Source organism: Actinoallomurus soli (assembly GCF_024055715.1).
Classification (GTDB): domain Bacteria; phylum Actinomycetota; class Actinomycetes; order Streptosporangiales; family Streptosporangiaceae; genus Actinoallomurus; species Actinoallomurus soli.
Genome location: NZ_JAMXMV010000009.1, coordinates 1 through 55,091 on the forward strand (window position 1 = coordinate 1; position 55,091 = coordinate 55,091).

At 73.5% G+C, this 55,091-nt stretch carries 56 protein-coding genes and 1 pseudogene (1 of these 57 running past the window's edge); 28 read left to right on the plus strand and 29 right to left on the minus strand.

The annotated features are described in order from the left end of the window. Window positions 1-12: 12 nt before the first annotated feature. A complete protein-coding gene (locus NDW01_RS22455) occupies window positions 13-207 on the minus strand; it encodes a CsbD family protein (RefSeq protein WP_252823241.1) in 195 nt (64 codons plus the stop codon). Window positions 208-354: 147 nt separating this feature from the next. On the opposite strand from NDW01_RS22455, the gene NDW01_RS22460 reads away from it, so the two are divergent. Further along, window positions 355-1,002: a spermine/spermidine synthase domain-containing protein gene (locus tag NDW01_RS22460; protein WP_252823242.1), complete on the plus strand. Its 648-nt coding sequence runs from the start codon at window positions 355-357 to the stop codon at window positions 1,000-1,002. Here the strand turns inward: NDW01_RS22460 and NDW01_RS22465 are convergent. Together NDW01_RS22465 and NDW01_RS22470 are read right to left on the minus strand one after the other, a co-directional pair. Further along, a complete protein-coding gene (locus NDW01_RS22465; RefSeq protein WP_252823243.1) occupies window positions 975-1,901 on the minus strand; it encodes an SRPBCC family protein in 927 nt (308 codons plus the stop codon). The genes NDW01_RS22460 and NDW01_RS22465 overlap by 28 nt on opposite strands. Next, on the minus strand, window positions 1,898-2,215 hold the full coding sequence (locus tag NDW01_RS22470; RefSeq protein ID WP_252823244.1) for an ArsR/SmtB family transcription factor: 318 nt from the start codon (window positions 2,213-2,215) through the stop codon (window positions 1,898-1,900). Before NDW01_RS22470 ends, NDW01_RS22465 begins: the two co-directional genes overlap by 4 nt. Before the next feature lie 90 nt (window positions 2,216-2,305). Here NDW01_RS22470 and NDW01_RS22475 point away from each other — a divergent pair, with 90 nt between their 5' ends. Next, complete coding sequence (locus NDW01_RS22475) at window positions 2,306-3,106, plus strand: class I SAM-dependent methyltransferase (RefSeq protein WP_252823245.1); 801 nt, start codon at window positions 2,306-2,308, stop codon at window positions 3,104-3,106. Window positions 3,107-3,118: 12 nt separating this feature from the next. Here NDW01_RS22475 and NDW01_RS22480 read toward each other — a convergent pair whose 3' ends face one another. Then, the gene (locus tag NDW01_RS22480; protein ID WP_252823246.1) at window positions 3,119-4,015 is read right to left on the minus strand and encodes a M23 family metallopeptidase; all 897 of its coding nucleotides are present in this window, start codon (window positions 4,013-4,015) and stop codon (window positions 3,119-3,121) included. Window positions 4,016-4,040: 25 nt separating this feature from the next. Continuing rightward, window positions 4,041-4,559 (minus strand): helix-turn-helix domain-containing protein, encoded by a 519-nt coding sequence (locus NDW01_RS22485; protein WP_252823247.1) that lies wholly within the window; start codon window positions 4,557-4,559, stop codon window positions 4,041-4,043. 112 nt (window positions 4,560-4,671) lie between these two features. Between NDW01_RS22485 and NDW01_RS22490 the strand changes: the two genes are divergently transcribed. Next, window positions 4,672-5,706 carry a zinc-dependent alcohol dehydrogenase family protein gene (locus NDW01_RS22490; protein WP_252823248.1) on the plus strand — a complete coding sequence of 345 codons (1,035 nt, stop codon included), beginning with the start codon at window positions 4,672-4,674 and terminating at the stop codon, window positions 5,704-5,706. Here NDW01_RS22490 and NDW01_RS22495 read toward each other — a convergent pair. Then, window positions 5,703-6,146 (minus strand): MarR family winged helix-turn-helix transcriptional regulator, encoded by a 444-nt coding sequence (locus NDW01_RS22495; protein ID WP_252823249.1) that lies wholly within the window; start codon window positions 6,144-6,146, stop codon window positions 5,703-5,705. The genes NDW01_RS22490 and NDW01_RS22495 overlap by 4 nt on opposite strands. Window positions 6,147-6,205: 59 nt before the next feature. Between NDW01_RS22495 and NDW01_RS22500 the strand changes: the two genes are divergently transcribed. Together NDW01_RS22500 and NDW01_RS22505 are read left to right on the plus strand one after the other, a co-directional pair. Next, a complete protein-coding gene (locus tag NDW01_RS22500) occupies window positions 6,206-6,610 on the plus strand; it encodes a VOC family protein (protein WP_252823250.1) in 405 nt (134 codons plus the stop codon). Between the two features lie 185 nt (window positions 6,611-6,795). Further along, window positions 6,796-8,025 carry an isochorismate synthase gene (locus NDW01_RS22505; RefSeq protein WP_252823251.1) on the plus strand — a complete coding sequence of 410 codons (1,230 nt, stop codon included), beginning with the start codon at window positions 6,796-6,798 and terminating at the stop codon, window positions 8,023-8,025. A 4-nt stretch (window positions 8,026-8,029) separates the two neighbouring features. Here the strand turns inward: NDW01_RS22505 and NDW01_RS22510 are convergent, their stop codons facing one another. Further along, entirely contained in the window at window positions 8,030-8,794 is a 765-nt protein-coding gene (locus tag NDW01_RS22510; protein WP_252823252.1) for a TetR/AcrR family transcriptional regulator, read from the minus strand. Between the two features lie 102 nt (window positions 8,795-8,896). Between NDW01_RS22510 and NDW01_RS22515 the strand changes: the two genes are divergently transcribed. From NDW01_RS22515 to NDW01_RS43900, 8 genes are all read left to right on the plus strand, one after another. After that, window positions 8,897-9,880, plus strand: coding sequence for an ATP-binding cassette domain-containing protein (locus NDW01_RS22515; protein ID WP_252823253.1), 984 nt, complete (start codon window positions 8,897-8,899; stop codon window positions 9,878-9,880). Then, entirely contained in the window at window positions 9,877-10,704 is an 828-nt protein-coding gene (locus NDW01_RS22520) for an ABC transporter permease (protein WP_252823254.1), read from the plus strand. The genes NDW01_RS22515 and NDW01_RS22520 overlap by 4 nt, the downstream gene beginning before the upstream one ends. A gap of 128 nt (window positions 10,705-10,832) precedes the next feature. Beyond that, window positions 10,833-11,624 carry a tyrosine-protein phosphatase gene (locus tag NDW01_RS22525; RefSeq protein WP_252823255.1) on the plus strand — a complete coding sequence of 264 codons (792 nt, stop codon included), beginning with the start codon at window positions 10,833-10,835 and terminating at the stop codon, window positions 11,622-11,624. Window positions 11,625-11,969: 345 nt separating this feature from the next. Further along, window positions 11,970-13,124: a winged helix DNA-binding domain-containing protein gene (locus NDW01_RS22530; RefSeq protein WP_252823256.1), complete on the plus strand. Its 1,155-nt coding sequence runs from the start codon at window positions 11,970-11,972 to the stop codon at window positions 13,122-13,124. 86 nt (window positions 13,125-13,210) lie between these two features. Further along, the gene (locus NDW01_RS22535; protein ID WP_252823257.1) at window positions 13,211-13,711 is read left to right on the plus strand and encodes a MarR family winged helix-turn-helix transcriptional regulator; all 501 of its coding nucleotides are present in this window, start codon (window positions 13,211-13,213) and stop codon (window positions 13,709-13,711) included. After that, window positions 13,708-13,932, plus strand: a complete 225-nt coding sequence (locus NDW01_RS22540) for a hypothetical protein (protein ID WP_252823258.1) — start codon at window positions 13,708-13,710, stop codon at window positions 13,930-13,932. Before NDW01_RS22535 ends, NDW01_RS22540 begins: the two co-directional genes overlap by 4 nt. Beyond that, a complete protein-coding gene (locus tag NDW01_RS22545; protein WP_252823259.1) occupies window positions 13,914-15,545 on the plus strand; it encodes an ABC transporter ATP-binding protein in 1,632 nt (543 codons plus the stop codon). Before NDW01_RS22540 ends, NDW01_RS22545 begins: the two co-directional genes overlap by 19 nt. Then, window positions 15,542-17,326, plus strand: coding sequence for an ABC transporter ATP-binding protein (locus NDW01_RS43900; RefSeq protein WP_252823260.1), 1,785 nt, complete (start codon window positions 15,542-15,544; stop codon window positions 17,324-17,326). The genes NDW01_RS22545 and NDW01_RS43900 overlap by 4 nt, the downstream gene beginning before the upstream one ends. Before the next feature lie 206 nt (window positions 17,327-17,532). Here the strand turns inward: NDW01_RS43900 and menD are convergent, their stop codons facing one another. Genes menD through NDW01_RS22565 form a run of 3 tightly spaced genes read right to left on the minus strand, consistent with a single transcriptional unit; the run spans window position 17,533 to window position 21,123 of the window. Further along, on the minus strand, window positions 17,533-19,194 hold the full coding sequence (menD, locus tag NDW01_RS22555) for a 2-succinyl-5-enolpyruvyl-6-hydroxy-3-cyclohexene-1-carboxylic-acid synthase (RefSeq protein WP_252781353.1): 1,662 nt from the start codon (window positions 19,192-19,194) through the stop codon (window positions 17,533-17,535). After that, entirely contained in the window at window positions 19,191-20,165 is a 975-nt protein-coding gene (locus NDW01_RS22560) for an o-succinylbenzoate synthase (protein ID WP_256512738.1), read from the minus strand. Before NDW01_RS22560 ends, menD begins: the two co-directional genes overlap by 4 nt. Before the next feature lie 58 nt (window positions 20,166-20,223). Continuing rightward, on the minus strand, window positions 20,224-21,123 hold the full coding sequence (locus NDW01_RS22565) for a 1,4-dihydroxy-2-naphthoyl-CoA synthase (RefSeq protein WP_252823261.1): 900 nt from the start codon (window positions 21,121-21,123) through the stop codon (window positions 20,224-20,226). 192 nt (window positions 21,124-21,315) lie between these two features. Here NDW01_RS22565 and NDW01_RS22570 point away from each other — a divergent pair, with 192 nt between their 5' ends. Then, entirely contained in the window at window positions 21,316-22,482 is a 1,167-nt protein-coding gene (locus NDW01_RS22570; protein WP_252823262.1) for an AMP-binding protein, read from the plus strand. Window positions 22,483-22,488: 6 nt separating this feature from the next. Here the strand turns inward: NDW01_RS22570 and NDW01_RS22575 are convergent, their stop codons facing one another. After that, window positions 22,489-22,902, minus strand: a complete 414-nt coding sequence (locus tag NDW01_RS22575; RefSeq protein ID WP_252823263.1) for a ribonuclease domain-containing protein — start codon at window positions 22,900-22,902, stop codon at window positions 22,489-22,491. A gap of 166 nt (window positions 22,903-23,068) precedes the next feature. Between NDW01_RS22575 and NDW01_RS22580 the strand changes: the two genes are divergently transcribed. Both NDW01_RS22580 and NDW01_RS22585 read left to right on the plus strand, forming a co-directional pair. Further along, entirely contained in the window at window positions 23,069-23,452 is a 384-nt protein-coding gene (locus NDW01_RS22580) for a hypothetical protein (protein WP_252823264.1), read from the plus strand. A 270-nt stretch (window positions 23,453-23,722) separates the two neighbouring features. Beyond that, window positions 23,723-25,057, plus strand: a complete 1,335-nt coding sequence (locus NDW01_RS22585; RefSeq protein WP_252823265.1) for an RNA polymerase sigma factor — start codon at window positions 23,723-23,725, stop codon at window positions 25,055-25,057. 70 nt (window positions 25,058-25,127) lie between these two features. Here NDW01_RS22585 and NDW01_RS22590 read toward each other — a convergent pair whose 3' ends face one another. Then, window positions 25,128-26,063, minus strand: a complete 936-nt coding sequence (locus NDW01_RS22590) for an NADP-dependent oxidoreductase (protein ID WP_252823266.1) — start codon at window positions 26,061-26,063, stop codon at window positions 25,128-25,130. Between the two features lie 110 nt (window positions 26,064-26,173). Between NDW01_RS22590 and NDW01_RS22595 the strand changes: the two genes are divergently transcribed. Further along, entirely contained in the window at window positions 26,174-26,584 is a 411-nt protein-coding gene (locus tag NDW01_RS22595) for a winged helix-turn-helix transcriptional regulator (protein ID WP_252823267.1), read from the plus strand. A 7-nt stretch (window positions 26,585-26,591) separates the two neighbouring features. Here NDW01_RS22595 and NDW01_RS22600 read toward each other — a convergent pair whose 3' ends face one another. After that, window positions 26,592-27,746, minus strand: a complete 1,155-nt coding sequence (locus NDW01_RS22600) for an FAD-dependent oxidoreductase (RefSeq protein WP_252823268.1) — start codon at window positions 27,744-27,746, stop codon at window positions 26,592-26,594. A 111-nt stretch (window positions 27,747-27,857) separates the two neighbouring features. Between NDW01_RS22600 and NDW01_RS22605 the strand changes: the two genes are divergently transcribed. Next, window positions 27,858-28,580, plus strand: a complete 723-nt coding sequence (locus NDW01_RS22605) for a TetR/AcrR family transcriptional regulator C-terminal domain-containing protein (RefSeq protein WP_252823269.1) — start codon at window positions 27,858-27,860, stop codon at window positions 28,578-28,580. A 60-nt stretch (window positions 28,581-28,640) separates the two neighbouring features. Here NDW01_RS22605 and NDW01_RS22610 read toward each other — a convergent pair whose 3' ends face one another. The 6 genes from NDW01_RS22610 to NDW01_RS22635 all read right to left on the minus strand — a co-directional run bounded on the left by NDW01_RS22610 (window position 28,641) and on the right by NDW01_RS22635 (window position 37,036). Next, complete coding sequence (locus tag NDW01_RS22610; protein WP_252823270.1) at window positions 28,641-29,351, minus strand: sirohydrochlorin chelatase; 711 nt, start codon at window positions 29,349-29,351, stop codon at window positions 28,641-28,643. Continuing rightward, on the minus strand, window positions 29,348-30,532 hold the full coding sequence (locus NDW01_RS22615; protein ID WP_252781364.1) for a uroporphyrinogen-III synthase: 1,185 nt from the start codon (window positions 30,530-30,532) through the stop codon (window positions 29,348-29,350). Before NDW01_RS22615 ends, NDW01_RS22610 begins: the two co-directional genes overlap by 4 nt. Continuing rightward, the gene (nirD, locus tag NDW01_RS22620) at window positions 30,529-30,903 is read right to left on the minus strand and encodes a nitrite reductase small subunit NirD (protein ID WP_252823271.1); all 375 of its coding nucleotides are present in this window, start codon (window positions 30,901-30,903) and stop codon (window positions 30,529-30,531) included. The genes NDW01_RS22615 and nirD overlap by 4 nt, the downstream gene beginning before the upstream one ends. Window positions 30,904-30,965: 62 nt before the next feature. Further along, window positions 30,966-33,431 (minus strand): nitrite reductase large subunit NirB, encoded by a 2,466-nt coding sequence (gene nirB / locus NDW01_RS22625; RefSeq protein ID WP_252823272.1) that lies wholly within the window; start codon window positions 33,429-33,431, stop codon window positions 30,966-30,968. A gap of 96 nt (window positions 33,432-33,527) precedes the next feature. Then, the gene (locus tag NDW01_RS22630; RefSeq protein WP_252823273.1) at window positions 33,528-34,970 is read right to left on the minus strand and encodes an FAD-dependent oxidoreductase; all 1,443 of its coding nucleotides are present in this window, start codon (window positions 34,968-34,970) and stop codon (window positions 33,528-33,530) included. Further along, window positions 34,967-37,036, minus strand: coding sequence for a molybdopterin oxidoreductase family protein (locus NDW01_RS22635; RefSeq protein ID WP_252823274.1), 2,070 nt, complete (start codon window positions 37,034-37,036; stop codon window positions 34,967-34,969). The genes NDW01_RS22630 and NDW01_RS22635 overlap by 4 nt, the downstream gene beginning before the upstream one ends. Window positions 37,037-37,249: 213 nt before the next feature. On the opposite strand from NDW01_RS22635, the gene NDW01_RS22640 reads away from it, so the two are divergent. Continuing rightward, a complete protein-coding gene (locus NDW01_RS22640) occupies window positions 37,250-38,584 on the plus strand; it encodes a nitrate/nitrite transporter (RefSeq protein WP_252823275.1) in 1,335 nt (444 codons plus the stop codon). Window positions 38,585-38,627: 43 nt separating this feature from the next. On the opposite strand, the gene NDW01_RS22645 is transcribed toward NDW01_RS22640, so the two are convergent. Further along, window positions 38,628-39,617 (minus strand): RNA polymerase subunit sigma-70, encoded by a 990-nt coding sequence (locus NDW01_RS22645; RefSeq protein WP_252823276.1) that lies wholly within the window; start codon window positions 39,615-39,617, stop codon window positions 38,628-38,630. Continuing rightward, complete coding sequence (locus NDW01_RS22650; RefSeq protein ID WP_252823550.1) at window positions 39,614-40,021, minus strand: VOC family protein; 408 nt, start codon at window positions 40,019-40,021, stop codon at window positions 39,614-39,616. The genes NDW01_RS22645 and NDW01_RS22650 overlap by 4 nt, the downstream gene beginning before the upstream one ends. Before the next feature lie 156 nt (window positions 40,022-40,177). On the opposite strand from NDW01_RS22650, the gene NDW01_RS22655 reads away from it, so the two are divergent. Then, the gene (locus NDW01_RS22655) at window positions 40,178-40,759 is read left to right on the plus strand and encodes a TetR/AcrR family transcriptional regulator (protein ID WP_252781371.1); all 582 of its coding nucleotides are present in this window, start codon (window positions 40,178-40,180) and stop codon (window positions 40,757-40,759) included. 129 nt (window positions 40,760-40,888) lie between these two features. Here NDW01_RS22655 and NDW01_RS22660 read toward each other — a convergent pair whose 3' ends face one another. Then, complete coding sequence (locus NDW01_RS22660; protein ID WP_252823277.1) at window positions 40,889-41,737, minus strand: NAD(P)-dependent oxidoreductase; 849 nt, start codon at window positions 41,735-41,737, stop codon at window positions 40,889-40,891. A gap of 71 nt (window positions 41,738-41,808) precedes the next feature. Next, entirely contained in the window at window positions 41,809-42,390 is a 582-nt protein-coding gene (locus tag NDW01_RS22665; RefSeq protein ID WP_252823278.1) for a TetR/AcrR family transcriptional regulator, read from the minus strand. 136 nt (window positions 42,391-42,526) lie between these two features. Between NDW01_RS22665 and NDW01_RS22670 the strand changes: the two genes are divergently transcribed. After that, complete coding sequence (locus NDW01_RS22670; protein ID WP_252823279.1) at window positions 42,527-43,150, plus strand: NlpC/P60 family protein; 624 nt, start codon at window positions 42,527-42,529, stop codon at window positions 43,148-43,150. 110 nt (window positions 43,151-43,260) lie between these two features. Here the strand turns inward: NDW01_RS22670 and NDW01_RS22675 are convergent, their stop codons facing one another. Further along, window positions 43,261-44,142, minus strand: a complete 882-nt coding sequence (locus tag NDW01_RS22675) for an SDR family oxidoreductase (RefSeq protein ID WP_252823280.1) — start codon at window positions 44,140-44,142, stop codon at window positions 43,261-43,263. 90 nt (window positions 44,143-44,232) lie between these two features. On the opposite strand from NDW01_RS22675, the gene NDW01_RS22680 reads away from it, so the two are divergent. The 4 genes from NDW01_RS22680 (at window position 44,233) to NDW01_RS22695 (ending at window position 47,618) form a co-directional block, all read left to right on the plus strand. Then, window positions 44,233-44,811 (plus strand): TetR/AcrR family transcriptional regulator, encoded by a 579-nt coding sequence (locus tag NDW01_RS22680; RefSeq protein ID WP_252823281.1) that lies wholly within the window; start codon window positions 44,233-44,235, stop codon window positions 44,809-44,811. A 128-nt stretch (window positions 44,812-44,939) separates the two neighbouring features. Continuing rightward, window positions 44,940-45,209, plus strand: coding sequence for a hypothetical protein (locus NDW01_RS22685; protein ID WP_252781377.1), 270 nt, complete (start codon window positions 44,940-44,942; stop codon window positions 45,207-45,209). Between the two features lie 10 nt (window positions 45,210-45,219). Next, window positions 45,220-47,022: a glutamine--fructose-6-phosphate transaminase (isomerizing) gene (gene glmS, locus NDW01_RS22690; protein WP_252823282.1), complete on the plus strand. Its 1,803-nt coding sequence runs from the start codon at window positions 45,220-45,222 to the stop codon at window positions 47,020-47,022. Continuing rightward, complete coding sequence (locus NDW01_RS22695) at window positions 47,022-47,618, plus strand: LysE family translocator (protein ID WP_252823283.1); 597 nt, start codon at window positions 47,022-47,024, stop codon at window positions 47,616-47,618. The genes glmS and NDW01_RS22695 overlap by 1 nt, the downstream gene beginning before the upstream one ends. 33 nt (window positions 47,619-47,651) lie before the next feature. On the opposite strand, the pseudogene rho reads toward NDW01_RS22695, so the two are convergent. After that, a pseudogene (rho, locus tag NDW01_RS22700) lies at window positions 47,652-48,779 on the minus strand (transcription termination factor Rho); the annotation flags it as partial. A gap of 388 nt (window positions 48,780-49,167) precedes the next feature. Between rho and NDW01_RS22705 the strand changes: the two are divergent. Together NDW01_RS22705 and NDW01_RS22710 are read left to right on the plus strand one after the other, a co-directional pair. After that, window positions 49,168-50,466, plus strand: coding sequence for a sensor histidine kinase (locus NDW01_RS22705; protein WP_252823284.1), 1,299 nt, complete (start codon window positions 49,168-49,170; stop codon window positions 50,464-50,466). Next, on the plus strand, window positions 50,463-51,110 hold the full coding sequence (locus NDW01_RS22710) for a response regulator (protein ID WP_252823285.1): 648 nt from the start codon (window positions 50,463-50,465) through the stop codon (window positions 51,108-51,110). Before NDW01_RS22705 ends, NDW01_RS22710 begins: the two co-directional genes overlap by 4 nt. An 83-nt stretch (window positions 51,111-51,193) precedes the next feature. Here NDW01_RS22710 and NDW01_RS22715 read toward each other — a convergent pair whose 3' ends face one another. Both NDW01_RS22715 and NDW01_RS22720 read right to left on the minus strand, forming a co-directional pair. Continuing rightward, the gene (locus NDW01_RS22715) at window positions 51,194-51,838 is read right to left on the minus strand and encodes a lysophospholipid acyltransferase family protein (protein WP_252823286.1); all 645 of its coding nucleotides are present in this window, start codon (window positions 51,836-51,838) and stop codon (window positions 51,194-51,196) included. Window positions 51,839-51,920: 82 nt separating this feature from the next. Then, window positions 51,921-53,345, minus strand: a complete 1,425-nt coding sequence (locus NDW01_RS22720) for an MFS transporter (protein ID WP_252823287.1) — start codon at window positions 53,343-53,345, stop codon at window positions 51,921-51,923. An 83-nt stretch (window positions 53,346-53,428) separates the two neighbouring features. Here NDW01_RS22720 and NDW01_RS22725 point away from each other — a divergent pair, with 83 nt between their 5' ends. Continuing rightward, a complete protein-coding gene (locus tag NDW01_RS22725) occupies window positions 53,429-53,956 on the plus strand; it encodes a winged helix-turn-helix transcriptional regulator (RefSeq protein ID WP_252823288.1) in 528 nt (175 codons plus the stop codon). Between the two features lie 21 nt (window positions 53,957-53,977). Here NDW01_RS22725 and NDW01_RS22730 read toward each other — a convergent pair whose 3' ends face one another. Together NDW01_RS22730 and NDW01_RS22735 are read right to left on the minus strand one after the other, a co-directional pair. Next, window positions 53,978-54,643 carry a maleylpyruvate isomerase N-terminal domain-containing protein gene (locus NDW01_RS22730; protein ID WP_256512740.1) on the minus strand — a complete coding sequence of 222 codons (666 nt, stop codon included), beginning with the start codon at window positions 54,641-54,643 and terminating at the stop codon, window positions 53,978-53,980. A gap of 355 nt (window positions 54,644-54,998) precedes the next feature. After that, a protein-coding gene (locus tag NDW01_RS22735) for a plectin (RefSeq protein ID WP_252781386.1) crosses the window boundary here: on the minus strand, window positions 54,999-55,091 show its final stretch. Its footprint extends 318 nt past the window's final position; only the last 93 of its 411 coding nucleotides appear in the window; its start codon lies beyond the right edge, outside the window; it ends in the stop codon at window positions 54,999-55,001.

Sequence of the window (55,091 nt, forward strand, 5' to 3'; positions counted from 1 at the left end):
CTTCCCGGTTCCTCACCGCTCGAAGGTGCGACGGACCTCCTTCGCGGCGTCCTTGGCCTGCTCGCCGACCTGCTTGGCGCCGCCCTTCATGCGATCCTTGCGCCCCTCGGACTCGAGGTACGGATCGCCGGCTTCCCGGCCCGCCGCCTCTTTGCCCCGGCCCTTCGCCTTCTCCGCCTTGTTCCTCAGCTTGTCCAGGAGACCCATCGGCTTCCCCTTCCGTACGAAGCTGTACGCGGCTGGTCATTCCCCATCGTTGAGGACCTATTCGGCTCCGCGACCTCGGATGACGACTCTGCGTCACACCGTGCTCACGTCGCGGACGGTGATCTTGAAGGGGTAGGCTGGCGGCTCATGGAGGTCCACGATCGGCGGACCGGCCCGCACGGCGAGCTGGTCCTTCGCGGTGACGGCGAGCACTTCGAGATCATCAGCAACGGCGTGTTCCTCATGGACACCCGGGCCGGCGCCTCCGAGCGCCTCCTGGTCCGCGCCGCCCTCGACCGTCTGGCCCGCCCGGCCGAGGTGCTCATCGGCGGGCTGGGAGTGGGCTTCTCCCTCGCCGAGGCCGTGCGCTCGCCGTACACCCGCGGGGTGACCGTCGTGGAGCGGGAGCCGGCGGTGATCGGCTGGCACGCCGGGCCGCTCCGGCCGTACTCCGAGGGCGCCCTCGACGACCCCCGTGTACGCGTCGAGTGCGCCGATCTCCTGACCTGGCTGCGCGCGCCGGGCGAGCCGTACGACGCCATCTGCCTGGACATCGACAACGGCCCGGAATGGACGGTCAGCGAGGGCAACGCCGCACTCTACGGCCCGGAGGGGCTGGACCTGCTGGCCGGCCGGCTGCGGCCCGGCGGTGTCCTCGCGGTCTGGAGCGCCGCCGCCGTCACCGTGTTCGAGGATCGCCTGCGGGAACGGTTCGCGGGCGTGTCCGCGCATCCGGTCGAGGCCGCGCGCGGCGAACCCGACGTCGTCTACCTGGCCTCGATCCGGGCGGCGTAGCGGCGCTCCAGTTCTTCGGCCTCGCCGGTGCCGGGGCGCTCGGCGTCCCGCAGCCGGTCGGCCAGGGACCGCAACCGCAGGTGCCAGGCGGCCAGGGCGGCGGCGCACCGGCCGCGCTCCGCCGCCGGGCCGGTACAGGTGAGCACCACACGGGTGCCCGCCGGATGGCCGCCGGTCAGCCGCCACCGCACGCGCCCGAGGGCGTCGCCGGCCGGCCAGGAGTACTCCAGGACCTCCGGCGCGGCGGTCTCGGTCACCTCGCCCGCCGGCACCGGGCCGACGGTGACCCCGGGCGGCGGGGTGTCGCCGGCGGCGGCCGGGGTGGGCCCGGCGAGCGCCGGCCAGACCTGCTCGATCGGGTGCGGGATGTTCCGCTCGAACCGGATCGTCCAGCCGCCGACGTCCTCGACCAGGCCGCCTTCGTCCAGGCCGAACGCCTCGGCGTACGCGTCGTGCCGCTCGGGGTAGTCCTCCGGTGCCGGCCGCGTGGGGGCGCCCGCGAGGGCCGAGCCGAGCGCGGACAGGCAGGCCTCCCAGCCGGTGGCGAAGCTGCCGGCCATGGGCCGGTCGGTGAAGGTGTGGGTGAAGACGAGGAGGCAGCCCTCGCCGTCGGAGCGCAGTTCCCAGCGGAGCGGGTCCTCATACCAGGTGAAGGCCAGCACGTGCGGCGGATCGAGCTCGGTGATCTCTCCCGAGCCGAGCGGGAGCTCTTCGTACTCCTGGGTGAAGCGGATCTCGCCGCCGAGGCGCAGGTCGATCTCCTCGACCGCCGAGGGGAACCAGTGGGCGAGGTGGACGGGATCGGTCAGGGCGCGCCAGACCTTCTCCACCGGGTGGGCGAGGCGGCGCTCGAACCGCAGGACGCTACGGCCGTCCGCGGTCTCCAGGGTCGGGTTCATGTTTCGTCGGTCTCCATCGTGTCCAGATGCCGTTCCAGTGCGTCGAGCGAGTCGGACCAGAGCCGCCGGTAGGGCGCCAGCCACGCGTCCACCTCGGCCAGCGGCTCGGGGCGCAGCTCGTACCACCTGCGCTGCGCCTCGGGCCGGGCCCTGACGAGGCCCGCCTCACGCAGGACGCGCAGGTGCTTGGAAGTCCCGGGCTGGGTGAGACCGAGCGCCTCGGTCAGCTCCCCGACCAGACGGGGACGCTCGAGCAGGAGGTCCAGGATGCGGCGGCGGGCGGGTTCGGCCAATACGTCGAAGGTCGTGCTCACCCAGGAAACATAACGAGACAGCTATATTCCTGTCAAGGAATACAGCCTCTCGGCCTCCTCGGCGGCGCCGGGGCCCGTACGCTGCGGCAGGTGACCGACTTCGACGCGTACGAACGTGAGCTGTGGGCCGGCCGGGCCGACGCGTACGAGCGCGGCTTCGCCCGGCTGACCGCGCACACGGTCGAGCCGCTGCTGGACGCCGCCGGGGCGCGCACGGGCCGCCGCGTGCTCGACCTGGGCACGGGCCCCGGGATCGTGGCGGCCGCCGCCCTCCGCAGGGGCGCCGTCGTCTCGGCCGTGGACGCCGATCCGCAGATGGCGCGGACGGCGGCGCGCAACGCGCCCGAGGCGGACGTGCGTGTCGCGGTCCTGCCCGTCCTCCCGCACGAGGACGAGGCGTTCGACGCGGTGGCGGGCAACTTCGTCATCAACCACGTGGGCGAGCCCGAGACCGCGCTGCGGGAGGTGCGCCGCGTTCTGCGGCCGGGCGGCCGGGCCGCGCTGACGTGCTGGAGAATGCCCGGCAGCGGCGTGCTCGCGCTCGTCCGCGACGCGATGGACCGGGTCGGCGTCCCGTGGCCGGACGATGTGCCGCCGAGCCCGTTCATGGAGCACGGCAGGCCGGACGCGTTCGGCGACCTGATGGGCCGGGTCTTCGGCGACGTCGCGGTGGAGGAGCTGACCTGGGACTTCGAGTTCGAGCCCGAGGAGTGGTGGCGGACCGGGGCACTGGCCAGGGTCGGCTCGAACGGCGTCGTCCTCGCCCGGCAGGACGCCGCGACGATCGCCCGGGTCAAGGACGCCTACGACGGGCTCCTGAAGCCGTACGCGGCCGGCGACGGACGGGTGCGCGTGCCCGCACACGCCCTGCTGGCCCACGGCACGCGCTGACGCCCGTCCCCCTCAGCCCTGATCCGGGCGGTCGGAGGCGGGCGAAGACTCGGAGACCTGCGAGGGCTCGGAGACCTGCGAGGGCTCGGAGACCTGCGAGGACACCGTGAAGGGCCGCCGCCCGCCGGGAACGCCCTCGGCGGTCCGCCCGTCGACCTCGAAACGGTCGAAGCGGAACGGCACCCCGGACGCGGTCAGGATGTTCGGACCGTCCATGAGCTGGAAGTGGACGTGAGGCTCGCTGGAGTTGCCCGAGTTGCCGCACTCGGCGATCCGCTCCCCCGCGGTGACACGCTGTCCGGCGGTCACCCGGACCGACCCGCGGCGCAGATGGGCCAGCGCCGCGTACACGCCACCCTCCAGCTCGATGACGACGTGGTTGCCCAGCAGCCGACCGGGGCCGAAGATCTCACGGACCATCCCTTCGACCAGCAGGTAGGCGACTCCCAGCGGCGAGTCGCGGCTCCAGTGGTCACGGCCGCGGTCGCGCACGCGCACCACCACACCGTCCGCCGGAGCGAGAACGGGACGGCCGAACCCGGGGAAGGACGCGGGCCGCCGAGCCGGCGGCCAGGCGTGCACGCCCGCCCAGTCCCGTCCGGCGTCCGGATGGTGGACCAGGTCGATCGCGTACGTCTGGCCGTACCCGTGCACGCCGTGGCTGGGCACGCGGTCGGCGGGGCTGTTGACCGGAACCCACCGCCCCCGCACGGGCGGGCTCACCCGCACCGCCTCGCTCTCCGGTGGGCGCAGCCGGACGATGAGCGCGGCGCAGCCGATGACCCAGATGACCGTACCGGCGAGCGACAGCAGGTGAACGTGCCCGAAGCGCGCGATCAGGATCAGAAGAGTGCCGGGCAGCACCAGCGTCCGGCCGATCGCCACGGTCGGCCTTAACGTCCTCGACATGCCGCGTTCCTTTCTCATGGCGGTCTCACCTGCGGGCCGCGAGGAGGAGGGCGAGCAGCGGAACGACCCGCCCGGCCGGGACTGCGTACTCCCCCCGGCCCTCGGCCCGCAGCCAGCCGGCGGCGACGAGCTGCCGCAGGTGGTGGTAGAGCTGTCCGCTCGTGCCGAGCTGCTCGTGCTCGCCCAGCTCGGCGGTGGTACGGGTGCCGAGGAGGATCTCGCGGAGGAGCAGGAGCCGGACCGGGTGGGCCAGCGCGGCCAGCACGGCGGCGCCCTGCGTCCAGTCGGCGGTCAGCAGGTCCTCGGCCGTCCGGCCCTCCTGCCACTCGTAGTGCTCCCCCGTGGGCAGGTCGACGGCGCCGGTGAACAGCACCGCCCCCGGCGCGGGCGCACGGTCCTTGAGCCCCTCCAGCGCCCAGAGGGCCCCGGACTCCGCGGGCGCGCCGGTCGTGTCGGCCGGGGGCGCCCCTTCCAGCCGGGCCACGCGCTCCTCCAGCCGGGCCAGCCGCTCGGCCAGGGACTCCTCGCTCGAATCGTCACGCACACCAACATGATTACGTAAGAACGTAAATACGTCCAACCGTCCGCCGACCCGCGGATTCCCTGCTCTGTCGGCGTCGGTACGGTGTGCCGGGAGCCGAGAGAGGAGCGGGCCGGTGCGGGCGGTGGCGTACGACGGGTTCGGGCGGATGCCGGAGGTTCGGGAGGTGCCCGATCCCGAGCCGCCCCGTGCCGGGGCGGTCATCCGGGTCGAGGCGACCGGGCTGTGCCGCAGCGACTGGCACGGGTGGATGGGTCACGACGCCGACATCACGCGGTTCCCGCACGTGCCCGGGCACGAGCTGGCCGGCGTCGTCGCCGCGGTCGGCCCGGAGGTCACCGGGTGGCGGGCCGGCGACCGGGTGACGGTGCCGTTCGTGTGCGCGTGCGGCCGGTGCGCGGCGTGCGCGGCCGGCGACCAGCAGGTGTGCGAGCGGCAGACGCAGCCCGGGTTCACCCACTGGGGCTCGTTCGCGGAGTACGTCGCGATCGGCGACGCCGACGTCAACCTCGTGGCCCTGCCCGGTGACCTGCCGTACGCGACGGCGGCCGCGCTGGGCTGCCGGTTCGCGACGGCCTTCCGGGCCGTCACCGCGCAGGGGCGCGTCCGGCCGGGCGAGTGGGTGGCGGTGCACGGCTGCGGCGGGGTCGGGCTGTCCGCCGTGATGATCGCGGCGGCCTGCGGCGCGCGGGTCGTCGCGGTCGACGTCTCCCCCACCGCTCTGGAGCTGGCCCGCCGCTTCGGCGCCGCCGCATGCGTCGAGGGTCCCGAAGGGGTGGCCGAGGCCGTCCGCGAGGTCACCGGCGGCGGCGCGCACCTGTCACTGGACGCGCTCGGGAGCCCGGCGACGTGCGCGGCGTCGGTCGAGAGCCTGCGACGCCGCGGACGTCACGTCCAGGTGGGGCTGCTGCCCCCGGCCGCCGGCCCCGCCGTCGTGCCGATGCACCGGGTCATCGCGCTCGAACTGGAGGTCCTCGGCAGCCACGGGATGGCCGCGCACGCGTACGGCCCGATGATGGCCATGGTCGCGGACGGTACACTGCGCCCGGACCTGCTCATCACCCGGACGATCGGCCTGGCCGACACTCCGGCCGCCCTGGCGGCGATGGGCACCGCCCCCGCCGCCGGCGCCACCGTCATCGTTCCCTAGTCCGCTTCGTGCAGGTGGGCGAAGAGCCGGCGCAGCAGCGCGTGCAGCACGACGCGTTCGCCGTCGTCGAGGGGCGCCAGGAGTTCCTCCCGCACCGCCGTCGTCTCGGCGATCAGGTCCGCGAGCGCCGTACGGCCGGCGGCGGTGAGCGTCACCGTGACCCGGCGCCGGTCGGCCGGATCGCGTGCCCGCTCGACGTGGCCCGCCGCGGCCAGTTCGTCGAGGACCTTCACCACGTCACTCGGATCGATCCGCAGCCGGGCGGCGAGGTCGCGTTGTGCCTGCGGGCCGAAGTCCGCCAGTGCCGCCAGGACGGCCATGTGCCAGAGGCGCAGTTCGCGCGCCGAGAGGCGCTCGATGATCCGGCCCCGGGCCGTCTTCCCCACCCGTGACAGCAGGTAGGGGGTCAGCGCCAGCAGGCTGGGCGGTGTCTCCTCCATGTCCGCCCAGTGTAGGGTCTCCACCAATAATGGGTGACCACCTATTAATTGGAGGCGTCATGGACGCGCTGTACCCCCGCCTGCTGGTCGGGCGATTCACCGAGTGCTTCGGGTTCTACGACGCGGTGCTGCCCGAGCTGACCGGCGCGACCCTCGCGCGCGGCGGCGCGGCCGGGCCGTACGCGAGCTGGGACGTCGAAGGCGAGGGGGCGCTCGCGCTGTTCGACCGCGCGGCGATGGCCGCGGCCGCGGGCACCGCGGACCTCCCGGCCGAGGCCCTCGCCCAGGACAGGGCCATGCTCGCCGGCAGGGTCGCCGACGTCGACGCCGGATACGAGTTCTGCCTGCGCCACGGCGCCCGCGCGGTCGCGGCCCCGGCCGACCGGCCGGAGTGGGGACCGAACCTCCGCAACGCCCTGGTCCGCGACCCCGATGGCAACCTGCTGGAACTGCAGTCGTACTGAGCCACCGCGGCCGCCCGGCGGCGCGACTCCGGCCATCCGCCCCGCCAACCGATATGTCGCGATGTTTATGGCGAGATTGGGCGGCTACCCTCCATCCCGGCGACGGATCGATCGGGCCGAAGCTCGCGAATCTCACAGGACCCTGCTGTTTGAACGGGTTCAAATCTCCCGTACAGTGGGGTCTCGTGACCCTCGCTGTTGGACTGCCGGAGCAACTCGCCGTCCGCACCGTCCCCGTGCGCGCGCCGGAGGATCTGCTCGCCCGACTCCCCCACTCGGCCGCCCTGGCCTGGGTACGCCACGGCGACGGGCTGGTCGGCTGGGGCGAGGCCGCACGCGTCGCCGTCCCGCCGGGCGAGGACCGCTTCACCTGGGCGCGGCAGTGGCTCTCGGCACTCTTCGACGCCGCCACGATCGACGACCCGCTCCAGGTGCCGGGCTCCGGGCCGGTCGCCTTCGGCAGCTTCTCCTTCGATCCCCGCTCCGAGGACTCGGTGCTGATCGTGCCGCGGACCGTCCTCGGCCGCCGTGACGGCCAGGCCTGGTACACCACGATCGGCGACCACGCCGACCCGCTGACCCTCCTGCGCCCTCCGGCGCCGCCCGCCGCCGTCCGGTGGGCCGACGGTGACGTCACCGCGCCGCGGCACATGCGGGCCGTGGCCGCCGCCGTCGAGCGCATCCGCGCGGGAGAGCTGTCCAAGGTCGTCCTCGCCCGCGACCTGCTGGCCGTGACCGACGAGCCGATCGACAGCCGGATCCTGCTCCGGCGCCTCGCCGACCGTTTCCCGTCCTGCTACACCTTCGCGTGCGCCGGGCTGGTCGGAGCGACGCCCGAACTGCTGGTCCGGCGCATGGGCGGCCAGGTCGAGTCGCTGGTGCTGGCCGGGACGATCGCCCGCGGCTCGGACGGCGACTCCAGCGCCGCCACCACCCTGTTCGCCTCGGCCAAGGACCGCGAGGAGCACTCCTACGCCGCCGACATGGTCCGCGCCGCGCTGGCCCCGCTATGCCGGGACCTGACGGTGCCCGCCGAGCCGGAGATCCTGCGCCTGTCGAACCTCATCCACCTGGCCACGCCCGTACGCGGCCGGCTCGAGGAGGACCGCTCGGTCCTGGACGTCGTCGGCGCGCTGCACCCGACGCCGGCGGTCGGCGGCACGCCCACCGACACCGCCCTCGACGTGATCCGCGAACTCGAGGCGATGGACCGCGGCCGCTACGCCGGGCCCGTCGGCTGGATCGACGCCCGGGGCGACGGCGAGTGGGGCATCGCCCTGCGATGCGCGCGGATCGAGGGGCGGCGGGCCCGCCTGTACGCCGGCGGCGGCATCGTCGCCGGCTCCGACCCCGCCGCCGAACTCGCCGAGACCCAGACGAAGCTACGCGCCATGCAGTACGCCATCGAGGGCTGACCCCTCAGCCCGCGCGGGACTCCACGAGCGCGCCGATCCCGTCGAGGATCCGGGCGAGACCGAACTCGAAGGCGTACTCGGGACTGAGGGCGGCCTGGTGAGCCTCGCCCGCGGCGGCGCCCACACGCGCGGCCACGGGATACCGGTCGGCCTCGAAGACGTTCGCGAGCAGCGGGGCGTGCGCCGCCCACCATTCCTCGTCCGTCATGCCCGTACGGCTCTGCGCCTCGGCCGCCTCGACCAGCAGGCGGGCCGAGCTCACCGCGTGCTGCAGGACCAGCGTGAGCGCCGAGTCCATCTCCACGTCGGTCAGCCCGATCCCCTCGACGGCGCGCAACTCCTCGTCGTACTTGGCCAGCGCGTTCGGCCCGAGGGCCGGGCGGACCGCCGCGACCTGCAGCATCCAGGGGTGCCGCCGATACAGGGCCCAGTTGACGCGGGCGACCTGTCCCAGCCGCTCCCGCCAGCCGCCGGACGTCTCCGCCCGGCCCGGCCGGTCGCCGTGAACGGCGTCGACCATGAGGTCGATCAGCTCCGCCTTGCCGGGGACGTACGTGTAGAGCGACATGGCGCCAACGCCCAGCCGCTCGGCGACCCGCCGCATCGACAGCGCGGGCAGGCCCTCGGCGTCGGCGACCTCGATGGCGGCCCGCGTGATCTGCTCGATGGTCAGGCGCGGCTTCGGTCCCCTGCGGGGGCGTGCCTGCACGCCCCAGAGCAGCTCCATGGTCCTCGTGGGGTCGCCGCTGCCGCTGTACTCCGTCGTCACCTCGCAATTGTCTCCGACCCGTCTCGACGAGCCGAACTCCGTATGCCGTACGGTATTGTTTCCGCGGTTACTCCGTACGACGTACCGAGTTAAGGGGATGGGATGACCACGACCGACCTGGCCGTCGCCGCCGAAGGACTGCGCAAGCGGTACGGCGACACCGCCGCCCTGGACGGCCTCGATCTCGCGGTGCCCGCCGGCACCGTCCGCGGGCTCCTGGGGCCGAACGGCGCGGGCAAGACGACGACCGTACGGATCCTGGCCACCCTGCTCCGGCCGGACGAAGGGCACGCGACCGTCGCCGGGTTCGACGTGCTCGACCGGCCCGGCGAGGTCCGGCCCCGGATCGGCCTGCTCGGTCAGCGCACGGCGGTGGACGAGATCCTCAGCGGCCGGCAGAACCTGGAGCTGTTCGGGCGGCTGCACCACCTGGGCGCGCGCGCCGCGCGCGCCCGCGCCACCGAACTCCTCGACCGCTTCGGCCTGGGCGACACGGGAGGAAAGCCCGTCGGGCGCTACTCCGGCGGCATGCGCCGGCGCCTCGACCTCGCCGCGGCGCTCATCCTCGCGCCCGCCGTCCTGTTCCTCGACGAACCGACGACCGGGCTGGACCCGCGCGCCCGCCTGGAGATGTGGGACGCCGTCCGCGCACTCGCCCGTGAGGGCACCACCGTGCTGCTCACCACCCACTACCTGGACGAGGCCGACCACCTCGCCGACACCATCTCCGTGGTCGACCACGGCCGGGTCGTCGCGGAGGGCACGCCCGACGAGCTGAAGTCCCGCACCGGAGACGACCGGATCGACGTCGTGGTCCGCGACCCGGCCACGCTGCCGGCCGCCGCCGAGCTCCTGGCCCGCGTCAGCGGGACCACCGCCCACGTCGACCCGGACCTGCGCCGCGCCGGGGCGCCGGTGCGCGACCGCGCCACGGCGCTCACCGGGATCGTCCAGGCGCTGGCCGACGCGGGGATCGACGCCGAGGACATCGCGCTGCGGCGCCCGACCCTCGACGAGGTCTTCCTGCACCTGACGGGACACCGCGCCGGCGAGCCGAACCGGAACGGACAGGAGGTGCCGGCATGACCGTGCACGTCCCCCCGATCCCCCGGACGCCGGCGGCCCGGCTGCGCTGGGCCCTCACCGACGGATGGACGCTGACCCGCCGCGCCCTGACGCACTGGGCGCGCCGACCCGCCCAGGTCGTCGTCGGCCTGCTCTTCCCCGTCATGACGGTGCTGATGTTCCGCTACCTGTTCGGCGGGCAGATGCGGGTGCCCGGAGGCGGCGGCTACGCGGAGTTCCTGCTGCCGGGGATGTACGCGATGACGATGGCGTTCGGGCTGGAGACCACCTTCGCCGCCGTCAGCGGGGACGCGGCCAAGGGCGTCACCGACCGGTTCCGCTCCCTGCCGATGACCTCATCGGCGGTGGTCACCGGCCGTGCGGTCGCCGACCTGCTGAACTCCGCGCTCGCCCTCGCCCTGATGGTCGCCTGCGGGCTCGCGGTCGGCTGGCGCTGGCACGACGGCGCGGGGCGGGCTCTCCTGGCGGTGGGGCTGCTGCTGCTCCTGCGCTTCGCCCTGCTGTGGGCCGGGATCTACCTCGGCCTCGTCGCGGGGAGCCCGGAGCTGCTCGCCGCCGTGCAGATCCTGGTCTGGCCCGTCGGTTTCCTGTCCAACGTCTTCGCCGCGCCGTCCACCATGCCCGGCTGGCTCGGGGCGATCGCCGAGTGGAACCCGCTGTCGGCCACGGTGTCGGCCGCCCGTGAGCTGTTCGGGAACCCCGGCTGGGGCGGCGGATCCTGGGCCGCCCGCCACTCCCTCCTGCTCGCCGTCCTGTGGCCGATGCTCATCACGTTCGTCTTCCTCCCCCTGTCCGTACGGCGGTTCCGGCGGCTGAGCCGCTGACCCGGCGCACCGGCCGGCTTCGGGCCGGCCGGTGGCGCGGGATGCGCACCCCGCCCGTAACCGTGCCGCCGATCAGCGCGCCCCCTCGCGACGTGGAGCGGCCATGCACCCCGGATAGGGTCCAGATCATGAGTGAATGGATCGAACTGGAGGGCGCGGTCAACGTCCGGGACCTGGGCGGCCTGCCCACCGTCGACGGCGGCGCCATCCGCACCGGCGCGCTGCTGCGTTCGGACAACCTGCAGGATCTCACCCCGGCCGACGTCCGCCGCCTGGTGACGGACCACGGTCTGCGCAACGTCGTCGACCTGCGCAGCGACACCGAGGTGAGCCTCACCGGCCCCGGACCATTGACCCGCGAGCCCACCGTCACGATCCACCACCTGTCGCTGTTCAGCGAGGGCGGCCGGTTCACCGACGTCGAGGCCGACACGATCGACACCGACAAGGTGCTGCCCTGGCAGGGCCGTCAGGAGGACGGCCCGGAGACCGACCGCTCCGTCGGCCACTACCTGGGTTACCTCGCCGACCGTCCCGACTCCGTCGTGCGCGCGCTGCGCGTCGTCCCCAGCGGCACGTCGATCGTGCACTGCGCCGCCGGCAAGGACCGCACCGGCGTCGTCACCGCCTTCGCCCTGTCCGTCGCGGGCGTGCCACGCGAGGAGATCGTCGCCGACTACGCGGCGACCGGCGAGCGCCTGGAGGCCATCCTCGCCCGTCTGCGCTCCAGCCCCGTCTACGCCCAGGACCTCGACTCCCGGCCCGCCGACACCCACATGCCGCACCCGCAGACGATGGAGAAGTTCCTCTCCGTCATCGACGAGCACTTCGGCGGCCCGCTCGGCTGGCTCGAACGCCACGGCTGGACGACCACGGACACCATCGCCCTCCGCGCCGCCCTCCGCGACGGGAGTCGATGACTTTCGGACGATCTGGACGCCCGACCCCCCGGAGCATGTCGAGCTGATGGACGGGGCCCTCGTCCCGAGGTCACCGCAGACCAAGTTCCACATGCTGATGGTCGACCTGCTCACGGCCGCGCGGCTCGGCATCCGTCCGCCCGGGGTCAGCGGCCCGTCGTCTACACCTACGAGCTGGATCCGTCCATCCGGGCGTACGTGCCGACGGGCGTCCACCATGGCCGGGTGCGCACGAACATCGGGTTCGAGATCGACCTGGATCTCGACCTCGGCCGGTACCGTCAGCGCCGACCGGACGATCAATGCGGTCGGAAACCGGCCGCATTGCCCCGTACGGTGCCGATCATGGAGATGCTTCGTTCCCCCGGATCGGCGCCTGCCGCCTCCACGCCGGCTGCCCACCGGGTCCTCGGCAGCCGCGCGCTGAACCGGGCGCTGCTCGCCCGCCAGATGCTGCTCGCCCGCGAGACCCTGCCGGCCGTCCGGGCGGTCGAGCGCCTGGTCGCGATGCAGGCCCAGGCTCCGCTCGCGCCGTACGTGGGACTGTGGACCCGGCTGGCGGGGTTTCGGACCGACGACCTCGCCCACCGGATCAACGGCCGCGACGCCGTCCGCATCGCGCTGATCCGCGGAACGATCCACCTGCTCAGCGCGGACGACTGCCGTGAGCTGCGCCCGCTCGTCCAGCCCGTGCTCGACCGCGCCCTCCGGGCCGGTTACGGCCGGCACCTGGCGGGGCTCGACCTCGATGCCGTCGCGGCCGCCGGCCGGGCGCTCGTCGAAGAACGGCCGCGCACGTTCGCCGAGCTCGGCGCGGCGCTCGGCGAACGCCTGCCGGACCGGGACCCCGGCGCGCTCACCGCCGTCGTACGCACCCGGGTGCCGCTCGTGCAGCTGCCGCCCCGCGGCGTCTGGGGCAGGGGCGGGCAGGCCGTGCACACGTCGGCCGAGGCATGGCTGGGCCGGCCCCTGGCGGCGGACCCGTCGCCGGAGGATCTGGTGCTCCGCTACCTCGCCGCGTACGGCCCGGCCTCCGTCAAGGACCTGCAGGCATGGTCGGGCCTGACCCGGCAACGCGAGGTGGTCGACCGGCTCCGGCCCCGCCTGCTGTCCTTCCGCGACGAGCGGGGCACCGAACTGTTCGACCTGCCCGACGCGCCCAGGCCCGCCCCGGAGACGCCGGCTCCCCCGCGTTTCCTCCCCGAGTACGACAACCTGCTCCGGTCGCACGCGGACCGTACCCGCGTCCTCCCGGACGAGCATCGCGGCCGGCTCGCCACCCCGAACGACTCCCCACGGCCGGTGTTCCTCATCGACGGCTTCGTCCACGGCACCTGGCGGATCGTCCGCGAGCGGGACCGCGCGATTCTCGACGTCGAGCCGTACACGCCCCTGGCCGCACGGGACCGTACGGCGCTCCTGGAAGAGGGCGCCCGGCTCCTGGCCTTCGCCGCCGACGGTGCCGACCACGCCATCCGGATCACCGACTCACCGACCTGATGGTTCGCAGTGGCGAACCGATTGCGGACAGGAACCACGAAAAACCGATTGCCTCCGTACGTAACTGCGAACTAGGTTCGCCTGCCATGGGCGAGAGGATCGAGGTGGTGGTCCGCGCGGCGAGCCACCTCGCGCAGTCGGCCGCCACGGATGAGGTGGCGGAGGTGGTGGCCCGGGCGGCGAACAGCCTCGCGCAGCGGATGCGGGCCGAGCGGCCGCGGGACGGGCTGAGCCTGTCGATGGTCAGCGTGCTGTCCCACCTGGACCGGGCCGGGCCTCTGACGCCGGGGACTCTCGCCGAGCTGCAGAGGGTCGAGCCGCAGACGATGACGCGGACGCTGTCGCGGCTGGAGGAGGAGGGCCTGATCGACCGGGTCCCCGATCAGGCCGACCGCAGGCGGCTGCGCATCAGGCTCACCGAGGCGGGGCGGCGGCGCCTGGAGGACCATCTGCGGCCGAGGATCGACTGGCTGGCCCACCGGATGGACAAGCGCCTGACCCCCACGGAGCGGGAGCTGCTGCGGCTGGCCGGCGGGCTGATGGAGTCTCTGGCCTCGTGGGACGACGACCAGGTGGCCGCCCCGTGAGCCCGCCGGCCGCGCTGCGGGACTCACCGCGATACCGCGTCCTGAAGGCCCTGGCCGCCGGCTCGCCCGGCCTGCTGACCGGCGCGGTCGTCTTCATGCTCGCCGAGGGTCTCATCCCCAACCTCGTGCTGATCGCCAGGGGCAGACCGTCGGAGCGATCCCCGCCGCCGTACGGTCCGGGCTGGGCGGGCCCGACGGGGAGGTGCTGCTGTCCCGGCTGACGGTGGCGGGCCTGGTGTACGCCGTGTCGCTGCTACGCGGGCCGGCGGAGGACGTCCTGACCGCGATGGTGCAGGCGAAGATGAGCGCGGTCCAGCAGGAACGCCTGATCGAGGCCGTCTGCGCGCCCGCCGGGATCACGCATCTGGAGGACCCGGACGTGCTCGACCGGCTGGCGTCCGCGCGCGGCGAACTGTCCGCCTACCAGCCCGCCGGAGCCGCGATGACGCTGATCGGGCAGCTCGGCGACCGGCTGTCGGGCGTGGTGGCCTGCGCCGTCCTCGCGGGCTTCCGGTGGTGGCTGGGGCTGGGCCTGTTCGTGATGTGGCTGCTGGTCCGGCGGCCGCTGCAGGCGCTGGTACGGGCGCGCGTCGCGACGTTCCGCAAGGCCACCGAGCCGCTGCGCAGAAGCTGGTACTACCTTCACCTGGCGTTCCGCCCGGCCGCCGCGAAGGAGGTCCGGGTGTTCGGCCTGGGCCCGTGGCTCGTCGGCAACTACCGCGAGCGGAACGCCGAGGCGATGCGGCCCGCCTCCGACGAGATACGGGCGCTGAACGGCCGGATCGCCGCGTCCACCGTGCTGATCCTGGCCGGGTACGGAACCGCCGCCGTCGCCCTGGGCACGGCGGCGTACGACCGTTCGCTGCCGCTCGGCACGCTCGTCACGATGCTGACCATGCTGCCCGCCACGATGCAGGTCGGCGGCCTGACGGCGGCCGACGTCGCCGTCGAGACCATGCTGTCCTCCGTCCCCGACCTGGACGCGCTGACCACCGACCTGCGGCCCGCTCCCCTCCCCGCGGGCGGGGGGAGGTCCGTGGCCGGACGGCCGCACCGCGAGATCCGGTTGGAGGGCGTCTCGTTCCGGTATCCCGGTACCGACCGGAACGTACTCGACGGCCTCGACCTGGTGCTGGAGGCCGGCCGGTCCACGGCCGTCGTCGGCGTCAACGGGGCCGGGAAGAGCACGCTCATCTCGCTGCTGGCGGCCCTGCGCACCCCGACCGAGGGCCGCGTCCTCGTCGACGGCGTCCCCCTGGAGGAGTTCCCGGTACGGGAGTGGCAGCGGCACGTCGCGGCGGTCTTCCAGGACTTCACCCGCCTGCCGCTCACCGCCCGCGAGAACGTCACGATGAGCCTGGGCGGCGAGCCCGCCGACCCGGAGGTCCTGGCGGCGGTGGCGCGCCGCGCCGGCGCCTCCGAGCCGGTCGCGGAGCTGCCGGACGGATGGGACACCATCCTGTCCGCGCAGTACGACGGCGGCCGGGACCTGTCCGGCGGGCAGTGGCAGCGCATCGCCCTCGCGCGGGCGCTGTACGCCGTCGAGCGCGGCGCGGGGGTCCTCATCCTCGACGAGCCGACCGCCCAGCTCGACGTCCGCGCCGAGGCCCGCTTCTACGACCGTTTCCTGACCATCACCGAGGGCGTCACCAGCCTGATCATCTCGCACCGCTTCTCGACGGTCCGCAAGGCGGACCGGATCGCCGTCCTCGACGGCGGCCGCATCACCGAGTACGGCGGCCACGACGAGCTGCTGCGGGCCGGTGGCACCTACGCCGAGATGTTCCGGATCCAGGCCGCTCGTTTCGCACCGAACCGGGAGGCACGCCGGTGAAAGGCACTTCCGCCGTCACGACGCTGATCGGCACGGCCTGGCGGGCGGCGCCCATGACGCTGCTGTGGGCGTTCACGGCGGCCACCGTCGGGGCCGTCGCGTCGGCCGCCTTCCCCCTCGGCTTCCACTACATGGTCGACGGGGCACTCGCCCACCGCTCCGGCGAGGTCACGTTCGGGGTGGCCCTCGTGGCGATCCTCTTCAGCGTGGCGACGACGCTCACCACCTTGTCGGTCACCGGGAACTGGACGCTCACCGACCGCCTCAACCTGTTCGTCTCCGGGCGCATCGCGCTGCTGCTGAGCACCGCGCCCCGGCTGGAGCACTTCGAACACCGGGAGCTGCTGTCGGAGATCGACCAGCTCCGCGACGACCGCCGGAGCCTGGCCGCCGCGCCCCGGCAGCTGCTCCGGGCGTGGCAGGTGGTGATCCGGGGCGGCGCGATCATGCTGCTGCTGGCGACCGTGTACCCGCCCGTCATGCTCATGCCGCTGTTCGGGCTGATCCCCGCGCTCGCCGACCGGCGGGCCGGGCGCGTCCAGGCCCGCACCGGCGACGAACTCGCCCCGACCCGGCGGCTGATCGGCGACCTGTTCACGCTCGCCACCACCGCCGAGACCGCCAAGGAACTCCGGACGTACGGCGTCACCGACGCGCTGGCCGCCCGCCACGCCACGCTCACCGAGGAGGCCCGCCGCCGCGACGTGCGGGGAGCGATCCGCGCCGCGGCGTGGGAGGCCCTGGGCTGGGTCGGGTACGCCGCCGCCTTCGTCGGCGTCATCATCGTGCTCGTGCTGCGCGCCGCGCACGGGCACACCTCCCCCGGCCAGGTCGTCATGGCCGTGAGCCTGATGCGACGGGCCCAGCGCCAGGTCGCCGGCGCCTCCGACACCGCCGGATCCCTCGCCACGGCCGTCCGGACCGCCCGGCGGCTGGCCTGGCTCGAGGACTACGTCGCGGAGGAGACCCGGACGCCCGGCCGGACGCCGGTACCCGACCGCCTCCGTACGGGCATCCGCCTGGAGGGCGTGCGCTTCCGCTACCCGGGAGCGGACGAGGACGTCCTGTCCGACCTCACCGTGGACCTGCCGGCGGGGGCGACCGTCGCGATCGTCGGGGAGAACGGCGCGGGCAAGACCACACTGGTCAAGCTGCTCACCGGCATGTACCGGCCGACCGACGGGCGGATCCTGGCCGACGGCGCCGACCTGGCCGGCCTGTCCCCCGACGAGTGGCGCGCCCGCACCACGGCGGTGTTCCAGGACTTCGTCCGTCCCAACCTCGTCGCCCGGGAGGCGGTCGGCATCGGCGACCTGCCCCGGATCGAGGACGAGCCGGCGGTGCGCTCCGCGCTGGCCGCCGCGGGCGCCGACGGCCTGCCGTCCCGGCTGGCCGACGGCCTCGCCACTCCCCTCGGCCGCTGGTTCACCGGCGGCCAGGAGCTGTCCGGCGGGCAGTGGCAGCGGATCGCGCTCGCCCGCGGCCTGATGCGGGCCGATCCCCTGCTGACCGTCCTGGACGAGCCGACCGCGGCCATGGACCCGGCCGCCGAGGCCGAGCTGTTCACCCGGTTCGCCGCGCTGGCCCGGGCCGGGCGCCGGGCCGGCGGCATCACCCTGCTCGTCTCACACCGGTTCTCCACCGCGCGCACCGCCGACCTGATCATCGTGCTCCAGGACGGCCGGATCACCGAGGCCGGTGACCACGAGACGCTGCTCGCCCGCGGTGGCGGCTACGCCGAGTTGTTCACCCTGCAGGCCAAGGCGTACGAGCCCGGCTGAGCCGCCACGCGCGACCGCGGGCCGGGCCTGGCCGGGGCACGCGCCGAGCCGAACGCGCACCGAAGAGCGGACCGGTCGAGCGGCCACACGCCCCGCGAAGACACGGACCGTCCGAGCAGCCGCAAGCCCCTGCGATGGCGCGGACCGGCCGGACGGCCTTGAAGGAGCCGGCCGGCCGGGCGGCGTCAGGCACCGGGCCGGGTGCCCTAGACGCCGAGGAGCGCCCGGACCGCGTCCTGCGCCGCGTCGCGCATCCGGGCGTGGAACTCGGCGTTGGCCGTGCGGTCGGTGCGCGCCTCGACGATCCGCAGGCCCTCCTTGGCCACGACCTTCGGCAGGTCGCTCAGCGACTCCAGCCGGGCGTACGGGATGCCGTGCGCCGCCGCGATCGAGGCGATGTCCACCTGGTGCGGCGTGGCGAAGACCCGCTCGAACGGCTCGGGGAACGACGCCTGCGGCAGCAGGGAGAAGATCCCGCCGCCGACATTGTTGATCACGATGATGGCCAGGTCGGGCCGCTGGTCCTGCGGTCCGATCACCAGGCCGTTCTGGTCGTGCAGGAACGCCAGGTCGCCCAGCAGGGCGTAGGCGCGGTTGCCGTGCGCCAGCGCCGCGCCCATCGCCGTCGAGATGAGGCCGTCGATGCCGCTCGCCCCGCGGTTGGCGAGGATGCGGATGCCCCGGCGCGGATGCATCGTCTGATCCAGGTCACGGATCGGCATGCTCGCCGCCGCCAGCAGCAGCGAGCCGCCGGGGATCGTCGCGACGAGGTCACGGGCGAGCCGCGGCTCGGTCAGCTCGTCGGTGGAGTCCAGGACCGAGTCCACCGCGTTGCGCGCGATCAGGTCGGCGGTCCGCCAGGACTTCAACCACGAGTCGTCGCCCGACACGACCGGGATCTCCGCCTCCTGCGCCACCTGCGTGGCCGACCGCACCGGATCCGGCCAGCGCGCCAGCGACGGGGAGACCACGACGTGCTGCTCGGCACGGCGCAGGAACGACAGCAGCGGACGGGACAGGCCCGGTTTGCCGAGCGTGACGACGACGTCCGGGTGGTGCCGGTCGACGAACTCCGGGACGCCCAGCAGGAAGTGGTGCGCCGACAGGGCGTGGTCACCGTAGCGGGCGTTGCCGTTCGGCTCGGCCAGCACGGGCCAGCCCGCCATCGACGCCGCCGCGACATAGCGCTTGACGTTCACCGCGCCGTCGCCGACGACGAGGACGCCGCGGCGGGTCGGGGGCACGTGCAGCACCGAGCCGGGCGTCGCCGCGCGCACCTTGGTCCAGGCGCCGTTGACGTCGCCTTCCAGGGGCTCGCACCAGTCCTCGTCCCCATCGGGGATCAGCGGCTCGCGGAACGCGAGGTTCAGGTGGACCGGGCCCGGGTCGGGCTCCAGCGCGGCGTGCCAGGCGCGGCTGGCGAGCGACCGCCAGTACGCCACCATGCCGGGGCGCTCCTCCGGCACGCCGACCTCACAACTCCAGCGCGCCGCCGTGCCGTACAGCTTGACCTGGTCGATCGTCTGGTTGGCACCGGTGTAGCGCATCTCCGGCGGCCGGTCGGCCGTCAGGATCAGCAGCGGCACCCCCGACTCGTGCGCCTCGACGACGGCCGGGTGGAAGTTCGCGGCGGCCGTCCCCGACGTGCAGATCACGGCGACCGGGCGGCCGCTGCGCTTGGCGATGCCCAGCGCCAGGAACGACGCCGACCGCTCGTCGATCCGCACGTGCAGCCGGATCTTCGACTGCTGGTACAGCGCCAGCGCCAGCGGCGCGGACCGTGAGCCGGGGGCCAGCACGGCGTCGGTCATCCCGCAGCGCATCAACTCGTCGACCAGCACGGTCGCCAGCGCGGTCGCCGGGTTCATCGCACGCCCTCGGCATCCGTCACCAGCGGAGCACCGCCCAGCTCACGCTGCGCCTCGGCCGCCCGGCGCCGCCACGCCGCTCCGTCGACCTCGTACCGCCGCAGGGCGTCCTCGTCGACCTCGGGACGGCGAACGTCGATCGCGCCGTCGGTCACCGTGAGCGGGTCGGCCACGACGTCGCCCTCCAGCAGCGAGAGGGTTCCCAGCCCGCAGGCGTACGGCAGTTCGGGCAGCGCGGCGGCCAGCGCGGCGCCCGCGGCGAGCCCGACCGAGGTCTCGACCGCGCTGGAGACGACCACGGGCAGCCCGCACGCCTCGGCCACGCGCAGTGCGGCGCGCACCCCGCCCAGGGGCTGCACCTTGAGCACGACGACGTCGGCGGCCTCAGCGGCCCGGACCCGCAGCGGGTCCTCCGCGCGGCGGATCGACTCGTCGGCGGCGATCGGCGTCTCGACGCGGCGGCGCACGGCGGCGAGCTCGTCCAGCGTCGCGCAGGGCTGCTCGGCGTACTCCAGCTCGCCGAGGAGCCGCAGCATGCGGACGGCGGTGTCGACGTCCCAGGCGCCGTTCGCGTCCACCCGGATCTTTCCGCCGGGGCCGAGCGCGTCGCGGACCGCCTCGACCCGCGCCACGTCGTCCGCCTCGGTCTGCCCGGGCTCGGCGACCTTCACCTTGGCCGTACGGCAGCCGGACGCGCCGGCGATCCGGTGGGCGGTCTCGGCGTCCACCGCCGGAACCGTGACGTTCACCGGGACGCGGGAACGCAACGGCGCCGGCCATCCGTCATGTGCCGCCTCCCGTGCCGCGGCGAGCCAGCGAGCGCACTCCTTCGGGCCGTACTCCGGAAAAGGGGAGAACTCCCCCCATCCGGCGGGGCCTCGCACCAGCATCCCCTCTCGCCGTGTCACCCTGCGGAACCGCGTGCGCATCGGGATGGCGAACACGCGCAATGGCCTGACCCCCCTGTCCAAGAACGCTGTTTCCCGCCTTACCTTAGGGCCGCGCGTTCCCGGCCCGTGCACGGGCCGGTCAGTAATACCAGGGGAAACGGGACCAGTCGGGGGCGCGCTTCTCCAGGAAGGAGTCGCGGCCCTCGGCGGCCTCGTCGGTCATGTACGCGAGCCGGGTCGCCTCACCGGCGAAGACCTGCTGGCCGACCAGCCCGTCGTCGATGAGGTTGAAGGCGTACTTCAGCATCCGCTGTGCGGTCGGGCTCTTGCCGTTGATCTTCCGGGCCCACTCCAGCGCGGTCCGTTCCAGCTCGGCGTGCGGTACGACGGCGTTGACCATGCCCATGCGGTGCGCGGTCTCGGCGTCGTACGTGTCGCCCAGGAAGAAGATCTCCCGCGCGAACTTCTGCCCCACCTGCCGGGCGAGGTACGCCGAGCCGAACCCGCCGTCGAAACTGGCGACGTCCGCGTCGGTCTGCTTGAACCGCGCGTGCTCGCGGCTGGCCAGGGTCAGGTCCGCGACGACGTGCAGGCTGTGCCCGCCGCCGGCCGCCCAGCCGGGGACGACGCAGATCACGACCTTAGGCATGAACCGGATCAGCCGCTGCACCTCCAGGATGTGCAGCCGGCCCGCGCGGGCGGGGTCGATGGTGTCGGCCGTCTCGCCCTCGGCGTACCGGTAGCCGTCCCGGCCGCGGATCCGCTGGTCACCGCCCGAGCAGAACGCCCACCCGCCGTCCTTGGGCGACGGGCCGTTGCCGGTGAGCAGCACGCACCCGACGTCGCTGGACATCCGGGCGTGGTCGAGCGCGCGGTAGAGCTCGTCGACGGTGTTCGGCCGGAACGCGTTGCGCACCTCGGGCCGGTCGAACGCGATGCGCACCGTGCCCTGGTCGACCGCCCGGTGGTACGTGATGTCGGTGAAGTCGAAGCCCTCGACCACCTTCCACGCGTCCGGGTCGAACAGCTCGGAGACCATGCGGTGTTCCTTTCCAGCCCGCCGGCGGCCCGCTGCCTGCCGGCGCCCGCTCTATTCAAGCGCGTCGGCGGTGTGGCCCCGCAGGGGGCGTCCCCGGGACCGTCGTTCCCGAGGCTCGGGGTTCATTGTTCTCCGAGCGCCCGCCTTTACATAGTAATGTGAAGAATCGATCAGGCTAGGCTGGTCGGCGTCATGAGCCGAAGCCTGCACGCCGTCATCCTGCCGCCCGGGCCCCTGCTGTTCCGCCGCCTGGAGGCGGCGCTCGACGGCAGCGGCCCGGCGATCTGTCCCCTCTCCCCCGACCTGCCCGCCCCCGCCCTGACCCGGCTGCTCGACGTCCTCCGCCCCTCCCGGGTGGAGACCGAGGACGGGACACGGCGGTACGACTGCGACGGCGGCTGCGCGCCCGGCCCCGCCGTGGCCGACGAGACGGCCGTGCTGATCGCCACCTCCGGGTCGACCGGTACCCCGAAGGTCGTGGAACTGTCGGCGACCGCGCTGCGGCACTCCGCCTCGGCGACCCTGGCGCGGGTCGCCGCCGAGCCCGGCGACCGCTGGCTGTGCTGCGTGCCGACCAGTCACATCGCCGGCATCCAGGTGCTCGTGCGCTCCCTCGTCGCGGGCACCGACCCGGTGATACACCCGCGCTTCGACGTGTCGCGGGTCGCCGGCGCGGGCGCGGCCCACGTCTCGGTCGTGCCGACCCAGCTCCGCCGCCTCGTCGACGCAGGCGTCGACCTGAGCGGCTTCAGGTCGATCCTGCTCGGCGGGGCGGCGCCGCCGCCCGACCTGGTGGCGACGGCGCGCTCGCGCGGCGGCCGGGTCTTCACGACGTACGGGATGAGCGAGACCTGCGGCGGCTGCGTCTACGACGGCGCGCCCCTCGACGGCGTGTCCGTCGAGATCGGCGCCGACGGGCGCATCCGGCTGGCCGGACCGGTGCTGTTCGGCGGCTACCGGCTGCGGCCCGAGCTGACCGCCGCCGTACGGGACGGCGCCTGGTTCGTCACGCAGGACCTGGGCGTGATCGAGGACGGCCGGCTGCGCGTGCGGGGCCGGGCCGACGACGTCATCGTCACCGGCGGCGAGAAGGTCGTGGCGGGCGAGGTCGCGGCGGTGCTGGCCCGTCATCCCGGCGTACGGGACGTCGCCGTCGTCGGGCGGAGCGACCCCGAGTGGGGCCAGCGCGTGACGGCCGTCGTGGTCCCCGGCGAGGAGCCGCCGGACCTGGAGGAGCTCCGCGCCTGGGTGCGCGCGGAGCTCCCCGCGTACGCGGCGCCGCGTCAGGTCGAACTCGTCGGAGAGCTGCCGATGCTCCCCTCCGGCAAACCCGACCTGGAGCGGCTGCGCCGGGCCTGAGGCGTCCTAGAGCTTGTAGAAGTCCGTGTAGTGGTTCGGCGAGAACCAGGTCGTGCCGGTGCTGCGGTTGACGACGATCCGGTAGGCGTCGCGCGCGGCGCCCTTGGCCCGGGAGTACACGTCGTACTCGTAGTAGGTGGCGCCGCTGGGCAGCTCGCCCTCACGGTTGTAGAACTGCCCGCCGGTGTAGTTGTACTTGCCGTCCGGCCAGGAGTACCAGCCGCTGGACGTCGGGTAGCCCTTGGAGGCCCAGATGGAGTCGGCCGAACGGGCGTCGGCGCAGCGCGAGATCGTGCAGGAGCTGTAGACCGACGCGTCGGCGTGGGTGATGCCGACCACGCCGGCCAGGGACGCGGTCGCCGCGACGGTGACGGCGATCCGGACCGGCCGAGTGGAGCGAGTGCGTTGGCGGGTGTGCACGGAGCCTCCTTGTCAGGGGGACGGACACTCGCCATGATCAGACCTGTCAGGACCTCGATGAAGGCCCGAACCACCAAAAAATGGTGAATTCTTCCACTGATCGGCGTGACTTGACCGGACCGTGGCGCGGCTCAGCGGCCCTGCGGGTCTGGGAGAATCCGTGGTCGTGGTGGTACGCCCTGCATTCGTCCTCTTGGCGTTGATCGCCGCCGCGGGTTGCGCGAGTCAGCGCCACCCGCAGGCGCGGCCGAGCGCCTCCCTGGTGATCCCGACGCCCTCACCCTCCCCCACCGGCAGGCCGCGGCTCGCCCGGCCCGGCGCGGAGTGCGGCCAGGTCACCACCGTGACCGGCGGCCGCGCCACGGTGCAGGTCGTACGCGGACGGACCACCTGCGTCGAGGCGATGCGGGTCTTCGAGAAGTACAACGACCCGGACACTCCCGCGGAGGGCACGGCGGGTCTGGTGGTCATCGGGCACTGGACCTGCGGCACCAAGGGCACGATCACCACCTGCACCTCGAAGATCGCGACGATCCGGACCCATCCGTGATCGCCGCACCCGACGGCCCTCACACCGAGTGAGGTCGGTCACACTCAGCAACGAGCCGTCGGCGAGGCTTCCCGCAGGTGAGGCGGGGGGCTGATAGCCTGTCCGGCCGGCGGGCGAGGGGGACTTTGCCGTACCCGGACGCGTGCACACGTGAAAGTTTTCGCTCTGCGGGAACAACCCGGACGCAATCGCGCGTTTCCGATAGTGCGCGCGCAAGCAGACGACATACGTCCCGTACCGCTAGGACATCGAAGGGAGGGAGGTGTCCTCATGCCGCGAACCGCTGCTGCGACCATGCCCGCAGGGCCGACGCCTTTCGAGGAGCTTCTCGACCGGGGCCGCTCTCAGGGGCACCTCTCACTGGACGAGGTGCGTGCTGCCTTCCACGAAGCCGGCATCACCCCCACCCAGGGTCGCTCCATCATTCGTGAGCTGACCGACGCCGGAGTCCGGCTGGCCAGTGAGGACAAGACCGAGGCCGCGTCCACCAAGAAGGGTACGGCCACTGTCAAGAAGGCCAGGCCCGCCCGCGCCAAGAGCAGGACCGCCGCCAAGGGGAAGGCCGCCAAGGCCGAGACCGAGGCGCCGCAGGCCGAGGCCGCGACCGACCCCGACACCATGGACGTCCCCGCCACCGAGCTCGAGTCCGACGACTACGAGGTCGACGCCCCCACCGACCTGGACGACCAGTCCTCGGTCATGGGCGACTCGGTGCACACCTACCTCAAGGCGATCGGCCGCCGGCAGCTGCTCACGGCGGCGCAGGAGGTCGAGCTCGCCAAGCGCATCGAGGCCGGGCTGTACGCCGAGCACAAGCTGGAGACCGAGACCGGGCTCTCCGAGAGCGACCGCGAGGACCTCGAGCTCGTCGCCGAGGACGGGCGCCGGGCCAAGGCCCACATGCTGGAGGCGAACCTGCGGCTCGTCGTGTCGGTGGCCAAGAAGTACGCCGACCGCGGCCTGTCGCTGCTCGACGTGGTGCAGGAGGGCAACCTCGGCCTGATCCGCGCGGTTGAGAAGTTCGACTACACCAAGGGTTACAAGTTCTCCACGTACGCGATGTGGTGGATCCGGCAGGCCATCCAGCGTGGCTTCGCCGACTCCGCCCGCACGATCCGGCTGCCCGTTCACGTCCTGGAGATGCTGAGCAAGCTCAGCCGGGTCGAACGGGACATGCACCAGCGGCTGGGCCGCGAGCCCACTCCGGAGGAGCTGGCCGTGGAGCTCGACAAGAGCCCCGCCCAGGTCCAGGAGCTGCTGCGGACCAGCCGCCAGCCGATCAGCCTGGACTCGACGATCGGCGAGGACGGCGAGACGCGCATCGGTGACCTCATCGAGGACACCGACAGCCCCGAGGCCTCCGAGCTGGTCGACCGCCAGCTGATGGCCGACCAGCTGCGCCGTGCGCTGTCCGTGCTCTCGCCGCGCGAAGAGAAGATCATGGCGATGCGGTTCGGGCTGTACGACGGCACGCCCCGCACGCTCGACGAGATCGGCAAGCACCTCGGGCTGACCCGTGAGCGGATCCGCCAGCTCGAGAAGGAGTCGCTGTCCAAGCTGCGGCACCCGAGCAACGCCCAGCCGCTGCTCGACTTCGCCAGCTGAGCGGAACGAGCCGACCGCAGGAAGGCCCGCCGGGAGCACCCGCTCCCGGCGGGCCTTCGCCTTTCCCCCTCTAGGGCACGAGCACCGGGCGGCCGCGCAGGCCGCCCTTCTCCAGGAGCCGGTGGGCGGTCGCCGCCTCGGGGAGCGGGAACGTCCCCGCCACCCTCGTCGTGAGCCGCCCGTCGGCCGCGAGCAGCGCCAGCTCGGCCAGACGCGGTCCGTCCGCGCGGATCCACACGTTGACGACCCGGGTGCCGCGCAACGCCGGCGGGGCCGCGCCGCCGACGACGGCCGCGAACGCGCCGCCGCCCCGGACGGCCTCCAGCGCGGGCAGGCCGACGACGGCGGCGTCGAGCGCGGCGTCGACGCCGCCCGGCACGGCCGAGCGGACGGCCGCCGCCAACTCCCGGGTCCGGGGCACGAAGATCTCGGCCCCCAGGCGGCGCACGAGATCCTCGTCCCCCTCCCCCGCGACCGCGACGACGCGGAGCCCGCGCAGCGCGGCCAGTCCGGTGGCGAACCCGCCGACGGCACCGGCCGCGCCCGTGATCAGGATGGTCTGGCCGGCGCGGAGGTCGAGGCGGTCCAGGGCCTGGTCGGCGGTGAGGACGTTCAGCGGGAGCGTGGCCGCCTCCTCCGGGGACAGCCCCGCCGGCGCCGGCGCCACGGCGTCAACGTCGAGGACGACCTGGTCGGCGTGGGTGCCCAGGGGGAGGTCGAGGCGGTCGGACAGCCCGATCACCTCCTCCCCCGGGGCGAACCGTGCCACTCCGGGACCGGTCGCCTCGACCACCCCGGCGACGTCCCAGCCGAGGCCGGTCACCTCGCGCGCCGCCATGATCCCACCCTGGACCAGGAGTCCGGCGCGGGTCGCGACGTCGACGGGGTTGACCGCGGCGGCGCGGACCCGGACGCGCACCTGGCCGGGTCCCGGTTCGGGAACCGGGACCTCGGCGAGCTCCAGGGCCTCCGGGCCCCCGTAAGAACGAACGACGACCGCGCGCATGGCGTAGTCCCTCCTGTGTGCCGGTATCGGGTACACGGGAAACCTACGGATTGCTACTCTCCACTGGGAAGTACGTACCTGGAAGTGCGTAGGACACCCGAGGGAGCGCCATGCCCACGCAGACCGCCGCGCAGCGACGGGCCGAGGCCCGCGCCGCCTACGACGCCTACCTCGCCACCTGCCCCGCCCGCGAGCTGCTGGACCGGATCAGCGACAAGTGGGTCACCCTCATCCTCAACGCGCTGGCCGACGGCCCGCGGCGCTACAGCGACCTGGGCCGGACGATCGCGGGCGTGAGCCAGAAGATGCTCACGCAGACCCTGCGGGCCCTCGAACGGGACGGCCTGGTCACCCGGAGCGTCACCCCGTCCGTGCCGGTCCGCGTCGACTACGAGCTGACCCCGCTCGGCACGAGCCTGCTGCCGATCGTGCGGGCGGTGAAGGATTGGGCGCAGACGCACATCGCGGAGGTGCACGCCGCCCGCGCGTCCTACGACGCGCCGGCCGGCGAGCCGGAGTAGCGGCGCGTCACCGGGCCTCGGCGGGGCGCTGGAAGAACCGCAGCATGTCACGCGCGCCGGACATGAAGACCTTCGTGATGTCCGCGGACTCCCGTGCCGCGACTGCGGCGCGCTCGAACATCGCGGTCTCGTAGTCCTTCAACGCGGCGGCCGGGTCGTCACGCCCGGTGGCCAGGGCGAGGCCGAGCTCGGCGGCGTCGAGCATGGCCATGTTGGCGCCCTGCCCGACGGGCGGCATCAGGTGTGCCGCGTCGCCGAGCAGCGTCACCCCGGGGACGGGCGCCCAGGTCAGGCCGATCGGCAGCATCGTCACCGGGCGGGGCACGAAGCGGTCCTCGCACGCCTCGATCAGCGCGGCACACTGCGGCGCCCAGCCGGTGAAGAACTTCACCAGGGACGGGCGGGCCCGCTCCAGGTCGTCGAAGGGTATGCCGCAGTCGTTCAGCCAGCCCTCCGGAGTGCGGAAGCCGAGGTAGACCCGCACCCCTCCGTCGCCGTTGCGCTGGGCCGACAGGAAGCGACCGGAGCCGAGGACCCAGTAGTTGCCGCGTCCGATCATGGCCGCGAGTTCGGGATGCGTGCGGTCGATGTCCCGGATGCCGCTCTCGACCGCGTTCAGGCCGACGTGGAACGGACAGGCGCCGGTGAGCAGGGGGCGGATACGCGAGCGGCCTCCGTCCGCGCCGACGAGGAGATCGCAGTCGACCGGCTCTCCGTCCGCGAACTGCAGCCGGTGCCCACCGCCGGGCAGGGCGGTGGCGCGCTCGAACACCCGCCCCCACGCGACGGCCTGCTCGGGGAGGGAGTCGATGAGCAGGTCACGTAGGTCGGCGCGGTCGATCTCGGGCCGGTCCAGCGGGGCATCGTCGGGCGTGTCCTGTTGGAGCAGCACGGTGCCGGCCGGGTCCAGCAGGCGCAGATCCTGTCCCTCGCGGCGGGCGACGGCCAGGAACTCCTTCTCCAGCCCGGCCTCGCGGAGGGCGCGCTGTCCGCTCTCGGCGTGCAGGTCGAGCGAGCCGCCCTGGGCGCGGGCGGTCGGGGAGGCGTCGCGCTCGTAGACCACGGCGTCGACGCCGTGGACGTGCAGGACGCGGGCGAGCGTGAGCCCGCCGGGACCGCCTCCGACGATCGCGATGCGGGCTCCGTCAATGGGGACGTTCATGAGGTCTCCGTTCTCCGGTGTCGATACACCGTATCGACCGATACGCCGTATGTGTCAATGGGATGTATCGTGAGATCCGCCGGCGAAGACCCCAGAGGATGACGAGGCGTGATGGCCGTACGACGAGACACCGATGGTGAGTTCACCCCGGTCTGGGAGCGCCCCGAGCCGCCGAGCCGGCCCGCGCCGAGCCCGCTGAGCAGGGACCGGATCGTCGAGGCGGCGATCCGGCTCGCGGACGCCGACGGGCTGGACGCGGTGTCGTTGCGCAAGGTCGCCGCGGCGCTCGACGCCGGTCCGATGCGGCTCTACGGCTACCTGTCCACCAAGACGGAGTTGCTGGACCTCATGGCGGACGCGGTGTACGGCGAGATCGCGCCGCCCGCGCCGGACGGTGATTGGCGCGCGGCGCTGCGATCCCTCGCGCACGGTCTCCGGGAGGCCGCCCTGCGGCACGAGTGGTTCGCCGACCTGCTCGGCGGACGCCCGCCCCTCGGTCCGTGCGCGCTGGCCTACCTGGAGGCGACACTGGCCGCGCTGGACGGCGCCCCGGGCTTCGATGACGTCGACGCCGTCACCCAGGCCGCCCACACGGTGAACGCCTATGTGATCGGGGCGGTGCGAAGCGAGATCGCCGAGTCGCGCACCGAACGCGCCACCGGCCTGGACGAGCGACGATGGCAGGCCGCCAACGGCCCGTACCTCGACCGGCTGCTGGCCACCGGGCGCTATCCCGCGCTGGCCAAGATGGTCGGAGGCGGCCCGCACCCGGACGCGGAGACCGCCTTCGCCACCGGCCTCGATCAGGTACTCGCCGGCATCACCGCCCGATGAGACCGTGAGCGTGCGGCGTCAGGCCGGGACGTTCCCCAGTGGCGGGACGTCCGGCGCGCGTCACCCGGCGCGGGTCGCCGCCCGGCGATCGTGGATCTTCTCCCCGGCGGTCGTGAGGGCCTCGTCGTAGCGGCGGAGGACGACCCGGGCCAGGGCGTCGTGCACGCCCAGCGGCGGTGCGACCGCGTCGGCGCCCGCGGCGAGGAGGCGGTCGTGGAAGTGGCCGGGCGCGAGCAGGTAGGAGGCGACCGCGACGCGGCGGGCGCCCCGGGCCCGCAGGTCCCGGACGACCTCGGCGAGATCGGGTCCCGCCCCGGCCGCCAGGCCGTACGCCACGGGGCGGCGCAGGCGGCGGCCCAGCAGGCGGGCGGCGGAGGCCGCGTCGGCGATTCCCTGGGGGTCGGAGGTGCCGGCCGCGCCCAGCACGACCGCGTCCGCGTGCCGGTCCCGGCCCAGCCGGTCGGCGAGCGCGCCGGCCAGCAGCGGATGCGGCCCCAGGGGCCGGGCGACCGTGGCGGACGGGCCGACGCGGCCGGGGATGTCCACCAGCGTGTGGTAGCCGCGGCCGAGCATCAGCGGGACCGCCACGACCGGCCCGCTCCCGGTGGGAAGCGCGGCGAGGGCGTCTTCCAGGGAGGGCTCGGTGATCTCGGCGTACGACTCGGCGACGGTCAAGCCAGGGCGCAGAGTGCGAAGCCGTTCGAGGAGGGCGCGGATGACGTCGACTCCGGCCGGGTCGCGGGTGCCGTGTCCGACCGCGAGCAGCGTCACACCGCCTCCGGAGCGCCGGTGAGCCGGGCAGGCCCGGGACGGACGGGATCGCAGGCCAGCCGGTAGCCGCGCTTGACCACGGTCTCGACGAGCCCGCCCCGGCCGAGGCCGCGGCGCAGCCGCGCGACCGCCATCTCCACGGCGTGCTCGTCCGGATGCGGGCGGCCCGGGGTCGCGCCGCCCGGCAGCGTCCGGCTCGGCAGCACGGTGCACAGTTCGGCACGGGAGACCACGTGGCCGGGCCGCCGGGCGAGGGCGCGGAGGATCGCCATGGGCGCGGGCGCGATCGGCTTGAGCTGCCCGTCGATGACCACGGCGTGTCCGCGCAGTTCGAGGGCGTGACCGGCCACGGCGACCCGGCTGGACCGCCGGACGGGCAGTTCGGCGGCGAGCGTCCGGACGAGCGCGCCGAGGCGGGCCCGCTCGGGACGTACCGTCGCCACGTCTCGCTCCTCCAGCGGCGCGGCGGTCACCGATCCGACGCACGCGGCGACCACCTGCGTGCGCAGCGCCTCCAGCAGCGGATCCTCGAGGTTGTCGTCGGCCGCGACGGCCAGAGTGGCGGACACCGCCGGGGCGCTCGTGAAGGTGATCGCGTCGATGGTGCCCGCCACCGCCTGCCCGACGAGCCTGCGCAGCGGCGTCGGGTCGTCGGTGCGGGCCCAGCGGTACACCGGGACCTCCACGACGTCGGCGCCCGCGCGCCGCAGCGTGCCGGTGAGGTGCGGCGTCGGATCGCCGTACAGCTGAACGGCGATCCGGCGTCCCCGCAGGTCCTCCTCCAGGAGATGGCGCAGGACCTCGTCGCAGTTCTCCGACTCGGGCGACCACGCCTCGGCCATCCCGGCGGCGCGCACGGCGCCCTTGGCCTTCGGCCCGCGGGCCAGGATGCGCACGTCGCCCAGACGCTTGATCAGGTCGTCCCGCAACCCCCAGCCGTCGGCCGTCTCCAGCCAGGCCCGGAAGCCGATCCCGGTCGTGACGATCACGTCGTCGACCGGGTCCGCGAGGATCTCGCGGGTGGCCGCCAGCAGCTCGGCGTCGTCGGCGAGCGGCACCAGCCGGATCGCGGGGGCGTACACGACGCGCGCGCCCTTGCGCTCCAGCAGCGCCGTCAGCTCCTCGTGCCGCCGCGCCGCCGTGACGCCCACGGTGAATCCGGCCAGGGGCGTGTCCTTCACGACTCGGCCACCTCCACGCGGCGGCCGGCGCGCCGTATCCGGAACACCGGCACGGACACGGCCGGGTCGTCCAGGCAGCGGCCCGTGGTCAGGTCGAACACCTGCTTGTACATCGGGGAGGCCACGGTGGGCAGGCCATCACGGGTTCCGACGATCCCCCAGGCCAGGACGTTCGCGCCGCTGAACGGGTCGTGGCCGGACAGGGCGTGGAGCGCGCCGTCGTAGGTGCGGAAGATCGCGACCTGACGATCGCCGACCAGCGCGCAGACGCCACGCTCGGGCTGCAGGTCGTCATAGTCGCAGACGGTCGTCCACCGGGTCTCGTTCAGCGTGCCGGTGCCCGCGGGCGCCGGCGCAAGGGTCTCGGTCAACGGATTCTCCTCTCACTCCGCCCGCCCGGCGGCTTCCCGCGGGCCGGCGACGCGCGCGCCGGTCAACGGGTCACCTCCACCATCACGGGCTTGATCTGCTCACGTTCGGGCTCGAAGACGATGCTCGGGTCGGGCATGCCGGGCGCGTTGACGAAGGAGACGAAGCGGCGCAGCTTCTCCGGGTCCTCCAGGATCGCCCGCCACTCGTCGGAGTAGCCCGCCACGTGGCGTTCCATGGCCGCGTCGAGCTCGGCGCAGATGCCGAGCCGGTCCTCGACGATGACCTCGCGCAGGTAGTCGAGGCCGCCGTCGAGGTTCTCCAGCCAGGACGCGGTGCGCTGCAGCCGGTCGGCGGTGCGGACGTAGAACATCAGGAACCGGTCGATGTAGCGGATCAGCGTGTCCTCATCCAGGTCCTGCGCGAACAGGTCCGCGTGGCGCGGCCGCATCCCGCCGTTCCCGGCGAGGTAGAGGTTCCACCCGCGCTCCGTGGCGATGACGCCGAAGTCCTTGCTCTGCGCCTCGGCGCACTCGCGGGCGCACCCGGACACCGCCGACTTGATCTTGTGCGGCGCGCGCAGGCCCCGGTAGCGCAGCTCGAGCCGGATGGCGAGGCCGACCGAGTCCTGGACGCCGTAGCGGCACCACGTGGACCCCACGCAGGACTTGACGGTCCGCAGCGCCTTGCCGTACGCGTGGCCGGACTCGAACCCGGCGTCGATCAGCCTCTTCCAGATCTCCGGCAGCTGCTCGACGCGGGCCCCGAACATGTCGATCCGCTGCCCGCCGGTGATCTTCGTGTAAAGCCCGAACTCGCGGGCGACCTCGCCGATGACGATCAGCCTCTCCGGCGTGATCTCCCCGCCCGGGATGCGCGGCACCACCGAGTAGGTGCCGTTCTTCTGCATGTTCGCGAGGAACCGGTCGTTGGTGTCCTGCAGGCCCGCCTGCTCGCCGTCCAGGATGTGGCCGTTGCCGAGGCTGGCCAGGATCGAGGCGACCACCGGCTTGCAGATGTCGCAGCCCCGGCCGCGCCCGTGCTCGGCGATCAGCTGGGAGAAGGTCGCGATCCCGCGCACCCGGACGATGTCGAACAGCTCCGCGCGGCTGTGGTCGAAGTGCTCGCACAGGGCCTTGCTCACCTCGACGCCGGCGGCGGTCAGCTCCGCGTCGAGGATCTTCTTGACGAGCGGCACGCAGCTGCCGCAGCCGGTGCCCGCCCTGGTGCAGGCCTTCACGGCGGGCACGTCGGTCAGCCCGTCCTCGGCGATCGCGGCGCGGATCGTCCCGGCGGTCACGTTGTTGCAGCTGCAGATGACGGTCGCCTCGGGCAGCGCGCCGCCCGCCGCCTCGGTGCCGCCGAACAGCGCCTGCTCGGGCGTCCCGGGCAGCTTCGCGCCGACGTAGGCGCGCAGCGCCGGGTAGGACGAGGCGTCGCCGACCAGGACGCCGCCGAGCAGGGTCTGCGCGTCGTCGCTGACGACGAGGCGCTTGTAGATCCCGGCGACCGGGTCGGTGTAGATCACGTCGAGGGCGTCGGCGGACGGGTCGCCGAAGCTGGCCACGTCCACGCCCATCAGCTTCAGCTGCGTCGACAGGTCCGCGCCGGTGAAGCGCGCCTCCCCGCCCAGCAGCCGGTCGGCGACCACCTCGGCCATCGTGAAGCACGGGCCGACCAGGCCGTAGACCATGCCCCCGACGAGGGCGCACTCGCCGATCGCGAAGACCCGCGGGTCCTCGGTGCGGCAGGCGTCGTCGACGACGATGCCGCCGCGCTCCCCCACCGGCAGGCCGGCGGCGCGGGCGAGGTCGTCGCGCGGGCGGATGCCGGCCGAGAAGACGACCACGCCGGCGTCGATGACGACGTCGCCGGCCAGGCGCACGCCGCCGGGCTCGACGCGTTCGAGGCCGACGCCGGTGTGCACGGTCATGCCCAGGGCCTCGATGTGACGGCGCAGCATCGCGCCGCCGCCCTCGTCGAGCTGGCGGGGCATCAGCCAGGGCGCCACCTCGACGACGTGGGTGTCCAGACCGAGCCCCTGGAGCGCGCGGGCGGCCTCCAGCCCGAGCAGTCCGCCGCCGACGACCACCCCGGCCCGCGGCCTTGACGTAGTAAGGTCGGCGCCGGCCGCGGCGGCGCGCAGCGCGTCGAGGTCCTCGATCGTCCGGTAGACGAAGGCGTGCTCGGCGCCCGGGACCGGGGGCACGAACGGCACCGACCCGGTGGCCAGCACCAGTGCGTCGTACGGCAGGGTCGCCCCCGCGTCCGTACGGACGACGCCGGCGGCGCGGTCGATCGCGGTGACCCGCTCCCCGGTCCGCACGACCACGCTCTCGTCGTGCGGCGGGTAGCCGAGGTCGGCGTCGTCGGTGAGGTAGGACGTCAGCGCGACGCGGTCATAGGCCGCGCGCGGCTCCTCCCCCACCACCGTGATCCGCCACCGGCCGGCGGAGTCGCGCTCCCGCAGGGCCTCGACGAGGCGATGCGCCGCCGGACCGTGGCCGACGACGACAAGACGGCTGGTCATCCGAATTCAGTCCTCCCCGACGCGACTTGACCTCGATCTTGACGACCGGGCGTTTCGCGTCTGCGTCCCGCTTGTTACCGCTGTGCTACAAGCCGCTCACCTACGGCCTGACCTGGTGGGGAACGTCACCTCCTGAGTTCCGAGCCACTCGAGGATCCCTTCGACGGTGTCCCGGCAGCCGCCGCAGCCCGTCGTCGCGCGCGTCATCGTGGCGATGTCGGCGACCTCCCGCGCGCCCTCCTCCCAGCAGGCGCGGATCCGGCCCTTGCTGACGTTGTTGCAGTGACAGACCACCGCGGCGTCCGGAATCCGCACCGGCGTCTCGGTCGGCGTCGCCGGGCTCAGCCCGGTGAACAACAGCCCCAGCCGGTCCGACGGCACCGGGGCGGCCCGGTCGTACAACTGGGTGAGCAGCCCGGCCGTCGTCGTCTCGCCGAGCAGGATCGCGCCGACCAGCCGGTCGTCCCGGATCACGACCTTCTTGTACGTGCCGCGCGTCGGGTCGGCGAAGCGGACGACCTCGGCCTCGTCGTCGCCGAGCGTCGTCTCGCCCATGGCGGCCAGTTCGATCCCCGCGGCCTTGAGCCGGGTGACCTGGCGGGACCCCTCGTAGCGGGCGTCACCGCCGGTGAGCAGGTCGGCGAGGATCCGGGCCTGTTCCCAGGCGGGCGCGACCAGTCCGTACACCGTGCCCTGGTGCTGGGCGCACTCCCCGATCGCGTGGACGTCCGGGTCGTCGATCGAACGGAGCCGGTCGTCGACCACGACGCCGCGGTCCACGGTGAGCCCGGCGGCCCTCGCCAGCCCCGTCTCGGGACGAATGCCGCAGGCGAGCACCACCAGGTCCGCGGGGAGCACCGCCCCGTCGTCCAGCTCGATGCCCGTGACGCGCCCGCTCTCGGCCCGTGCCCCGGTCAGGCGCGCCCCGACGAGCGTACGGACGCCGAGGTCGCCGATGGTGCGCTGCAGCACTCCGCCGGCCTCGGCGTCCAGCTGCCGTTCCATCAGGTGCCCGCCCAGGTGGACGACGGTGACCGGCAGGTCACGGCCCGCCAGCCCGCGCGCCGCCTCCAGGCCGAGCAGCCCGCCGCCGACGACGACCGCGGACCGCGCGCCGCCGGCCAGCCGGATGATCGCCTCGCAGTCGCCGAGCGTGCGGAAGGCGACGACGCCCTCGGCGTCCAGTCCCGGCAGCGGCGGGACGACCGGGGCGCTGCCGGTGGCGAGCACCAGCGTGCCGTACCCGGTGACGGTGCCGTCGGCGCAGGTCACCGTCTTGCGTTCCCGATCGATCGCGACGATCTCCTGCCCGAGGCGGGCGTCGACGCCGTTCGCGGCGTACCACGCCGGGTCGGTCAGGCCGATGTCGCCGGGCGCGGTGACACCGGCCAGGACGTTCGACAGCAGCACCCGGTTGTACGGCTGGGCGGCCTCGGCGCCGAAGACGGTGATCCGCAGGTTCCGGTCGCGGGCCCGCAGCTCGGAGACGAGCCGGGAGCCCGCCATGCCGTTGCCGACGATCACGATGTGTCGGTTCACTTCTTCTCCAGTCGGACGGCGCACACTTTGAACTCCGGCATCCGCGACGTCGGGTCGAGGGCCGGGTTGGTGAGCAGGTTCGCGCGGGCGGGACCGGCCCAGTGGAAGGGCATGAAGACGGTGTCGCGGCGGATCGCCGTGCTGAACCGCGCCTTGGCGACCGCGCCGCCCCGCCGGCTCGTCACGCGGACGTCGTCGCCCTCCTCGATCTCCAGCCGCCCGGCCAGGTCGGGATGGATCTCGACGTACGGCTCCGGGACCGCGTCGAGCAGCGCCCGTACCCGGCGGGTCTGCGCGCCGCTCTGGTAGTGGGCGAGCACCCGCCCGGTCGTCAGGTAGACCGGGTAGTCCGCGCAGACGTCCTCGGCGGGCCCGCGGTGCTCGACCGGCACGAGGCGTGCGCGGCCGTCCGGCGTGGCGAACCGGTCGAGGAAGACGCGCGGGGTGCCGGGGTGGTCCTCCCCCGGGCACGGCCAGAAGACGCCGGTCTCGTCGACGATCCGGTCGTAGGTGATGCCGGAGTAGTCGGCGAGCCCGCCGGCGCTGGCCGCGCGCAGCTCGTCGAACACCTCGGCCGGCTCGGCGCTGAACCGGCCGGGGGCCGCGAGCCGCTCGGCCAGGGCGGCGATGATCTCCAGGTCGGTGCGGACCAGCGGCGGCCGGGGCCGGGCCGCCCGCCGCAGCAGGACCCGGCCCTCCAGGTTGGTGATCGTGCCGGTCTCCTCCGCCCACTGCGCGGTCGGCAGTACGACGTCGGCGCGCACGGCGGTCTCGGACGGCACGAAGTCGGACACCACGAGGAGGTCCAGCGCGTCCAGGCGGCCCTGCACGCGGCCCGCGTCCGGCGCCGACACGACCGGGTTGGAACCGAACAGCAGCAGGGCGCGCGGGCCGCCGGGCGTGCCGAGCGCGTTCAGGAGCTCGGTGGCCGACAGGCCGGGGCCGGGCAGGTCACCGGGGTCGATCCCCCAGACGCGTGCGACGTGCTCGCGCGCGGCCGGGTCGTCGATCTTCCGGTAGCCGGGCAGCTGGTCGGCCTTCTGCCCGTGCTCGCGGCCGCCCTGGCCGTTGCCCTGCCCGGTCAGGCAGCCGAACCCGGAGCCGGGACGTCCGGGCAGGCCGAGCGCCAGGGCGAGGTTGATGAAGGCCGTCACCGTGTCGGTTCCGGTGGCGTGCTGCTCGGCGCCGCGCGCGGTCAGGATCAGCGCGTTCGCGGCCTCTCCCAGCATCCGTACGGCCGCCCGCATCGCCGGCACCGGCACGCCGGTGATGCGCTCGACGCGCTCGGGCCAGTAGCCGTTGATGACGGTGCGGACGGCCTCGAAGCCCTCCGCGCGCTCGTCGAGGTAGGCCTTGTCGATCAGGCCCTCGGTGATCGCCAGGTGCAGCAGCCCGTTGGCGAGGGCCAGGTCCGTACCCGGCGTGACCTGCAGGTGCAGGTCGGCGCGGCGGGCGGTCGCGGTCTCCCGCGGGTCGACGACGATGAGCCGGCCGCCTCGCTCGCGCTGGGCGGTCAGGTGCCGGACGAACGGCGGCATCGTCTCGGCGACGTTGCCGCCGGCCAGCAGGATGGCGTCCGCGGCGGCGACGTCGGTGATCGGCACGGGCAGGCCCCGGTCCAGGCCGAACGCCCGGTTCTGCGCCGCGGCCGCCGACGACATGCAGAAGCGGCCGTTGTAGTCGATGTTGGGCGTGCGCAGCGCGACGCGGGCGAACTTGCCGAGCTGGTACGCCTTCTCGTTGGTCAGCCCGCCCCCGCCGAAGACCGCGACGGCCGAGCGGCCGTACGCCTCCTGGATCCGGCCGAGCTCGGCGGCGATCCGGTCGAGCGCGGCGTCCCAGGAGACGGGCTCCAGCGGGGCGTCCCGGCGGGCGCGCATGAGGGGCACGGTCAGCCGGTCCGGCGTGGTCAGCAACTCCCCGGCCGTCCACCCCTTCTGGCAGAGGGCCCCGCCGTCACCGCCGTTGGCGGGGATGTCCTCGCGCGGCGCGACGGTGGTGCCGGGGCCGACGAGCATCCCGCACTGCAGCGCGCAGTACGGACAGTGGGTGGCTATGGGCGACATGCCTCGATCGTGCGGTTGAGGCGTTTCCCACCGGGGTCCGCGGTGTTACCGGCCCGCTACAAGCCCTTCACGGAGGCCTCTGACCTGCGGTGCGGCTCACAGCGCCCCCGGGGCACGGGTGCGGGGAAGTTATCACCGCCGCATTACGCGACACACACCGAGGAAACGGGCCGCTCCTAGCGTCGGCGCAGCACCCAGCCAGGAGGAGCCCGTATGACCACCATCGAACAACGCCTACCCGGCGCCGGCACGGCCGGCCGCCGGTGGATCGCGGACTGGCGCCCGGAGGACCCGGCCTTCTGGGAGGAGACGGGGGCGAGGGTCGCCCGGCGCAACCTCGCCTTCTCGATCTTCTCCGAGCACATCGGGTTCTCGGTGTGGAGCCTGTGGTCCGTGCTGGTGCTGTTCCTCGGCCCGGCGTACCACGTCGACCCCGCCGGGAAGTTCCTGCTGACGACGGTCCCCACGGCGCTCGGCGCCGCCCTGCGCCTGCCGTACACCTTCGCGATCGCCAGGTTCGGCGGCCGTAACTGGACGATGTTCAGCGCCGCGCTCCTGCTGGTCCCGGCGGTGTCGGCCGCCGTCCTGATCAGGCCGGGCGTCTCCTTCACCACCCTTCTGGTCCTCGCGGCCGTGGCCGGGGTCGGCGGCGGCAACTTCGCCTCCTCGATGGCCAACATCAACGCGTTCTATCCGCAGCGGCTCAAGGGATGGGCGCTCGGGATCAACGCGGGAGGCGGCAACATCGGCGTGGCCGTCGTCCAGCTGGTCGGGCTGGCGGTGCTGGCGACCGCCGGCAGGGACCACCCGCGGCTGGTCGCCGGGATCTACATCCCCTTCATCGTCCTGGCCGCGCTGGGCGCGGCCCTGCGGATGGACAACCTCGCCGGGATGCGCAACGACAAACGGGCCATGCGGGACGTGGTGAAGGACCCGCACAGCTGGATCATGTCACTGCTGTACGTCGGGACGTTCGGATCCTTCATCGGGTTCGGCTTCGCCTTCGGCCAGGTGCTGCAGGTGCAGTTCAAGGCGGACTTCGACACGCCGATCAAGGCCGCGTACCTGACGTTCCTCGGCCCGCTGCTGGGCTCGCTGATCCGGCCCGTCGGGGGCTGGGCGGCGGACCGGCTCGGCGGCGCCAGGGTCACCTTCTGGAACTTCGTGGCGATGGGGATCGGCGCCGCGATCGTCCTCACCGCCTCCGCCGAGCGGTCGCTGCCGCTGTTCCTCACCGGGTTCGTGCTGCTGTTCGTCCTTAGCGGCGTCGGGAACGGCTCGACGTACAAGATGATCCCCGCCATCTTCCGCGCCAAGGCCCCGACGGAGGACGAGGGCCGCCGCCTGTCGAGCGCCCTCATCGGCGTGGCCGGCGCGATCGGGGCGTTCGGCGGCGTCCTGGTCAACCTGGCCTTCCGCCAGTCGTTCCTGACCTACAAGACGGGCGACGGCGCGTACGTCGCCTTCATCGCCTACTACGTGCTCTGCTCCGCCGTGACCTGGGCGGTCTACCTCCGCCGCTCCCCGCGACGGCTGCCGGGCGTCTGACCCGGGTGGTGCCGCCCGGCTCGGCGGGCGGCACCACCCGCCGTCAGAGGGTCGCCGGCAGGCCGAACCGCGGGAACAGCTCCGGGCCGAACGTCGTGATCTCCCTGATCCGGCCGTCCTCGACGCGCAGGACGTCGAACTTGAACGCCCGGTACTCCGAGTCGCCCGGCCGCCGCAGGTAGCTGGCGGCCGTCGGCATCCGGTTGGCCGATGTCGGGAGGAGACGCCAGTCGCCCTCGCGGTCCTCCCCGAAGGCCCGCTCGAGGAGCGGCACGACCGCCGCCAGGCCCTCGTAGCGGTACGGGTACGGCGGCATCGTGACGCGCAGGTCCTCGGCCGCGATGGCGATGGCGGCCGCGGCGTCGCAGCGCTCGTGCGCGTCGATGAAGCGTTCGAGCAGCGCACGCTCGGCACCGCTCAGCTCCCCGGTCGACCACTCGGTACGGCGCTCCGGCAGCCGCCGCTGCATGGTGGCCCGGGCCCGTTGCAGCGCGCTGTTGGTGGCGGCGACGCTCGTACCCAGCAGGTCCGCCGTCTCCGCCGCGGACCTGCCGAGCACGTCGCGGGCGAGGAACGCCGCGCGCTGCCGCGGCGGCAGGGCCTGCAGGGCGGCGACGAACGCCAGCTCGATCGTCTCCCGCTCGACCACGACCGCGTCCGGTCCCTCGTCGGCGGGCGCGGCCGCGTCGAGCCGCGCGTCCGGGTACGGCTGCAGCCACGGCACCTCGGACAGGGTGTCTCCGCGCACCGGCCGGCGGGCGGCGCGCCGGAGCTGGTCGAGGCAGACGTTCGTCGCGATCCGGTAGAGCCACGCGCGGAACAGCGTGCCGCCGTCGAAGCCCTCCCGCCCGCGCCAGGCCCGCAGGAAGGTCTCCTGCACGGCGTCCTCCGCCTCGTCGAACGAGGCCAGCATCCGGTAGCAGTGGACGTGCAGCTCCCGCCGATGCCGCTCGGTGAGCGCGGCGAACGCCGGCTCGTCACCGGCGACGGCCGCGGCGATCTCGTCCTGCCGCACCTCCATGGTCCCGGTCACGCCTCGCCACCGCCCCGGACCTGCTGGAGCAGCCAGCCGTTGCCGTCCGGGTCGCTGAAGGAGGCGAAATTCGCGTAGTCGCGCTCCTCCGCGTCGTGCCCCGGCACCGGTCCGCCCGCCTCGTGGTGGAAGACCTCGCTCACCTCCACCCCGCGCCCGGTGAGTTCGGCGCGCACGGCGTCGATGTCGGTGACCACCAGGTGCAGGCCCTGCACCGCGCCCGCCGTCTCCTTGTTCTTCATCAGCGCGATCGAGCAGGCGGAACCGGGCGGCGTGAGCTGCACCACCCGGAAGTCCTCCCCGGCGCTGAAGTCGACGTCCAGCCGGAAGCCGGCCTCCTCGGCGTAGAAGGCCTTGGCCCGGTCGACGTCCGAGACGGGGACGACGATGAGTTCGAGCTTCATCTCCACGGTGCTTGTCTCCTCGGGTCCGGTCGGCCGATCACCGACGTTCTGGCCATGTAACGCCATCACTCCGACGAACTCATCGGTGCCGCGATGAAGATCTCCGGCCGGGACGATATTTGACCGATCGGTCTGGATCCGACTAGCGTCCGGGGCGTGGCGAGGACGAAGGAGTTCGATCCGGACGCCGTGCTGCAGAAGGCGATGGAGCTGTTCTGGGAGCGCGGATACGAGGCGACGTCGATGGCCGACCTGGTCGAGCATCTCGGCATCGCGCGGGCCAGCATCTACGCCACCTTCGGCGGCAAGCACGACCTCTATCTGAAGGCGTACGAGCGGTACGCCCGGACGCGCGATCTCAATGTCGTCGAGATGCTGTCCCAGCCCGGCCCCGTCCTGCCCGCCGTACGGGCGCTGGTGCGCGCCTACGCGGAGGAGTCGGCGGCCGATCCGCGCCGGCGGGGGTGCATGGTCGTGAACACCGCGGTGGAGCTGGCCGGCCGGGACCCGCAGGCGGCGCGCCGGGTCGACGCGAGCTGGGACACGGTCGAGACCGCCCTGACCTCGGCGCTGACCAGGGCGCGCGCGCAGGGCGAGCTGCCCGCGGACAAGGACCCGCGGGCGCTGGCCCGGTTCCTCCTCGTGCTGCTGCAGGGGATGCGTGTGCTCGGCCGCGCCCACCCGGACCCGGACCGCCTCCGTGACGCCGCCGACCAGGCCTTGGCCGCCCTGACCTGAGCGCCGGTTCCGGTACGGACCGGAGCGCGTCCCCGACTGCGCCGCCGCGGCCCTGGCCGCCCGCGGCTGAAGGTCGGTGCCGGGGATCCTCATGGACGGGACGACGAGGATCCCCGGCGCAGGAGACGGTCAGGCCGTGAAGCCGGCGAAGTAGGCGGCGGCCATGTCCTCCTCGGCGTGGCCCGCCAGGGCGGCGCGGTGGAAGCGGTCGCGGGCGGCCTCCATGACGTCCATCCGGGCCCCGGCGGAGGCACCGGCCGCGCAGATCAGCCGCGTGTCCTTCTCGGCGTTCGTCACGGTGAAGGTCGGCGTGAAGTCGCCGGCGATGATGGCCGCGGCCTTCTGCTGGAACAGCGCGCTGTCCATCGGCCCGGCGCCGACGACGTCACGGAACGCCCGCGGGTCGACCTCCAGGGCCCGCGCCAGGGCGAGGGCCTCGCCGACCCCGGAGACGAGGGTGAGGGCCCAGGTGTTCGTGACGAGCTTGAGCCGGCTGCCCGCGCCGGCGGGGCCGAGCCACAGCGTCCGCTTCCCGACCGCGTCGAAGACCGGGCGCAGGGGCTCCCGTGCGCTCTCCGGCCCGGAGGCGAGCACGATGAGCTCGCCCTGTTCGGCGGGTTGCCGGCTGCCCTGCACCGGAGCGTCGACGAGGACGAGGCCGTGGCGCTCGGCGATCCGGTCGAGATCGTCCAGCGGCTCGAGGCCGACCGTGCTCATCTGCGCCCAGATCTGCCCCTTCCGCAGGCCCGGGGCGGCCTGTTCCATCGCCTGGCGCACGGCCTCGCCGTCGTTCAGCATCGTGATGATCACAGTGGCGCCCTCGACGGCCTCGGCGGGGGTGCCGGCGACCTTCAGCCCGTCGACGGCCTCGGCCTTCGCCCGCGTGCGGTTCCAGCCCCGCAGGTCGATGCCCTGAGCCAGCAGGTTGCGGGCCATCGCCGCGCCCATGATCCCGGTTCCCAGCAGTGCGACGGTCATCGATCCGGCTCCTCTTTCTTGACTGTTCGTTACATATTCCGGGCAGGGAACGGCGCCGAGCGGCCGCGACGTCACGGCAGCACCCCCAGGGCCGTTTCGACGACGCCGGCCAGCCGCCGCCGGTCGGGTCCGGCCTTGGCCATGACGCGCAGCCCCTGGATGGCCGTGATGAAGAAGTCGGCCAGCCCCGGCACGTCGGCGTCCACGGGCAGCTCACCACGGTCGCGGGCCCGGCCGAGCGCGGCCGCGATCGACTCGCGCACCCCGCCGAGCGCGTCGGCGACGATGCGCCCCGAGACGGCGTCGTGCGGGAGCCGCTCGATCGCGGTGTTCGTGACCAGGCAACCGCGCCGGTCGGCGTCCCGGGCCGCCTCGTCGACCAGCGACAGCAGCAGGTCGCGGAGCACCGTGCGGATCGGGACGTCCCTTTCGAGCCGGGCCGTCATCCGCGCCGACGACATCTCGGCATAGCGCCGGAGGGCCGTCTCGTACAGCCCGTCCTTGCTGCCGAACGCCGCGTACAGCGAGCCGCGCCCCAGCCCGGTGGCCTCCACCAGGTCCTGGATCGAGGTGGCCTCGTAGCCGCGGCGCCAGAACAGCTCCATCGCCGACCGGACCACCGCCTCCGTGTCGAACTCCCGCGTCCGTGCCATGCCCGGGACGATAGCCGTATCTGTAACGAGCGGTCAAGAAAGCTCCGGCGGCGCGTCATCCGAGCGGGGATGATCACCTTTCGCTAGCGTTCGGTCACGTTCAGCGACATCTCCGCGCATCGAGGAGGGATTACGGATGAGGTATCCGGATCAGCGGGTCATCGCCGTCGTGCTGGGCGGCCTGCTCGCCGCCGTGACCATGACCGGGTCGGCGCTGGCCGACGCGCATCCGCGCGTTCCCCGGCCCATGATGAGCGCGGCGCTCGCCGCCACGCCGGGACGGGCCGAGGCGGCGCCGATGGTCCCGACCAAGCGGAGCGTCGCGATCGCCCGCGCCCGCACGTGGCTGACCGCCTGGCACGGCGGGCCGGTGCCCTACAGCCAGAGCCGCTACCTGAACGGCTGGCGCACCGACTGCTCCGGATACATCTCCATGGCCTGGAACCTCCAGAACGCGAACGGCGCGCCGCTCAACTACAACACCGACAGCATGCTGCGCGGCGGTCCCGGATTCCCGGGCCCGGTCGTCCACCCGATCGCCTGGGGCGACCTCAAGCCCGGCGACGCGATCGGGTTCCTCGGCGCGGGCAGCGCCGGCGACGCCGGGCACGTGATGCTGTTCGAGGGGTGGGCCGACCCGGCGCACACCGTCTACCGGGTCTACGAGCAGGCCGGCGACGGCGGCACTCACCACCGCACCCACCCGGTCTCCTACAACCACTACAAGCCGTACCGGTACGACAGGATCCTCGAGGGCTGACGCGGGGCCGACGCAGGAGCTGCGGCGCAGCCGTTCCGGGGGCTCTTCAGCGTTGAGGGGGTGACCCTGGCCGGCCGTTCGGCTCGACCAGGGGGACCGGGTCGGCGGTCTCAGGGCTGGATGTTCTCCAGGTCCTCCAGCAGGCTGGGGTGCGTCGGCTGCCACCCGAGGGCGTCGCGGGTGTGGGCGCTGGAGGCCGGCTGGTCCATCGCGAAGATCGGGCCGAACGGGCCGAAGGTCTCCTCCGGCACCGTCTCGACCGGCAGGCCCAGCCGTCGGCCGATGACCGTCGCGATGTCGCGCACCGCGTCGCCCTCGTCGGCCACGGCGTGCCAGGCCGTCCCGGCCGGTGCCGATTCGAGAGCCAGCCGGAACAGGACCGCCGCGTCGAGGGCGTGCACGGCCGGCCAGCGCTGGGTGCCGTCGCCCGGGTAGCCGGCCACTCCGGTGCGGCGCGCCGCATCGGCCAACAGGCCGGCGAATCCGCCCTTGCCCTCGTTGTGGACCGTGCGCGGCATGCGGACCGCCGTGGCGCGCACACCGCGCGAGGCCAGCTCCAGCAGCGCGTTGACCGAGCGGCCGCGACCGCCCACCGGCCCGTCGGTCGGCAGCGGATCGGCCTCGGTGGAGGCGCGGCCCGGTACCCAGGGCGTCCCGGAGACGGTGACGATCGGTCGGCCGCTGCCGGTGAGCTCCTCCCCCAGCGCGGCCATGGCCGCGCCCTCCTCGGTGATGGCCGCCGCGAGCGCGTCGGGGTCGCCGTAGTCGCGTCCGAACGCCAGGGAGATGACGCCGTCGGACTGCGCGACGCCGGCCCGCAGGACGTCGAGGTCGGCCAGTTCGCCGCGCAGCACCTCGGCGCCGGCGTCCTTGAGGGCCTGCTCGGAGCGGTCCGAGCGGGCCAGCGCGAGAACGGTGTGGCCATTGCCGAGCAGTTCGGCGACGACGGCGGATCCGATGGTGCCGGTGCCGCCGGTGACGAAGACGTGCATGAAGGACTCCCCATGAGTGACGGGACTTGTGTCTCATCACCGTAGCAGAGTGATGAGACACATGTCGCATCACTCTGTTAGAGTGACGGCATGGCACGATGGCAACCGGGGGCGCGCGAGCGATTGGTCGTCGCCGCCGTGGATCTCTTCACCGAGCAGGGGTACGACGCCACGACGGTGGCGCAGATCGCCGAGCGCGCCGGAGTCACCAGGAGTACTTTCTTCCGGCACTTCTCCGACAAACGCGAGGTCCTGGTGGCCGGCCAGGAGACCTTGAGTCGGCTCCTGGCCGAGGGGATCGCCGAGGCGCCCGCCGGCGCCAGCCCGCTCGAGGCGGTCGCCGCCGGTCTCCTGCGCGCATCGGGCGAAATGGGACCGGTGAACCGCGAGCTCGGCCCCCGGCTCAGGGCGGCCGTGGCGGCCAGCACCGAGCTGCAGGAACGGGACGCGCTGAAAAGCGTCGGTCTCGCGAGCGCCATGACGGCCGCGCTCGTCGCCCGCGGCGTCCCCGATCCGACCGCGCACCTCGCGGCCGAGCTGGGGGTCCTCGCTTTCAAGCGAGGCTATGCCCAGTGGTCCGAGGCCGATCGCGATGACGGCAGAGGGCTCGCACCCCATGCGCTGGCCGCCCTGGAGGACCTTCGCACGGCGACCACGACACTGGGCTGACCTCTCCACCGCCGACCGGGCATCCCGCCCCCGAGGGGGACTTCGGACATCCGAGCACGCGTCGATCCTGCCCGATTCCGGGCAGGATTCTTGCTTTTCTCATCCTTCGCCCGGAATCATCGGCGATCGTGCCCGATCACCCCCATGACGAGCTCGTCGCCCACCTCAGCCGCACATCGCCGCTGACCCCCGGCGAGGCGGCGCGGGTCGTCGCCGACGTGCTCGCCTACTTCGCCGAGCCCGCCGAGGACTTCGTCCGCCGGCGGCACGCCGAGCTGAAGGCGGCCGGGCTGACCAACGACCGGATCTTCGAACGCATCGCCGCCGAGCTGCCGTCGCGGCGCGTCGCTCCCCCGGAGCTCTCGCTGCGCCAGCTCCGCCGCATCGTCTACGGATGAAGGAGACCTGATGTGCGGAATCGTGGCCTACGTCGGCCCGCGGGACGCCGTCCCGATCCTGACGGAGGGGCTGGCCCGCCTGGAGTACCGGGGCTACGACTCGGCAGGTCTCGCCGTGCTCGGCCGCTCGGGTGACCTGCGCGTGCGCAAGGCCAAAGTACGCGTCGGCGAGCTGGCGGCGGGCCTGCCCGCCCGGTTCAAGGGCGCGCCGGGCATCGGGCACACCCGCTGGGCCACCCACGGCGAGCCGAGCGAGCCGAACGCCCACCCGCACGTCGCCGGGACGATCGCCGTGGTGCACAACGGCATCATCGAGAACGCCGACGAGCTGCGCGCCGAGCTGACCGCCGATGGCGTCGTCCTGGCCTCCGAGACCGACAGCGAGGTGCTCCCCCACCTGATCGCCCGCTCCGGCGAGGCCGAACTGGAGGACGCCGTACGGGAGGCGCTGTCGCGGGTCGTCGGGACGTACGGCATCGCCGTCGTGGACGCCCGCCACCCCGAGACTCTGGTCGTCGCGCGCAACGGCAGCCCGGTCGTGCTGGGCATCGGGGAGAAGGAGATGTTCGCCGCCTCCGACGTCGCCGCGCTGGTGCGCTACACGCGGCAGGTCGTGCACCTCGACGACGGGGAGCTGGCGACCGTACGGGCCGACGGGTTCCGCACCTCGACGCTGGACCGGCGCGCCACCCGCAAGGAGCCCTCCCTGATCGAGGCCGAGGAGGCCGCGTACGACGCCGAGGGCTACGGGCACTTCATGCGCAAGGAGATCCACGAACAGCCCGCCGCCGTCGAGCGGGCGCTGCGCGGCCGCCTGGACCTGCGCTTCCACACCGCGCACCTGGGCGGCCTGAACCTCGACCCGCGCGAGGCACGGGAGATCCGCCGGGTGAAGATCCTCGGCTGCGGCTCCGCGTACTACGCCGGGCAGGTCGGGGCCCAGCTCATCGAGGAGCTCGCCCGGATCCCGGCCGACGCCGAGCCCGCCTCGGAGTTCCGCTACCGCAACCCGGTGGTCGAGGCCGACACCCTCTACGTCGCGGTCAGCCAGTCCGGCGAGACGTACGACACCCTCGCCGCCGTGCAGGAGCTGAGACGCAAGGGCGGCCGGGTCCTGGGCGTCGTGAACGCCGTCGGCAGCGCGATCGCCCGCGAGTGCGACGGCGGCGTCTACCTGCACGCCGGCCCGGAGATCGCGGTGGCCTCGACCAAGGCGTACACCTCGACGGCCGTGGTCTTCGCGCTGATCGCGCTGCACCTGGGGCGCATCCACGACCTGTCCCCCGCCGACGGGCGCCGGATCGCCGAGGGCCTGCGGGCCCTGCCCGCGCAGATCGAGAAGGTCCTCGAGCAGGAGGACCGCATCGCCGGGCTCGCGCGGGAGTTCGCCGCGTACCGCAGCATGCTGTTCGTCGGGCGGGTGCGCGGCTGGCCGGTCGCCCGGGAGGGCGCGCAGAAGCTCAAGGAGGTCTCCTACGTGCACGCCGAGGCGTACCCGGCCAGCGAGCTGAAGCACGGCCCGCTCGCCCTGGTCAGCCCGGAGCTGCCCGCCGTCGCCGTCGTGCCGGACGACGAACTGCTGGACAAGAACCTGTCGACGATCGAGGAGATCCGCGCCCGGCGCGGCCGCGTGCTGACGGTCGGGCACCGCGGCCTCGGCGACCACGCGATCGTCGTTCCGAAGAACGAGCCCGAACTCGACCCGATCCTGTTGACGATCCCGCTGCAGTTGCTGGCCTACCACGCCGCCGTGGCGCTGGGCCACGACGTCGACAAGCCTCGCAACCTGGCCAAGAGCGTGACGGTTGAGTGATGACGCTGCTGACGTTCGCCGGAGTCGCGGCGCTGCTCACACTGGTCCCCGGACCGGACTCGCTCCTCGTGCTGCGGACCGCGATCGCGCAGGGCCGCCGCGCCGCGCTGGTCGCCGCGCTCGGCATCCAGGTGGGCTGCCTGTGGTGGGGCGCCGCGGCCGGCCTGGGCCTGACCGCGGTGCTCGCGGCCTCGCACACGCTGTACACCGTGCTGCGCTGGGTGGGCGCCGCCTACCTGCTGTATCTGGGGGCGGGGCTGTTGCTGCGTCGTGGCCGGGCGGGTGAGGCGGCCGGCGCCTCCGGCCGGAACCGGTTCCTCACCGGGCTGCTGACCAACGCGCTCAACCCGAAGGTCGGGGTCTTCTACCTGTCGCTGCTGCCGCAGTTCGTGCCGGCGGGCGCGCCCGTCCTGCCGTGGAGCCTCCTGCTGACGGGCGTGCACGTCACCGAGGGGGTCCTCTGGTGCGCGCTGCTGGTCGCGCTGGCGGACCGTCTGGGGCGGGTCCTGCGGCCGCCGAGGGTGGGACGGGTGCTCGACCGGGTCGCCGGCACGGCGTTCCTCGGGTTCGCGCTCCGGCTGGCCCTGCGCCCGTGACCCGCCGCCCTCCGAGGCGTGGAGCGGCGGTCCTCAGCGGGTGGCGGTCAGGACGACTCTGCTCAGCTCGGCGTTGGAGGCCGTGTCGCGCAGCTTGCCGATGAGGAGCTCGGCGGCCTCCTGAGGGCCGAGCGCGTGCAGGACGCGGCGCAGCCGGCCGGCGACCTCGAGCTCCGCAGGCGACAGCAGCAGGTCGTCCCGGCGGGTGCTCGAGCCGGTGACCTCGACGGCGGGGAAGATCCGCTTGTCGGCGAGCTCGCGGCTGAGCCGCAGCTCCATGTTGCCGGTCCCCTTGAACTCCTCGAAGAAGACGTCGTCCATGCGGGAGCCGGTCTCGACCAGCACGGACGCGAGGATGGTCAGCGAACCGCCCTCCTCGATGTTGCGGGCCGCGCCGAGGAACCGGCGCGGCGGGTGGATCGCCGTCGTGGCGACGCCGCCGGCGAGGATGCGGCTGCCGGCGGAGGCGCCGAGGTTGTAGGCCCGCCCCAGCCGGGTGATCGAGTCGAGGATGACGACGACGTCCTGTCCGAGTTCGACGAGCCGCTTGGCGCGCTCGATCGCGAGTTCGGCCACGGCGACGTGCTCGGCGGCGGGCCGGTCGAACGTCGAGTGGACGATCTCGGCGTCGACGGACCGCCGCAGGTCGGTGACCTCTTCCGGGCGTTCGTCGACGAGGACCACCATGAGGTGGCATTCGGGATGGTTGACGCGAACGGCCGTGGCGAGTGCCTTCAGCATCATCGTCTTGCCGGCTTTCGGCGGCGCGACGATGAGCCCGCGCTGTCCTTTCCCGATCGGCGCGATCAGGTCGACCACGCGGCCGGCCAGGTCTTTTCCGCCGGTCTCCAGGCGCAGGCGTTCGCTGGGATGGAGCGGTGTCAGATTCGCGAATTCCGGCCGCGTTGCGGCGGTGTCCGGCGGCAGCCCGTTCACGGTGTCGACGCGGACGAGGGCCTGGAACTTCTGACGCCTGTCGTCCGGTCGCGGGCGGCGGGCCGTGCCTTCGATCCGGTCGCCGGGACGCAGTCCGTACCTGCGGACCTGCGCGAGGGAGAGATACGCGTCGGCGGGCCCGGCCAGATAGCCGGACGTCCGGACGAACGCGTGCTTGTCGCCGACGTCCAGGACGCCGGAGACGGGCGTCGCCGGGTTCTCCTGGCCGGCCGGCGCGCGGGACGAGGTGGTGGTGGGTTCGAGGGTGATGGTCATGAAGGGTCCTTTCGGAACGCGGCGCCGTCGACGATGACGGCGCGCGGAGAACGAGGCGGCGCGTCGGGCCGCCGGAGAAATCGCGTACGGCCGAGCGGTACGCGGAAAGACGAGACCGTTTCGGAGAGATCGAGCGTCGCCTGCCGGAAACTCAACGGCGGCGGATGGAACGATGTCCCTGCGGAAGAACGCCGTTTCCGATCGGGCGGAGAATCCCGGCGTCGCACTCAACATATAGCACGGGACGGCCGGTACACCAGTCACCGAATTCCCGGCCACCGGAACCTCGCTCCTCCGGGGGAGGCGCGGCGCGCCGCCGTTCTGGGACGATTTCGGCGTGAAGTTCCTGGTCCGCCCGCTCATCAGCGTGACGACGTACCGCCGCTGGACGTTCCTCCTCGGCGGCACGGCGATCCTGGTGCCGTACCTCCTGATCTATGCCGGTCTGCTGCGGATCACGAACAGGGCCGGACGGCTGGCGCCCGACCAGTTGCTGCAGTCGCTGGTCATGCTGCTCGCCTACATCGGCGTCTCCAGCGCGGTGGCCTTCATCCCCGCCGTGCGCATCCTGTCCCGTACCGCCGTCGAGACGCTGCTGGACGTTCAGCTGCCCGCGGAGACCGTCGAGGGGATGCGCTCGTGGCGGTCGCGCCGGCGCACCGCCGTGTGGTGGGTGCTGCACATCGGCGTGGGCGGCGGCACCGGCCTGGTCGCCGTCGTCGCCGTACCGGTGGTCCTGGTCCTGCTGCGGACGGCGTCCCGCGGGGACAGCCCCGTCCGCGGGCTGCTCGGCGATTCGGCGCTGCTGCTCGCCGGGGTGTCCGTGCTCCTGGGGCTCCTCCTGCCTTTGATCGTCTCCCTCGGAGCGGCCGTCGGAGCGGTGCTGGCCCGGCTGGCGCCGGCGCTGCTCGGCCCATCCCCGGCGGACCGGCTGGTGCAGCTGGAGCGGCGCGCGGAGCAGCTCATCGAGCGCAACCGGCTGGCCCGTGAGCTCCACGACTCCATCGGGCACGCGCTGACCGTCACGACCCTTCAGGCCGGCGCGGCGGTCCGCCTGCTCGACACGGATCCGGAGTTCGCCCGCCGCGCGCTGTCCGCGATCGAGGAGACCGGGCGCACGGCGCTGGAGGACCTCGACCACGTGCTCGGCCTGCTGCGCGAGGACCCGAGTGCCCGGACCCCGCAGCGTACGCTCGCCGATGTGGAGGCGCTGGTGGAGCAGACCCGGTCCGCCGGCGCCGAGGTGCGGGCCGAGGTCGGCGCGACGGACGGCGTACCGGCCGTGGTGTCCCGGGAGGCCTACCGCATCCTGCAGGAGGCGCTCACCAACGTCCTCCGGCACGCCGGCAAGGTCCCGGTCGACGTTCGGATCGAGGTGTGCGCCGACCGGCTCGAGCTCGAGGTGACGAACCCGCTCGGGCCCGCCGCCACACCACGTACGGGCGCCACACCACGGGCGGGTGCCGCGCAACGAGCCGGCGCCACGCCGCGGACCGGCGGCGGCAGCGGCCTGCGCGGCGTCCGGGAGCGCGTCGCACTCCTCGGCGGGCGCTCCACCGCGGGCCTCGACGGCGCGCGGTGGCGAGTGCACGTCACGATTCCGGTCGTCCCCCTCCTGGAGCTCGAACGACGGTGACCGACATCCTCATCGCGGACGACGAGCCGCTGATCCGCACCGGCCTGCGCGCCATCATCGACGCCGAACCGGACCTCACGGTCGTCGGCGAGGCCGCCGACGGCGCCGAAGTGCCGCCGATGGTCCGCGCGCTGCGTCCCGACGTCGTCCTGATGGACGTCCGCATGCCCGCCGTCGACGGCATCCAGGCGACCCGGACGATCCTCGGCGCGGTCCCCGACCCACCGCGGATCCTGGTCGTCACGACGTTCGAGAACGACGACTACGTCTACGAGGCGCTACGCGCCGGCGCGAGCGGCTTCCTGCTCAAACGGGCCCGGCCGCCGGAGATCCTGCAGGCGATCCGCACCGTCGCGCTCAGCGACTCACTGCTGTTCCCGGCGGCGATCCGGGGACTGGCCGCCCGGCACGCGGCGGGCCGCGAGACCGACCGGGTACGGCGGGCGCGGCTCACCGAGCGCGAGGAGCAGGTCCTCACGCTGATGGCCCGTGGCCTGTCGAACGCGGAGATCGCCGCGGACCTCGTCGTGAGCGTGGAGACGGTGAAGACCCACGTCGGGAACCTGCTGGCCAAGCTCGGAGCCCGGGATCGCACCCAGGCGGTGATCGCGGCGTACGAGTCGGGCTTCGTCCGCCCCGCGTAGCCCGTCACACCGTTGAACCGCCCGGGAGGCGGATCTGTTCCCGGCCCGTCCCCGCTGTTCCCGGCCGGCCGGGGAAGGCTCGGTCAGCCGTTCTTGACGGAGGCGGCGTAGACGTCGACGTACTCCTGGCCGGACAGTTTCTGGATCGCCGCGACGATCTCGTCGGTGACCGCCCGTGGGTCGGCGTCCTCGCCGAACCGCAGCGGCTCGCCGAAGCGCACCTCCACCCGCATGATCTTCTTGGGGAACCTGTGCCCCATGGGCTGGACCTTGTCGGTGCCGATGAGGGCGCACGGGACCACCGGCGCGCCCGAGGCGAGGGCCAGCCGGGCCACGCCGGTCTTGCCACGGTAGAGCCGGCCGTCCGGCGAGCGGGTCCCCTCCGGGTAGATGCCGAAGAGCCTGCCCTGCCGCAGCACGCCCAGCGCCGTGTCGAGCGCGTCGGCCGCCTCGGAGCCGCCGCGGCGGTCGACGGGGATCGTGCCGACGCCCCGGAAGAAGGCCGCGATGAGCCGCCCCTTGAGCCCGGTGCCGACGAAGTACTCCTCCTTGCCGATGAAGACCACCTTGCGCGGCGCCATCAGCGGCAGGAACAGGGAGTCGCAGAAGGACAGGTGGTTGGAGGCGAGGATCGCGGCGCCGTCCGGAACCGTGCCGGTCACCTTGGGCCGGAACACGATCCTCAGGAGGGGTCCCAGCAACACGTGCTTGAGGAGCGAGAAGAACACGGCCACCCTTCCACTGACGAGTGCCCGACAGTCTGGCGTCTCCGCCCCGGCCCGTCGTTGCCTACGGGTCACAAGAAACCTTTCACCGTTCTTGTACCGCGCCCTCACTTGACGCACACGCTCTCGGCGCTTCGCCCGCCGGGCCGGGGAGCCGGCGTCCGCGTGCGGCGAGAGCGACCGGCGCGCCGGCGAACGCGAGCGCGGCGCAGACGGCCAGGGCGACGTCGGTCCCGTGGGCCAGGTTCGGCCCGGAGGTGGCCAGGGCGACCACGACGGCGACGCCGATCGAGGCGCCGATGTAGCGGGCCGTGTTGTTCGCGCCGGACCCCATGGCGGTACGGGACGGCGGCACGCTCTCGACGGCCATCCGGGCGAGCGCGGCGTTGAGCAGGCCGCTGCCCGCGCCGCTGACCACCAGGCCGGGGACGAGCCGCCACCATCCCCAGCCGGCGGACAGGCCGATCAGGCCGAGGTCGCCGAGCGCGCACAACGCCAGGCCGGCCGCGATGAGGTGACGGCCCTCGGCGCGGAGGCGGCGGACCTGGAGCGAGACGGCGAACGCGACGCCGGACCACAGAGTCAGCACGGCGCCCGCGAGGAGAGGAGGTGCCCCGAGCACCCGGCCCACGATCGTCGGCAGGTAGCTCATCAGCCCGATCACCGCGACCCCGGTGACGAACGCGCCGCCGGTCGCCACCGCGAAGTCCGGCCGGCGCAACAGCCGCAGGTCCAGCAGCGGCTCGCGGGACCGCGACTCCGCGACCACGAAGGCCGCCAGGAGGATGACGGCGACGGCGCCCAGCGTGAACACTCCCGCCCGAGCCCATCCCCCGCGTCCGAGGGTGATCGCGCCGAGCAACGCCGCGACGCCGGGGCCCAGCGTCAGGATGCCCGGCAGGTCGACGCTGCGCTGTTCCGCGGCCCGTGACTCGCGCAGCACGGAGCCGGCCGTCGCGGCCAGACCGACGGACGCGACCGCCGCGGCGACGTACCAGGCCCGCCAGCCGGCGAGTTCGGCCAGGCCGGCGGATGCCTCGGGTCCCAGCGCGATGCCGAGGCCCAGCATCGCGCCCCACACGCCGGTCGCCCGGGCGCGCTCGGGACCGGGGGGGAAGGCGTGGCCGATGAGCCCCAGCCCGGCCGCCAGCAGGGCCGCGGTCGCGCCGCCCTGCAGCAGCCGGCCGGCGACGAAGGACGCGGTCGTCGGGGCGAGGGCGCACACGACGCTGGAGGCCGCCAGCGTGCCCGCTCCGGCGACGAAGACGCGCTTGCGCCCGTGATCGTCGGCGAGGCCGCCGACCGCGAGCAGCAGCACGGCGGTGCCGAGCGATATGGCGCCGAGGATCCAGGTCTGTCCCGCCGTTCTCGCGTTCAGGTCGCGCGCCATGGCGGCGAGCGTGGAGAAGGTCGCGTTGTAGTTCATCAGCGCGAGCATCGTCGCGGCGGAGACGACGGCGAGGGTCTGTCCCTCCCGCACGCGTTCCCCGACCGGCGCGGTCGTCCGCACGGCCATCACCTCGGTTCATTGATTGAACTAACGGAGGGCCGACTGTAACACGTGAGTTCGGTGAATGAACTAACCTGAGGGCCATGGCCCTAGGCAAGGACTACGAGGCGCAGGACTGCGCGCTCGCCCGCGCCCTCGAACTGCTCGGCGAGCGGTGGACGCTGCTCATCGTCCGGGACGCCTTCTACGGCGTGCGACGCTACGGCGACTTCCTCGCCCATCTGGACATCCCCCGTGCGGTGCTGGCGACGCGCCTGCAGGCCCTCGTCGACGCCGGCGTCCTCGCCCGGCGGCCGTACCAGGAGTCACCGCGACGTCATGAGTACGTGCTCACCGAACGCGGCCGCGGGCTCTGGCCCGCGCTGAACGCGCTCGGCCACTGGGGCGGGGAGCACCTGGCGCCGTTCGGACCCTGCCGGCTCTACACCCATCTCCCCTGCGGCACGCGCGTCGACCGTACGGGCACCTGCCCGGCGTGCGGGCGGTTCGCCCCACCCGAGGAGCTGGAGGTGCGCCCCGGCCCGGGCGCCGACCGGCCGCACCGGGACGACGCGGTCTCGCGGGCGCTCCGGCGGCCGCACCGGATGCTGGAGCCGCTGCTCACCGAGTGAGTCTCCGGCGCGGCACCGCCGTCACTCGGGATGCCAGTCCGGTGACCGCCCGGACGCGCGCAGCACCGCCTCCCACTCGTCGCCCCGGCCCGGCGACGGGAGGTGCGGAACCCCGGTGCGCCAGGCCGCCGCGATGACGTCGGGGCGGCTGGGCCGGTGGTCCTTGTCGAGCGCGCGGGCCAGGTCCCAGGCGTGCAGGTGCCACTCGACGCACACCGCCCCGGCGTAGTCCCCCGCGGTCAGCTTCGTACCCCGGTAGGAGAGGTACGGCTCGTCCCACACGTCCAGCAGCCGGTCGGAGTAGGCCTCGGCGGAGACGGCGAACGCGACGATGTGATCCCGTCCCTCGGCGGGCGGCAGCACGGCCAGCTCGGCGGCGTTCTGCCGCGACAGCTGGCGCATCATGAGGGCGGCCGGGGCGTCCTGGGCGAACAACCGGGACAGCCTGCTGTTCGGGGCGTCGTTGAGGTACTCGTGGAAGTTCTCCGCGACGCAACGCAGGTGACCGGCCAGGTCGATGGCCTCCCACTCCCTGCACGGCGTGGGCACGGACCAGTCGGAGAAGTGCGCGGCAAGCTCACAGATGGCGATGACGCCTTCTCGGCACGCGCCGAGAAGGTCTCGCCGATCAGGCGCCGTGCGCTCCAACTGATCCCCCCGGACAGAGCACTTCCTGCTGGCCCGCATCGCCGTGGCCGGGACGGCCGCTGTTGCCCACGACGACACCTGAGTCGGTAGAGTCTCAGAGTTCATCGGCCCGTGCCACTCCGACCGGGCCGTGTTCACGCTGGTGGGGCACTGCCTTGTACCCGTTGGACGAAATCCGGCGGCGATTTCATGGACAAGTGGCGACGGCGCGAGCGAGTCGCGCCCAGGGTCAAGGTCCCCTATCGACCAGGTCACCACGGCGTGCCGCGCGAGTGGCGTGAGTCCCCGGCGGCGGCCGGTCCGCCCCCGGACCGATCAGGCCTGCGCGAGGGCACCCCGGCGGCGCCCGGTGTCCGGGCGCCGCACGGCCGGTCCCACGTGATGGCGGGACGCCTCAGACGTGGGCGGGCGGGGTCGTCCGCACGGCCAGCTTGTGCGCCTCGCGCAGGGTGCGCAGCCGGTCGACCTCGTTGATGTACGGACGGAC

Bases quoted from the DNA above. Each gene is read 5' to 3' on its own strand.
- NDW01_RS22455 (WP_252823241.1), bottom strand. From the start codon at position 207: ATGGGTCTCCTGGACAAGCTGAGGAACAAGGCGGAGAAGGCGAAGGGC.
- NDW01_RS22460 (WP_252823242.1), top strand. From the start codon at position 355: ATGGAGGTCCACGATCGGCGGACCGGCCCGCACGGCGAGCTGGTCCTT.
- NDW01_RS22465 (WP_252823243.1), bottom strand. From the start codon at position 1,901: ATGAACCCGACCCTGGAGACCGCGGACGGCCGTAGCGTCCTGCGGTTC.
- NDW01_RS22480 (WP_252823246.1), bottom strand. From the start codon at position 4,015: ATGTCGAGGACGTTAAGGCCGACCGTGGCGATCGGCCGGACGCTGGTG.
- NDW01_RS22495 (WP_252823249.1), bottom strand. From the start codon at position 6,146: ATGGAGGAGACACCGCCCAGCCTGCTGGCGCTGACCCCCTACCTGCTG.
- NDW01_RS22500 (WP_252823250.1), top strand. From the start codon at position 6,206: ATGGACGCGCTGTACCCCCGCCTGCTGGTCGGGCGATTCACCGAGTGC.
- NDW01_RS22515 (WP_252823253.1), top strand. From the start codon at position 8,897: ATGACCACGACCGACCTGGCCGTCGCCGCCGAAGGACTGCGCAAGCGG.
- NDW01_RS22520 (WP_252823254.1), top strand. From the start codon at position 9,877: ATGACCGTGCACGTCCCCCCGATCCCCCGGACGCCGGCGGCCCGGCTG.
- NDW01_RS22525 (WP_252823255.1), top strand. From the start codon at position 10,833: ATGAGTGAATGGATCGAACTGGAGGGCGCGGTCAACGTCCGGGACCTG.
- NDW01_RS22530 (WP_252823256.1), top strand. From the start codon at position 11,970: ATGGAGATGCTTCGTTCCCCCGGATCGGCGCCTGCCGCCTCCACGCCG.
- NDW01_RS22535 (WP_252823257.1), top strand. From the start codon at position 13,211: ATGGGCGAGAGGATCGAGGTGGTGGTCCGCGCGGCGAGCCACCTCGCG.
- menD (WP_252781353.1), bottom strand. From the start codon at position 19,194: ATGAACCCGGCGACCGCGCTGGCGACCGTGCTGGTCGACGAGTTGATG.
- NDW01_RS22565 (WP_252823261.1), bottom strand. From the start codon at position 21,123: ATGGTCTCCGAGCTGTTCGACCCGGACGCGTGGAAGGTGGTCGAGGGC.
- NDW01_RS22570 (WP_252823262.1), top strand. From the start codon at position 21,316: ATGAGCCGAAGCCTGCACGCCGTCATCCTGCCGCCCGGGCCCCTGCTG.
- NDW01_RS22585 (WP_252823265.1), top strand. From the start codon at position 23,723: ATGCCGCGAACCGCTGCTGCGACCATGCCCGCAGGGCCGACGCCTTTC.
- NDW01_RS22590 (WP_252823266.1), bottom strand. From the start codon at position 26,063: ATGCGCGCGGTCGTCGTTCGTTCTTACGGGGGCCCGGAGGCCCTGGAG.
- NDW01_RS22595 (WP_252823267.1), top strand. From the start codon at position 26,174: ATGCCCACGCAGACCGCCGCGCAGCGACGGGCCGAGGCCCGCGCCGCC.
- NDW01_RS22600 (WP_252823268.1), bottom strand. From the start codon at position 27,746: ATGAACGTCCCCATTGACGGAGCCCGCATCGCGATCGTCGGAGGCGGT.
- NDW01_RS22605 (WP_252823269.1), top strand. From the start codon at position 27,858: ATGGCCGTACGACGAGACACCGATGGTGAGTTCACCCCGGTCTGGGAG.
- nirB (WP_252823272.1), bottom strand. From the start codon at position 33,431: ATGACCAGCCGTCTTGTCGTCGTCGGCCACGGTCCGGCGGCGCATCGC.
- NDW01_RS22635 (WP_252823274.1), bottom strand. From the start codon at position 37,036: ATGTCGCCCATAGCCACCCACTGTCCGTACTGCGCGCTGCAGTGCGGG.
- NDW01_RS22640 (WP_252823275.1), top strand. From the start codon at position 37,250: ATGACCACCATCGAACAACGCCTACCCGGCGCCGGCACGGCCGGCCGC.
- NDW01_RS22650 (WP_252823550.1), bottom strand. From the start codon at position 40,021: ATGAAGCTCGAACTCATCGTCGTCCCCGTCTCGGACGTCGACCGGGCC.
- NDW01_RS22660 (WP_252823277.1), bottom strand. From the start codon at position 41,737: ATGACCGTCGCACTGCTGGGAACCGGGATCATGGGCGCGGCGATGGCC.
- NDW01_RS22665 (WP_252823278.1), bottom strand. From the start codon at position 42,390: ATGGCACGGACGCGGGAGTTCGACACGGAGGCGGTGGTCCGGTCGGCG.
- NDW01_RS22670 (WP_252823279.1), top strand. From the start codon at position 42,527: ATGAGGTATCCGGATCAGCGGGTCATCGCCGTCGTGCTGGGCGGCCTG.
- NDW01_RS22675 (WP_252823280.1), bottom strand. From the start codon at position 44,142: ATGCACGTCTTCGTCACCGGCGGCACCGGCACCATCGGATCCGCCGTC.
- NDW01_RS22680 (WP_252823281.1), top strand. From the start codon at position 44,233: ATGGCACGATGGCAACCGGGGGCGCGCGAGCGATTGGTCGTCGCCGCC.
- glmS (WP_252823282.1), top strand. From the start codon at position 45,220: ATGTGCGGAATCGTGGCCTACGTCGGCCCGCGGGACGCCGTCCCGATC.
- NDW01_RS22695 (WP_252823283.1), top strand. From the start codon at position 47,022: ATGACGCTGCTGACGTTCGCCGGAGTCGCGGCGCTGCTCACACTGGTC.
- NDW01_RS22725 (WP_252823288.1), top strand. From the start codon at position 53,429: ATGGCCCTAGGCAAGGACTACGAGGCGCAGGACTGCGCGCTCGCCCGC.
- NDW01_RS22730 (WP_256512740.1), bottom strand. From the start codon at position 54,643: ATGCGGGCCAGCAGGAAGTGCTCTGTCCGGGGGGATCAGTTGGAGCGC.